Origin of the sequence: Lachnoclostridium sp. An169 (assembly GCF_002160525.1) — a bacterium.
Classification (GTDB): domain Bacteria; phylum Bacillota; class Clostridia; order Lachnospirales; family Lachnospiraceae; genus Mediterraneibacter; species Mediterraneibacter cottocaccae.
Window position 1 is genome coordinate 1 of the sequence record NZ_NFKT01000029.1, and the last position, 57,671, is coordinate 57,671.

The following is a 57,671-nucleotide window of genomic DNA, read 5'->3' on the forward strand; positions in this document are numbered from 1 at the left end:
ATCCTATTACTTAGTAAAAGTTGGAATATAAGTTGTAGAGCCGTATACGAGACCCGTACGTACGGTTCAATGGGAGGGGCGAGATTTTATTCTCCCTCTACCCTATTTCTGCAGCCTTAGCACCGCTGCGTTCTGCTCCCGAGCGAAAGCGCGGTCGCCATGACGATACAGGGGATCACTGCCGGAACCTATCAACGGGAAAAAATAACATCTCCCCCAATATTGACATTTTAAAAATTTTATACTATATTATTAAAAACTTAACTATTAAATATTGAATAATTAAGTGGGCGTGCAGATACTGCGGTTCACGCTGCAGGAGAGCAGGAGGATACATTCTGCTCCTGTCGTCATATTATAGTATAAAGGGGTGATTCTGAATGAAATGTCAGTTTTGTAATAGAGAGAATGTTGACCGGGTTTTCTACGTCAACTGGATGGGTACCGTGTATCAGGTGCCGGTCTGCGCTGACTGCCTGCAGAAGATGTGGCAGCAGGCAGTGTCTTCCGGACAGACGGAAGAGTTTAAGCAGATGACAGGATGGTGGCCGGGCAAACGTGATCCCAGACATCTGGGGGACCGGGCTTTTCCGGAGTTTGCTGTGGAAGGACTGCGCCGCAGACGCAGGCTGGCAGCTCTGAGAACCCGCCTGAGCGAAGCGGCAGCACTGGAGAATTATGAGGAGGCTGCAAGACTCAGGGATGACATTGCAACGATAGAAAAGGAGGTGTGCAGCCATGGAAATTAATCTGAATGCATTCAGCCAACAGACATTGAAGCTTTTCCAGTCTGCACTGAAATTTGTGACACATATGAAACATGGGTTTATCGGGAGCGAGCATCTCCTGTGGGCCCTTACCCAGGATCAGGGAGCAGCGGGGCGTGCCCTGAGGAAGAACGGTCTGGACAAAAACCTGGTGGAAGAATATCTCCACCAGTATGACCTGGATGCCAAAGCCGATGGAAATTACCGCGCTGTACAGATCTCCGAGGAGGCAGAGCAGGTGCTTCGTTTTGCAGAGAAGAGGGCACAGCGGTGCGGCCGGGAGAAAACCATGCCGGAGGACGTGCTTGGCGCGATCCTTGATATGGGTGACTGCGCAGCCGCACAGATGATGACATCTCTTGAAATGAATCCGGAAGAGATCCGCAGCGATATGGGAGACCGCACGGTTCCCGCGGCTCTGACCCCGGCAGGAAGCGATAAAAGCCTGAAAAGTGGAGGCAATACGGAAAGCAGATCCGAAAATGCCGGACACAGCAGCCGGGGCGTGTATGCCGGACAGAACAGCCAGAATGCAGGCACGGCGCCGGATGATACAGAGGAGTCTGGAACAGACGGCCAGGAGGAAGAGATGACTGCTCTGGAGAAGTTCGGGACCGATGTGACGGAGAAGGCGGAAGAAGGGGCGTATGACCCGATGATCGGCAGGGAGGATGTAATCGAGCGCCTTGTGCAGATCCTTTCGAGACGGACGAAGAACAATCCGGTGCTTACCGGGGAACCGGGCGTCGGAAAGACCGCCGTGGTGGAAGGTCTGGCGCAGAGGATCGCCGAGGGCAGGATCCCTGCGAATCTGCGGGATAAGAGAATCGTTTCCATGGATCTGGTGGGGATGCTCTCCGGAGCCAGGTTCCGGGGCGATTTTGAAGAGCGGATGAAGGATTTTATCGAGGAGGCGGAAGCGGAAGGCGACGTGATCCTCTTTATTGATGAGTTACATATGATCATGGGAGCCGGAGCGGGATCCAGTGAAACCATGGATGCGGCGAATATCTTAAAGCCGGTCCTGGCCCGGGGCGGCCTGCAGGTGATCGGCGCCACGACCCGGAAGGAGTACCGCAGATATATTGAGAAGGACGCGGCGTTCGAGCGCCGGTTCCAGCCGGTGGAGGTCACAGAGCCGGACAAAGAGGATGCGGTGAAGATCCTTCTGGGACTGCGGGGAAAATATGAAGAATTCCACGGGCTTAAGATCACGGATGCGGCGATCACAGCTGCGGTAGAGCTCTCATCACGGTACATTCAGGATCGTTTTCTGCCGGATAAGGCTGTGGACCTGATGGATGAGGCAGCCTCCCGGATCAAGACCCGGGGAATGGCGACGCCTCCTTATCTGCTGGAACTGGATGAGGAGATCAAGCGGATCCGCAAAGATAAGAAGAAAGCTGCCGACGCCCAGGAATATGAACGGGCAGCCGTGCTCCGTGACCGTCAGATCGAACTGGAAAAAGCACTGGATCAGAAGCAGTCGGCATGGCAGAAGGAACAGTGCAGTGTTGTCGATGCGGAGGACATCGCCGAGGTGGTGTCGGCCTGGACAAAGATCCCGGTGACCATGCTCACAGTGGATGAGGCGGAGAACCTGCGCACTCTGGAAGAGACCCTGCATCAGCGGGTGATCGGCCAGGATGAGGCTGTCACGGCGGTGGCGAAGGCGATCCGCAGGGGACGCACGGGAGTTGCAGATCCGGACCGCCCGGTAGGCTCGTTCCTCTTCCTGGGACCGACAGGCGTAGGGAAAACGGAACTTTGCAGGGCACTGGCGGAAGTCATGTTCCATGACGAAAACGCCATGATCCGTCTTGACATGTCCGAGTACATGGAGCAGTATACGGTTTCCAAACTGATCGGATCACCGCCGGGATATGTGGGATACGATGAGGGCGGACAGCTCACGGAACTTGTGAGAAAGAAACCGTACAGCATCATCCTTTTCGATGAGATTGAGAAAGCCCATCCGGATGTGTGGAATGCACTTCTGCAGATCCTCGATGACGGGCGGCTCACCGATGCCCAGGGAAGGACGGTCAGCTTCAAAAATACAGTCATTGTCATGACGTCCAATATCGGCGCGCGTGAGATTACCGGGAAGAGTTCGCTCGGATTCGCCAGAAATGACGAGAGTGAGGAGAAACGCCGGGATGAGAATATCCGCAGCCGGGTGATGGAGGCTGTGAGACAGACCTTCCGTCCGGAATTTTTAAACCGTCTGGATGAGATTCTTGTGTTCCATCCGCTGAAGATGGAGGATGTGCGCAGGATCGCAGATATTCAGGTGGAGAAACTGGTCGGCAGGATGGAAAAACAGGGGATCCGTCTCGATGTGGAGGAGAGCGCTCTGGATGTGCTCGCCGAGAAAGGCTACGATCCGGCGTACGGCGCAAGACCGCTGAAGAGAACGATCCAGTCCATGCTGCAGAATGCAGTGGCAGACCGGATTCTGGAAGAAAATCCGGGAGAGAAAGAGCGGCTTGTCGTTACCGGACATGACGGAAAGATTGAAGTGAAGGCTGTGAAGCAGGAGGAAAATGCTGCAGAAGAATATGCGCTGTGACGGAAGTCTGGCGGCAGAGAAATAAACGGGTGACCGTACTGTGCAGAGGCATGGTACGGTCACTTTTCAGTAGTTATAAAAGATTGTTGTAATATGGACTTAGTATGTTATACTGTGTGATACAGAGGGAGTTCTCGAGAAAATCGTAACGGTCAGTCCGTACACTTTTCTAAAAAAATGAGCATGTAAATTAGGGAGAATCTGTATATATGTTAATAACAGAATTATTAGGAGAGGCAACAGAATATGATAAAAAGCAAGCAGTTGAAACAAAGAAGCCTAAAAGTTGGTTGAAGTCTGTCAGCGCATTTGCAAATGGATCGGGAGGCATGTTGGTTTTCGGTGTGGCAGATAATGATGATATTATTGGTCTTGCAGATATAAAGAGTGCCTCAGAGTTTGTCAGCCAGAAAATAAAAGAGAGAATAGATCCCCTGCCGGAAATTTTTATGGAATTACACAAGGTGGAAGGAGATAAGGATATATTAACGGTTAAGGTTATGGAAGGAGAAGAGACGCCTTATTATTATAAGGGAGACGGATCTATGGAGGCTTTTATCCGTATAGGGAATGAAACTGTTACTGCCAGTGCAGCTGAATTAAAAAGGCTTGTACTCAGAGGTAGAAATTCATCTTACGATTCGCTTACTTCAACATATAATTTTAAGGACTATTCATTTTCTAAATTGCGGGAGCGTTTTTACGAGTGGAATAGCCGTAGTATGGAAGAGAAAAATTTTGAATCGTTTGGTATCGTTGATGGGAATGGCAAATTGACAAATGCTGGAGCGCTTCTGGCAGATAATTGTCCAATTCGTCATTCAAGATTATTTTGCACCAGATGGAATGGTCTGGATAAAAGCGGAGGGCGGATTGACGCATTAGACAGTGCTGAGTTCACTGGGAGTTTGATTATACTTTTAAATGAAGGATTTAGCTTCGTAAAAAGGAATATGAAGACAGCGTGGAAAAAAACAGCTAATTCAAGGATTGAACTGCCGGATTATTGCGAGAGAAGTATTTTTGAAAGTATTGTCAATGCCCTTATTCATCGGGATTATCTGATCAATGGAAGCGAAGTTCATATAGATATATTTGATGATCGACTTGTAGTATATTCTCCGGGCGGAATGCCGGATGGCACTAAAATCCAAGAGAGAAATATTGACTCTGTGCCATCTACAAGGCGTAATCCGGTATTGGCAGATATATTTAGCCGACTGGGATATATGGAAAGACAAGGCAGTGGACTGAATAAAATAAGGAATGCTTATCGGAATGCAGAAAATTACACACCAGATAAGGAACCTGTTTTTTATTCTGATCGAGTAGAATTTGCTGTTACTTTAAAAAATCTTAATTTTTTAGCATCAGAAAGTGAGGCTAAAAATGAAGCTAAAAGTGAGGCTAAAAATGAAGCTGAAAACTATAGGCTTACAGAATTAGAAGAAAAGCTGTGTGAGTTGCTGTTAGCATATCCTGAACTGACTCAACCAGAGATTAGAGAGAGGCTGAATTTATCAAGAAGCAAAGTACAAAGAATGATGAAGAAACTGGCAGAAGCTGGTATAGTCATACGTAAGGGATCAAAGCGAAAAGGATATTGGGAGATTCGTCTTGATGGCGGAGTAAAATAATTTTTGTTGTTCATGAAAATGCTTTTCTGTATTATTGCAGTTCCGGTATATCTGGCGGCATTTCAGCCGGGCGTTTACTCGGAAAAACCGGAGGACAGGCTGTCCAGCTCATTGATCAGGCGGATGAGCTGGCGCATGTTCTCCTCGCCAAAACGGTCGAGAAGTTCCGACCACATTTCATCATATTTCTTTTTTGACTCTTCCGCCGCAGCCTTCCCCTCCGGGGTGGCGCTGATGGAGACTTTGCGGCGGTCCTTCGGGTCGATCTCCCGGGTAATGTATTTTTTCTTCTCCAGGGTATTCAGTATGTAGGAGATGGCAGGTTTGGAGATGCGGAGCTTTTTCTGCATCTGCGGCACGTCCAGGTTCATGCAGGGACACTCCCGGCAGCATGTTCCTGCGATGCTCTGCAGGATCACCATCTCATTCATCTGCATTTCACATTCGGTACAGAGCGCAGATTCCAGTCTGCGGAAATGAATAATGGACGTAAAAAACTCTTCTCTCAGTTCGCTGCTCATATCGTTAACTCCTTAAATAATAAGTGTTTAATAGAAGTATACATCAGAGGAAAGGGAAATTCAAGAGTCTGATTTATTGACATATGTTCAAAAGAGAGTATACTTAAATCACAGCTTCGTTTGTTCTGTTATAAATTAAAAGGAAGGAGAGATATCATGCCAAGACCGCAGAAACTACGATGCATCTGTTCCCTGCCGAAAGTGACGGAGATCGCACCTCAGGGATGCGTGGAGAAAGAACCGGTAAATCTTACATACGATGAATATGAAGTGATCCGTCTTCTGGATCACATGCATATGACGCAGGAACAGTGCGCGGCGCGCATGAAGATCTCCCGGCCCACCGTGACACGGATCTACGACGAGGCGCGCTCTAAGATGGCGGATATGCTGGTAAACGGAAAGAAAATGACCATCGGCGGCGGAGATGTGACTGTCTGCACACAGATGAGACCGGAATGTGCGGACGAGATATATTGCTGTCACAAGAATAAAGATCTGGTGCGCGGACAGAGAAGCAGGAAAACAGGAACTATGGAAACAGAAAGAGAGGCTTAAAAGATGAAGGTACTGATTATCGGGGGAGTTGCCGCCGGAACGAAAACTGCGGCAAAGCTCAAAAGAGAGGACAGAAGCGCGGAAGTAACGGTGATCACAAGAGATCAGGACATTTCCTATGCAGGGTGCGGGCTCCCCTATTATGTGGGCGGCCTGATCGGGAGCAGGGATGAGCTGATCGTGAATACACCTCAGAAATACGCGAACCTCACCGGCGTGGAAGTGCGGACCGGGAAGGAAGCAGTGGCGCTCAACGCAGCGGAGAAGACGGTGACAGTCCGGGACGTGGCCACGGGAAATGAGGAAGCCTGTCCCTATGACAAGCTGGTGATCGCGGTCGGAGCTTCCGCAGCGGAGCTTCCTATCCCGGGAAAGGACCTGCCGGGTGTGTTTAAGATGAGAACGCCGGACGACGCTGAGGGCATCCGTAATTACATTACAGAAAACAATGTAAAGAGAGCAGTTGTGATCGGCGCAGGATTTATCGGTCTGGAGGCGGCGGAAAACCTGCAGGCAAAAGGCGTCAGCGTAACAGTGATTGATTTCGCCTCCCAGGTGCTCCCAAACATTCTGGATCCGGAGATGGCAGCTTATGTTAAGAAACATCTGCTCTCAAAAGGAATCCGTGTGATTACAGGCACAAGTGCCGAGGCGGTTCTGGGAACAGAGAAAGTGACAGGATTAAAGACTTCTGCGGGAACGCTCGCCTGCGAGATGCTGATTATGGCAGCAGGAATCCGTCCCAACACGGCATTCCTTGAGAATACGGGAATCGAGATGTTTAAGGGGACGATCCTTGTGGACAACACCATGAAGACGAGCCTGGACGATGTTTATGCTGCGGGCGACTGCGTGATGGTGACAAACTGCATCACGGGAAAACGCCAGTGGTCACCGATGGGATCTTCTGCAAATATGGAAGGCCGCACTCTGGCACAGGTGCTTACCGGCACGAAGAAGACCTACCCGGGCGTTCTGGGAACAGGCGTTGTGAAGCTCCCGGGACTCAATATCGGACGCACCGGACTCACGGAAGAGCAGGCGAAAGAGGCAGGATACGACGTAATCACCACAACGGTTCCCACCGATGACAAGGCGCATTACTATCCGGATGCTTCTTTCTTCATCACAAAGCTGATTGCGGACCGCACCACCCGGAAACTTCTGGGCGTTCAGGTGTTCGGACCCGGCGAAGTGGACAAGATGGTGGATATCGCAGTGATGGGCATCAATATGGGTGCCGTCCTGGAAGATTTTGAAAATGCGGATTTTGCCTATGCACCGCCGTTTTCCACAGCCATTCATCCTTTCGTGCAGGCTGTCTATGTGCTGATGAACAAGATCGACGGAAGCTTTGTCAGCATGACTCCGGCAGAGTATGCAGCAGGAAAGGCGGAGGGGTACAAGGTTGTCGACGTGGCACCGGAGCCGCAGATCCGCGGCGCTTTCTTCGTGAATCTGGCATCTGTCAAGGGCGAGATCGAGGGCCTTGGAAAAGACGAAAAACTCCTTCTCGTATGTGCGAGAGGAAAGAGAGCATATTTCCTGCAGAACCGCATGCGCTACTATGGCTATACCAATACGGTTGTCCTGGAAGGCGCTACTTTCCTCAATGACGTGAAGGTGAAGAATACGGATGCTGCGGTTTCAAAAGAAGAGGAGACAAGGGTAAAAGCTCTGGGATTTCTGAAAGATAAGCGGACACCGGACAGATTCAACGGACGTGTTATTACGAGAAACGGAAAGATCACAGCCGAAGAGGCGCGGGTGATTGCCGAGGCGGCAGAGAAGTTCGGCAGCGGAGAAGTGACGATGACTTCCCGTCTGACTATGGAGATCCAGGGAGTGCCGTTTGACAACATCGAGCCGCTGCGTGAATACCTGATGCAGGCAGGGCTGGAGACCGGCGGAACCGGATCTAAGGTACGTCCGGTTGTCTCATGTAAGGGAACAACCTGCCAGTACGGCCTGATTGATACATTTGCCCTGTCCGAGGAAATCCACGAGAGATTCTACCACGGATACCGCGAGGTCAAACTGCCGCACAAGTTCAAGATCGCAGTGGGCGGATGCCCGAACAACTGTGTGAAGCCGGATCTGAACGATCTGGGAATCATCGGCCAGAGGGTTCCCCAGGTGGATCTGGAGAAATGCCGCGGCTGCAAGGTGTGCCAGATCGAGAACACCTGTCCGATCAAAGTGGCGAAGCTTGCAGACGGCAAGGTAACCATCGACGAGACCGCCTGCAACCACTGCGGACGCTGCGTAGGAAAATGTCCGTTCGGCGTAATCGAGAACTACACCAACGGCTACCGTATCTATATCGGCGGACGCTGGGGCAAGAAAGTAGCGCAGGGAAGATATCTGGATAAAGTGTTTACGGATAAGGAAGAAGTTCTCTCGATTGTAGAGAAAGCGATTCTTCTGTTCCGCGAGCAGGGAATTACCGGCGAGCGCTTTGCCGATACTGTGGCGAGACTGGGATTCGAGAATGTCCAGGAACAGCTCCTCTCGGACGATCTTCTGGCGAGAAAAGAGGAGAACATCAAGGCGCAGAAGCATCTGAAAGGCGGGGCGACCTGCTAGTATATGGCATGAAATAAAAGAAAACGGCGGCACGGAGTAGATCTGTGCCGCCGTTTTCCGGTAAAAATCAACAGTGGAATAAAACGAAAAAAGATGCTATAATAAGACATTGTAATATAGCAGAGCGGCGTGTATGCCGGAGGATGCAGTCGGCTGTGTCCGGCGTGCCCGCCCCGCGGGAGAGAAAAGTTTTCCCGGACACACTGGATGTGCCCGCATTTCGGGCATGAAGCGAGGTAAGTGTATGAAGAAGAACAACAAGATGCGCCTGAAAGGTCAGCTCAGGATGTATATGCACTGGCCCCTTATCATGACGGTTCTGCTGGTTGCCATGAATATCTGGATGTATATGATAAGCAAAAAGGCAGGACTGATGATGTCGCTCTTCATCCTGATCTATTTAGCCATTGCAGGAAGCCTGTATTTCTACAACCGCTCCCTGATCCTGGCAGACCTGATCCAGTTTTCGGCGCAGTACAAAGGGATTGAGAATACCCTTCTCAAAGAGCTGGCAGTGCCCTATGCGATTGCCCTTGAGGACGGCAGGATCCTCTGGGCGAACGACTGTTTTATGGCGCTGATGGATGGTCAGAAAAGAGAAAAATATCTGAATAAGATGATTCCGGAGATTCATCCGGGGGTGTTTCCCAAGGATGATATGGAACATGTGGATATGGAAGTGACATACCGCGACAGGGATTATCAGGTGGAGCTGCACCGGGTCTCACTGGAGGGATTCAGCCAGAAGGAGGAGCTTCTGCAGATCCCGGAGGAGCAGGAATATTTCGTCACGGTCTACATGCAGGATGTGACGGAACTCAACGCCTATATCCGTGAGAATGAAGACCAGCGGATGATCGCCGGACTCATCTACATTGACAACTACGATGAGGTCATGGAAAGTGTGGAGGAAGTCCGCCAGTCTCTTCTTGTAGCCCTGATTGACCGGAAGATCAACAAGTATATCGGCGATGTGGATGGTATCGTGAAAAAGATGGAGAAAGACAAGTATTTTGTCGTGATCAAGAAGGAAAGCTACAAGAAGATCAAGGAGGACAGATTCTCCCTTCTCGAAGAAGTAAAACAGGTCAATATCGGCAATGCAAGATCGGCAACTCTGAGCATCGGCCTGGGACTGAATACCGCGACCTATGCCCTGAGTTACCAGTATGCGCGAGTCGCCATCGACCTTGCCCTTGCCCGGGGCGGTGACCAGGCAGTTATCAAGGACTGCAACGGCATCACCTATTTTGGCGGCAAGAAGGAGCAGACCGCCAAGAATACCCGTGTCAAAGCCCGCGTCAAGGCGGAAGCCCTGCGGGAGTTTATCGTCACAAAAGACCAGGTTATCGTCATGGGACACAAGATTGCGGATCCCGACTCTTTCGGTGCGTGTATGGGAATCTACCGCGCGGTTGTGAGTCTGGAGAAGAAGGCGCATATTGTGATTAACGAGGTGCCGGGATCGGTACGGCCGCTGTATGATGAGATCGCAGAAAGCCCGGCCTATGAGGATGATATTTTCCTTACGTCGGAGCAGGCTCTGGATTATGTCAATGACAATACCATGGTGATTGTGGTGGATACCAACAAGCCGCAGATGACCGAGTGCCCGGAACTGCTGAAGCGTTCCAGGATGATCGCTGTGCTTGACCATCACAGGCAGAGCAGCAACGTGATCGAGAATGCAGTGCTCTCCTACGTGGAGCCCTACTCCTCATCGACCTGTGAGATGGTTGCCGAGGTACTGCAGTACATCGTGGACGATGTAAAGTTTCCGTCGGTGGAGGCGGACTGCCTGTATGCGGGAATTATGATTGATACGAGAAACTTTATGAACCGCACCGGCGTGCGGACATTCGAGGCCGCTGCATTCCTGAGGAGATGCGGCGCGGATATTACCCGTGTGAGAAAGATGTTCCGCGACGACATGGCGTCCTACCGTGCGAAAGCGGAAGCTGTGCGCAATGCAGAGGTTTACAGAAAACAGTTTGCCATAGCGGAGTGTCCCCATGATATTGACAGCCCCACCGTGCTTGCGGCGCAGGCGGCTAATGAGCTGCTTGATATCAGCGGTATCAAGGCTTCTTTCGTTCTCACAGTCTATGAGGAAAAGATCTATATGAGCGCACGTTCCATCGACGAGGTAAATGTGCAGATTATAGCGGAGAAGCTTGGAGGAGGCGGACATATCAATTCCGCCGGCGCCCAGTTTGACCATACCAATGTGGAAGAGGCGATCAGCGCCCTGAAAGAGACCATTGACCAGATGATTGAGGAAGGAGATATATAAGATGAAAGTAATATTACTGCAGGATGTAAAATCTCTCGGGAAAAAAGGAGAGATCGTAAATGTAAACGACGGATACGCGAGAAACTTTATTCTCCCGAAGAAAATGGGAGTTGAGGCAACCGGTAAGAATCTGAACGACCTCAAGCTCCAGAAAAATAACGAGAAGAAAGTGGCGCAGGAGCATCTTGAGGCTGCCCGGGAGCTTGGCGCAAAGCTCGGAGAAGGCAAAGTCGAACTTTCCATCAAGGTGGGAGAAGGAGGAAGAGCATTCGGCTCTGTATCCAGCAAGGAGATTGCTGCAGCGGTGAAGGATCAGATGGGGCTTGATATTGACAAGAAGAAGATCCAGCTTAAAGAGGCAATCAAGTCTCTTGGAACCCATCTGGTACCCGTGAAGCTCCACCCGGAAGTTACTGCGGAACTGAAGGTTGTTGTTAAGGAAGAAGCATAAGGAGACGATTCTCTATGGATATGGAAGCAGCAGTGAAAAGAATACCGCCCCACAGCATTGAGGCGGAACAGGCGGTATTGGGAGCTATGCTGATGAATAAGGAGGCCGTGTCAGTGGCCTCCGAAATGCTTTCCGGGGATGATTTCTACCAGACGGCGTATGGAATCCTGTTCGATGCAGTGGTGGAGATGTTCCATGAAGGAAAGCCGGTAGATCTGATCACGCTTCAGGAATACCTGAAAGAAAAGAATGTCCCTCCGGAGATCAGCAGTATGGAGATCGTCAGGGAGCTTCTCGTGGGGACCCAGACCTCGGCGAATATCAAGTATTATGCGGAGATTGTGAAGGACAAATCGACTCTGCGAAGCCTGATCCGCATCAATGAAGAGATTGCAAACGAGTGCTATCTGGAAAGCCAACCTCTGGAAGATATACTCAACGACACGGAGAAACGGGTCTTTGAGCTTGTGGAGCACGGAAACACCCAGGAGTACACTCCTATCCGTCAGGTCGTTCTGAATGCTCTGGACGTGATTGAGAAAGCCTCAAAGACAAAGGGAACCGTGACAGGTATCCCCACGGGATTTATCGATCTGGATTATAAACTTTCCGGACTCCAGCGTTCGGACCTGGTTCTGATTGCCGCCCGTCCTTCCATGGGAAAGACGGCGTTCGTGCTGAATATTGCACAGCATGTTGCATTCCGGCAGAATCTCGCGGTGGCAATTTTCAGTCTTGAGATGTCCAAGGAGCAGCTTGTAAACCGTCTGTTCTCCCTGGAGTCCCATGTGGATGCCCAGGTTCTTAGGACAGGAACTCTGACGGACACAGACTGGGAAAAGCTGATCGAAGGTGCAGGGACGATTGGAAATTCCAGGATGATTATCGACGACACATCAGGTATCTCCATTGCGGAGATGCGCTCCAAATGCCGGAAATACAAGCTGGAACAGGGGCTTGACCTGATTATTATCGACTACCTGCAGCTGATGAGCGGAAGCGGCAGCCGCAAGAATGAGAGCCGCCAGCAGGAGATCTCGGATATCTCCCGTTCTCTGAAAGGACTGGCGCGTGAGCTGAATGTGCCGGTGATTGCGCTCTCCCAGCTCAGCCGTGCGGTGGAGCAGAGAACAGACAAGCGCCCCATGCTCTCCGACCTCCGTGAATCCGGGGCCATCGAGCAGGACGCCGACGTATGTATGTTTATTTACAGGGATGATTATTATAACCCTGACACAGAAGACAAAAATATTGCGGAGATTATTATAGCAAAACAGAGAAACGGCCCTATCGGAACCGTGAGGCTCGCCTGGATGCCGCAGTATACCCGGTTCGGAAACGAACTGCGGCAGCAGGATTCCTAAGAAAAGATCTTCCGCAGCTTCATAATGGGACTGCCCTTTACTGTCTCCCGGCGGCTTGCCTGCTGCTGGCGGATCAGGCAGTCCAGCTTGCGGAAGTGTTCTTCCTGTTGGCGTTCCTTCGCCTGCAGGAGAAAGTCCATCTCTTTCATGACATCAGCAGTGACAGCACTGCTGATGTCTTTTTTCAGCACTTCATTATTCCCGGTCACGACCTCCGAGACAACTTCCCCGATGATCGCTTTCACCTGGTCAAGCTGCCGAAGAGGAATGACTACCTCGGAGGAAGCGGCAGGTTCCGGCACGGCAGCGGTTCCTGATACTGTGGCGTTTTCCTGCGCGGCGGTTTGCGGTACGGCAGCGGCTCCCGGCACGGTATTGGACTTCGGGACCGATTGTTCCGGAGCGCTTTTTGCATCTTTGGCGGATTCCTTCAGCTTCAGCCTGGTCTCTTTCAGCTCAGGTATAAGAGGTTTTAAGTCTTTCAGAAGCATTCCCTCATCTTTAAGTTTTTTAATACAGCGGAAAAGCTGGATGTCGTCTTCTGTATAATATCGATGTCCCATTTCCGTGCGCCCGATTGTAAGCCCAAGCTCTTCCTCCCAGTACCTTAAGACATGGGATTCCACGTGGACCTGTTTGGCGGCCTCGGAAATCATGAATCTGACCTCACCCATTAATATTTATACCTCCTTGAATGTGAATGCCTGCGGCTTCTGGGGATATTATAGCACAGGGAATACGGGGAGAAGCCGGAAATCGTTCGTCAAATTGCGGCATGCGGGGACAAAATCCCCCCGGCTTTGACGGATAATAAAAAAATACCGTCCGACAGCCGGTGCTGTCAGACGGTATCTCTGCTTGTGATCACTTTGCGTTATTCTATTATTACTCTGCTGAAATAGCACCTGTCGGGCAGGCAGCTTCGCATGCTCCGCAGTCTACGCAAGCATCAGCATCGATCTCATATTTGCCATCGCCTTCGGAGATAGCGCCTACTGGACATTCGCCTTCGCAAGAACCACAGCTTACACATTCATCACTAATTACGTGTGCCATAGTATGTATCCTCCTTTTCTGGATTCGGAAAACGGCTCGTCCCGTTTTTCGTTACCCCTATTTTAATACAATGAGAGGAAATATACAAGGGATTTTCATGTTCTAAGTCAAGTACATAATTAAATAAAACACAAAATTTTAAGAAAAAACTACTTTATTTTTCAGAAGTTTGTTGTATCATTAAAAGATGTGAAGAACTGAAAATGGAGGAGTATTATGAGAAAGAGATTTTTACCGGCAGTATCTCTGGCAGTCTGCGTGACCATGGGAATATGTGCCTGCAGTTCTGACAATGATGAAGACGTGTTTACAGGGGATACTCCGGAGGAACCGGAATACCAGGCGAATCTGGATGCGGTTACGCCTGCGGCATACAGCACGGTGGACGGGCTGGACCTGGAGCCTGGGACTTATATCTCCGTGATCGGGAAACAGGAGGATTCTTCCTACTGGCAGCAGATCAGAGCAGGAGTACAGCAGGCGGCTGCAGATCTTAACGAGAAACTGGGATACAGTGGAAACGATCAGATCCGCGTGCTGTTCAACGCGCCGTCAGACGGGGAGGATATTGACGAGCAGGTGAACATACTTGATGAGGAACTTGCCAGATATCCGGATGTGATCGCCATTGCAAGTATCGATGCAGATGCATCGGAGGTACAGTTCGACCTTGCCATAGGAAACGGCATCCCGATTGTTGCGTTTGACTCCGGCAACAGCTATCAGGGAATTCAGTGTACCTGTGTGACGGATAACCGTACAGCGGCGGCGGAAGGAGCGTCGAGGCTCTGCGGGGCGGTGGAAGAGTCCGGGGAGGTCCTCCTGCTGGTTCATGATTCCGTCTCCGGGAATGCGGCTGAGAGGATGGAAGGATTTACCGGTGAGATCACCGGAAATCATCCCGGAGTGACACTGGCGGGGCCGCTGTATCTGGATCAGCTCAATGAGATCAAGCGTCAGGCGGCCGCAGAGCAGCTTAATGTCTCTCTGGAAGAGCTGCAGGCAGCGGAGTCAGCAGAGTCAGGAGACACGGCGGAAGGCCAGACGGAGGACGGGACAGTGCCGGAGGAAGGAGAAAATCCGGAAAGTACGGATTCCGCCAGCCTGGAAGAGGTGATCTCCGTTGCCGACGGGATGAGCGATGAGGATGCTGTTGCCTGGTATATGGAGAAACACCCGGACCTGAAAGGTGTTTTCGGGACGAATGATGCGGCGACACAGATTGCCGTGGAGGCACTTTCGCGGACAGAATTTTCCGATGATGTCCGGGTGATGGGATTTGACGCCGGATCGTCGCAGATTTCAGCTCTTGAGTCAGGAGATATTGACGGACTGATTGCCCAGAATCCTTTCGGTATGGGATATGCGGCTGTTGTGGCAGCCTCCAGAACGGTTCTTGAGATCGGCAATGAGGCTGTAGTGAACACCGGATATGTCTGGGTGGACAGTGAAAATATGGAAGACGAAGCGGTACAGCCGTTTCTGTACGACTGACCGCTTCGCAGTTATTCTTTGTCAGTTTTTTCGGCACGGCTCAGGGAAAAGATAAATTCTGTCCCCACGCCTTCTGTGCTGATCACATTAATATGTTCGTCATGGGCCTGGATGACTTCCTTTACAATGGAAAGTCCCAGGCCTGTTCCTTTTTTGTCCTTGCCCCGGGAGAGATCGGATTTGTAGAAACGCTCCCAGATCTTGTTCAGCTCCTTGCGGGGAATCCCGATTCCATGATCCTTTACGGATACAAATACCTTCTCGTTCTTTACGGTGACTTCAACCGTAATGGTGGATTCGTTGTCGCTGAATTTGATGGCGTTGTCCAGCAGGTTGTAGAGCACCTGCTGAATCTTCCCGCGGTCAGCGTAGACAGCGACTGTATCCGGCAGCAGCAGAAGCTGGATGGAGATGTGTTTTGGCGTGCAGACGCCCTCGAAAGACGCTGCAGTGCTCTTGATCGTCTCCTGGATATCAAAAGATGTCTTGTTGAGGAGCAGCTCTTTGGTGTCGAATTCATTGAGGGTGAGCAGATCCCGGGTCAGATCGGTCAGCCTTTCCGTCTCAAACAGAATGATATGCAGATATTTTTCGTGCAGTTCAGGCGGAATCGTGCCGTCGGTCATGGCCTCAACATAGCCCTTGATGGAAGTGAGCGGGGAGCGGAAGTCGTGGGAGACGTTCGCCACGATTTTTTTCTGGTAGTCATCCATATCTTTGAGCTGTACAGCCATGTAGTTTAAAGAGGCTGAGAGGTAGCCCATCTCGTCGTGTGTGTGGACGGGGATCTCGTATTCCAGATTCCCGGTCGCATACTGCCTTGCCGCTGCGGATATCTGCCTGAGGGGGCGGTACACAAAAAAGTGAAAGCCCAGCAGAAAGATAAAGGAGAGCAGGTAGATCACGCCCAGTGAAATATAGACCGGAACCATGATCTCACTGCATTTGGAGTCAATACCCGACAGCGGACTGTGGATCAGCAGATAGCCTTTTGTCTGAAAGCCCTGGGTTACAGGCGCCATGACCGTGATCACATCTTCATTAAAATATCCGTGGTATGTACCGGTAATATACTGGTTCCCCCCGATTTCGGCAGGGTTGAAATCCTCGATTGCCTCCGGGGAGGAGGTGCCCTCCAGGTTGGAAGCAGTGATCAGGGAACCGTCCCGGTTCACAAACCAGAGGGATGAGTCCAGATAAAGCCGCATGGCTGCAAGCTGTGACTGGACAGCCTGGAGTGATGAATCATCTGAAAAATAGGAAGGAAGATAATCGCTGGCGATCATGGACGCCTCCCGGTAAAGCGTGCGGGAGGTGTCCTCTTCCAGACGGTTGGTGACAAGCTGTGTGGTCAGCGTCGCTGTGGCAAAGATGCACAGGAAGCCGAAAATAACATACAGCGCGATAAACTTCAGGTGAAGAATACTTTTCATAAATCAAGAACCCCGATCCATTAAACTAAAATCTACTTTAAACGAAACGCTACTTTGTCTCAAACTTGTAGCCGATTCCCCAGACGGTGCTCAGACTCCAGTGCGGGTGATCCTTGATCTTCTCGCGGAGCCTTTTGATGTGGACATCCACCGTCCGGGTATCGCCGATGTACTCATAACCCCAGATCCGGTCGAGCAGCTGCTCCCGGGTGAACACCTGGTTCGGGGAGGATGCCAGACAGTAGAGGAGCTCCAGTTCCTTGGGCGGCATTTCCACATGGCGGCCGTCACAGTAGACGGAATAATTAGTCAGATTGATGACCAGATCCTCGAATTCGGCACATTTCGCTTTCTCCGCCGCAGGTTCCTCGGCCTTTACCGGCTGATAGCGGCGCAGGACTGCGCGTACCCGTGCCACCATCTCCTTGGAATCAAAGGGCTTCATGATATAGTCATCAGCGCCCAGTTCCAGACCGAGCACCTTGTCAAACACCTCGCCCTTGGCCGAGAGCATGATAATGGGCGTAGCGGATTTGGCGCGGATCTCCCGGCATACCTGATAGCCGTCGATGCCCGGAAGCATCAGATCAAGCAGGATAAGATTCGGCTGGTATGTCTCAAATGCGGACAGTGCGTCCTCTCCGTTGTAGACCATCTTGGTGTCGAAACATTCTTTTGTAAGATAGAGCGAAATCAGCTCCGCTATATTTTCATCGTCGTCTACGATCAGTATTTTCTGTTTTCCAATCATTGTGAGCCTCCTGAAATAATGTCAGTGAATCATTGTTATATAAGCAAATATTAATAAACCGATTGCCGGAACAGCTCGGAAAAAATGTTCCGGCAGGGAAAAATTCCGCCGGGTATCAGCCAAGTTCCACGATTGTGACCCCTGCGTCACCCTCGCCGAATTCTCCGAGACGGTAGGATTTCACATGTTTCTGGCGGCGCAGATATTCGTGGATCCCTTTCCGGAGCGCGCCGGTTCCTTTTCCGTGTACGATGCGCACGGTATTCAGGTGGGAGAGCAGGGCGTCGTCCAGGTATTTGTCCAGTTCGGATACCGCCTCGTCCACAGTCTTTCCGAGCAGATTGATCTCCGGACTGACGGAAAGTGATTTGCTCATGGCGATCTTTCCTTTTGAGGTCCGGTTCAGCTTCTTCGGCGTGTACGGGGAGGGCTCTTCGATAATCTCCAGATCGGAAATGTTGACCTGGGACCGGAGAATGCCCATCTGCACCGTCACATTGCCCCGGGAATCCGGTTTTGATACGATGGTGCCGGTCAGATTCATGCTCAGCACTTTTACTGTTTCGCCCAGTTTGAAGTCTGTGGGTTTGTAAGCTTTTTTCTGTTTCTTCACTTTGATGGAAGAAGCCTCAGAAGTCTCTTTGATCTTCTGGCGCAGGCGTTCCCGTTCCTTTTCCATCTCGGCTGCGGATATGTTCTCTTTTCCGAACTTCCGGAAATTCTTTATTGTCTCGTCTGCCACTTCCTTCGCCTCCCGCAGGATGGCGCCGGCTTTCTCGTTCGCCTCGCGGATGATGCGGTCGCGCTGTTCCTCCAGCTTCTCCTGGCGCTGCTTTGCCTGGGCCTTGAGGGCTTCCGTCTCCCGGCGGTATGTCTCGATCTGCACCCGCTCTTTTTCGATGGTTTTGCGGCTCTCCTCAAGATCGCTGAGAAGATCCTCGAAGGAGATATCCTGTTCGGTCAGACGCTTCTTCGCGTCCTCGATAATGTAATCCGGCAGCCCCAGTTTTCCGGAGATGGCGAAAGCATTGCTCTTCCCGGGAATACCGATGAGAAGCCGGTAGGTGGGGCGCAGGCTTTCCACGTCAAATTCGCAGCAGGCGTTCTCCACCCCTTCTGTGGTGAGGGCGTAGACTTTCAGCTCGCTGTAGTGAGTGGTCGCCATTGTCCGTATTCCCCGTTTGTGAAGATGGGAGAGAATGGCGATCGCCAGGGCCGCGCCTTCCGTCGGGTCGGTTCCCGCACCCAGTTCATCGAAGAGGACGAGGGATTTGGAATCGACCTTTTTCAGGAAGGAGACGATATTTGTCATATGGGATGAAAATGTACTTAAGCTCTGTTCGATGCTCTGCTCGTCTCCGATATCCGCAAAGACCTGATGGAAGACGCCGAGTTCCGAGCGGTCCCCTGCGGGAATGTGAAGTCCCGCCTGCCCCATCAGTGTGAAAAGTCCTACGGTCTTCAAGGATACGGTCTTGCCTCCGGTATTCGGTCCAGTGATGATCAGAAGGGTAAAATCTTCTCCCAGGGATACCGAGATGGGGACGACTTTCTTCGGATCGAGCAGCGGATGGCGGCCCTCGCGGATGCGGATCCTGCCCTCATCGTTCAGGAGAGGGCGGCTTGCCTGCATGGAGAGGGCAAGGGCACCCCGGGCAAAGATAAAGTCCAGATCCGTCATGGCGCGGTAATCGGCGCGGATCTCCTCCACAAAGGCGGAGGCTTCCGTACTCAGGTCGGCAAGGATGACCTGGATTTCCTCCTGTTCTTTCGCATAGAGCTCTTTCAGATCATTGTTCAGCCTTACTACAGCCATGGGCTCGATAAACAGTGTGGAACCGGTGGATGACTGGTCGTGGATCAGCCCCTGCACCTGAGCGCGGTACTCTGCCTTTACAGGGAGACAGTACCGGTCGCCGCGCATGGTGATAATCGGATCCTGGAGATAGTTTTTCAGCGAGCCGTTCACCAGACCTGTGAGTGTCGAGTGAACCCGGTCGTTTATGGCGTTGATGCTCCGGCGGATGTGACGGAGTGTGGTGCTTGCGTCGTCGCTGATCTCGTCCTCGGAAATGATGCACCGGTCGATTTCATTTGCCAGGGGAGTGAGAGGATCAAGGGCGTCAAAAAAGGAATCGAGACAGTCCGCAGCGTCCTCCTGGGTATCGTGCCGCCCGTAAGCCTTCACCCGGGAGGCATTGGCGAGAAGCCTGCTGATGCGCAGCAGCTCGGAGATGCTTAAGGCACCTCCGATCTCCAGACGCTTCATGGATTCCTCCACAGGGGCGGCGTCACCGAAGGAGATGCGGCCCTTTCTCACAATGCGCGTGAACGCCGCGGCGGTCTGCTCCTGGTAAGTATTGATTTTCGCCAGATCTGTCATGGGTTTCAGCTTCCGGCAGAGCTGCCTTCCCCGGAAAGAGGAAGCCTCTTCCTCGAGGAGCGCAATAATTTTATCATATTCTAATTTGGTTAATGTCTTCTGGTTCATATTAAACTGCCACCTATTGACTTATTTTTTCAGGTACGAATTTCATTTTACCCCATTCTTTCCATAAAGAAAAGGCTTTTTGCGGAATATAATAGGATTGAACTCTCGAAATGAATCGGTTATACTATTGGTTATAAGGAGATTTGAGCCTATGCCGAACGACAGAGAACAAAATCCGGGGCCTGAAAAAGAGCCGAAGTATTCTTTCCTGAAAGAGACGATAAAACCGAAGCCGATCAGCGGGGAAAAGCTCTTCAGACAGTTTGTCAGGATTGCCATATACGGCGTGATTCTGGGAGCTTTTGCCTGTGTTGGTTTTTTTGCGCTCAAACCATGGGCGCAGGAGTGGTTCCGCGGTACGCCAGACACAGTGAGCATTCCTGCGGATGAGGAGCCGGATACAGAGCCGGCGGAAAACGAGGATCCGGAACAGCAGACGGTTCCGGTTCTTGATGCGGCAAGCGGCAGCGAGATCATGGACAGTATGTATGAGCTGGCAGAGGAAGGGCAGAAAGGAATCGTGACCGTGAAAAAGGCAGCCACAGCGGAACAGTGGGGGGCGGACACGGATCAGAGTGCCCGGTCCGTAACCGGTGTGATTACGGCGGACAACGGACAGGAACTTCTGATTCTTGCGGATAATTCCATCTGCAGTGACGCCCAGTCCTGGACAGTGACATTTGCCGACGGCAGCAGCTACGCGGCTTCTTTGAAAAAGCAGGACAGAAATACCGGTCTGGCTGTTTTCAGTGTGCCTCACAGTGATATTTCCAGTGCTACGTGGAATGCGGTTAAAGTATCTGTCCTCGGAAATTCCAATCTGATGACACGGGGAGAGCAGGTGATCGCTCTTGGAAATATGTTCGGCTATGCGGACGGCGTCGGATATGGTGTGATCAGTTCCGGCACTTATAAGATGTCTCTTTATGACGGCGACTGCGATATTATAGCGACGGATATAGCTGCCGCGGATGGAGGCACCGGGGTGCTGCTGAATCTGAACGGCGAGGTGATCGGGCTGATTTCTCCGGATATATGGGCTGACAGAGGAATGAATACAGCCAATGCCTATGCGATTTCCGATATCAAAACAGTGATCGAGCTCCTTGCCAACGGGCAGAGCGTTCCCTATATCGGAATATCCGGCACGACTGTTACCGGTCAGATCCAGGAATCCCAGGGAATGCCGGAAGGCGTCTATGTGATCGAGGTCGATCCGGATTCTCCCGCCATGGCAGCAGGTATCCAGAGCGGGGATGTGATCTGTGAAGTCTCCGGGCAGACAGTGACGAATCTGGGAGCATACCAGAGAGCAGTTCTGGAAACCGAGACGGGAACCCAGATTACGATCCGGGGCATGCGTCAGGGCGCGGAAGGGTATGTAGAGGTAAAATTTACCGTGACCGTGGGAAGTAAAGAATAGATGCGGCAGTTTCGCGGCGTGCCGGAAGAAAAGAAAATATAAACAGAAAGAAAATAATAGAAAGAGGAAAATAAATGCGCTATATTAACGGACTTCATGAGGGAGAGACAATCAGAAATGTATATCTCTGTAAGGGAAAACGCTCGGCGGAGACGAGAAACGGAAAACCGTACGACAATCTCCTCCTGCAGGATAAGACGGGAACACTGGACGGAAAGGTCTGGGATCCGAATTCCCAGGGGATTGCGGATTATGACGAGAAAGATTTCATCGAGGTGTTCGGGGATGTGATCAGCTACAACGGCAACCTGCAGCTGAACATCCGCCAGATCAGAAAGGCACAGGAAGGCGAGTACAATCCCGCGGATTATATGCCGGTTACGGAGAAAAGCGTGGAGGGAATGTACCAGGAGCTGACAGCCTGCATCCTCCAGATCGGCAACCCGTATCTGAAGCAGGTGCTGGAGTTCTACTTTGTGAAAGATGAAGATTTTATAAAGAAATTTAAGGGACATTCGGCGGCAAAGACAGTCCATCACGGATTCTCGGGGGGACTTCTGGAACATACGCTGAGTGTCCTCCATCTGTGCGAATATTTCGCCGGGGCTTATCCCATCCTCAACCGGGATCTGCTCCTGACGGCAGCCATCTGCCACGATATCGGAAAGACGCGGGAACTTTCCGCATTTCCGGACAATGACTACACGGATGAGGGACAGCTGATCGGCCACATTGTGATCGGCGTGGAGATGATCGACGAGGCGATCCGCACAGTTCCGGATTTCCCGGGGCGTCTGGCAAATGAGCTGAAGCACTGCATCATCGCACATCACGGGGAACTGGAGTACGGCTCACCCAAGAAACCGGCGCTGGCGGAGGCTCTGGCGCTGAACCTGGCAGACAATGCAGACGCGAAAATGCAGACACTGACAGAGATTTTCAAAGGAAAGACAGGAACCGAGTGGCTGGGATACAACAGACTCTTTGAGTCCAATCTGCGCAGGACTTCGGGAGGAAATTAGGAAATGCAGAAGAATGATACGGCGCAGGTGGAGATTACGGATATCGGGGTAAACGGGGAAGGCATCGGTAAAGTTGACGGGTATACGCTGTTTATCAAGGATGCCGTGATCGGGGACCTGGTGGAAGCGAAAGTTATAAAGGCGAAGAAGAACTACGGATACGCCAGACTGATGAGGGTTATCCGCCCGTCGGAATACCGCGTCGAGCCGAAGTGTCCGTATGCGAGAAAGTGCGGAGGCTGTCAGATTCAGGAGATGTCCTACGAAAGACAGCTTCAGTTTAAAGAACAGAAAGTCCGGGGAAATCTGGAGCGGATCGGAGGATTTGCCCCGGATTTTCTTGACCGTGTGACAGAGCCCATTGTAGGATCAGAGCATCCCTTCGGCTACCGGAACAAGGCGCAGTTCCCCTTCGGAACCGACAAAGAGGGGAATCCCGTCACCGGGTTCTACGCGGGAAGGACCCATGACATCATTGTAAATACTGACTGCCCGCTTGGCGTCAGCGTAAACCGTGAGATCCTGGAGATTATTCTGGACTATATGCGGAAGTATCATGTCCCTGCCTATAACGAAAAAGAGGGAACCGGGCTGATCCGCCACGCCCTGCTCCGGTACGGTTTCCGCACCGGCGAGATTATGGTGTGTCTGGTGGTGAATGTTTCCAGTGAGAAGGCGATGCGGGATAATGCCTCCGGTATCATTCCCCATGCGGAGGAGCTGATCCGCAGGCTGACAGCCATCAAAGGGATGACAAGCATTACCGTAAGTCCGAACACAAGGCGGGATAACGTGATCATGGGAGATAGCTATGAAGTCCTGTGGGGGCAGGGATATATCACCGATTATATCGGAGAAGTCCGCTATCAGATCTCGCCCCTGTCGTTCTATCAGGTGAATCCGGAACAGACGGAGAAGCTCTACGGACTGGCTCTCGAGTACGCGGACCTCAAAGGCGGAGAGACGGTCTGGGATCTGTACTGCGGCATCGGGACGATCTCTCTGTTCCTGGCAAAGAAAGCGGGGAAGGTCTACGGTGTGGAGATCGTGCCCCAGGCTATCGGGGACGCCCGGAGAAATGCCGAGATCAACGGGATCACCAATGCGGAGTTCTTCGTGGGGAAAGCGGAGGAAGTGCTGCCGGAGTATTATGTGAAGAGCGGACAGGCGGATCGTGGAAAGGACGGGCGCGCAGCGGGCGGAATGGACGCGCACGCCGACAGTGGAACGAGCGGTCACGCCGATGTAATCGTTGTGGATCCTCCCCGGAAGGGATGCGATCAGGCATTGCTTGAGACGATTGTGAAGATGGCGCCTGAGAAAGTCGTGTATGTGAGCTGCGATTCTGCGACGCTGGCGAGGGACCTGAGGTTTCTGTGTGAGAACGGGTATGAGCTGAAGAGGGTGCGGGCGGTGGATCAGTTCGCGCAGGGCGTACATGTGGAGACGGTAGCATTGCTTTCCAAACTTAAAATAGATAAACATATTGAAGTGGAATTGGATATGGATGAACTTGGTTGTTGCGAAGGGTAAAGCAACTTATTAGGTAATGAGAGATTACGCACCAGAGCATTGTGGATTGAAAGTCAGTAATTTGTATATTACATAGGTAAAGGTGGTATTGAAAGTATAAAATATTTTAAGATGATTTATTGACTTGCTAAATAGGAGGTTAAGCATGGCAAAGGATTTAACAAATTCAAGACTAGACAGACAAAATATATTAAATAATGAAATTGCCATAGAAGAAATACAACAGAAGTCAGGAATAGACGGTGTTTTATGGAATGGCAAAGTATTTATGACTCGTGAAATGGTAGCTAATTTTTTTGAAGTTGATATAAGAACAATTAGCCGTTATTTGGAACAAAACGGAGAAGAACTTTGTGCAAATGGATATCAGGTGCTTCGAGGGAAAAATTTAAAAGCTTTTTTAGAATCTGCAAAAAATTCTGGTAAGGACATTTATGTCCCTACCAAAACAACAGTGCTTGGAGTGTTTGATTTTCGCGCATTTTTAAATATGGCTATGCTTTTATCTGAAAGTGATAAGGCTAGAGCGCTGCGACAGTTAATGTTGGATATAGTTATTGACCTTATTAACCGTAAAACCGGTGGTGGAACGAAATATATCAATCAGAGGGATAAAGACTTTGTTTACTCCTCTTTGCAAGAAGATAATTATCGCAGGCAATTTACTGATGCGTTAAAAAATTATGTGGAAGATAACCGATATAAATATGCCCATTTTACTGATATGATATATGTAAGCATATTTAAGGAAAAAGCAAAAGAATATAAGAAAATTTTGGACTTAAAAGCAAATGAGAAGGTTCGAGATACTTTTTATAGTGAAATATTGGATATTATAGCGGCTTATGAGAGCGGCCTTGCTGATGCTATAAAACGTGAATATGAACGAGTGGGCCACATTTTATCACAACAAGAAACAGAAGAAGTGTTTAGATGTTTTGAAAATATGGCACTGTGGAAGCCACTCATCCAACGCGGGCGGGTAAAAATGGCAAGTCGTGATATGGCACTAAGGGATGCGTTTCATTATCAATTATCAGAGTATATACAACCTCTTGATAAAGAAGAATATCAAAAATTTTTGGGTGCTGCCGGAGATGAATTGGACAAGCTGATGCAGGAAAATCAAGAGGTTTTACGCAGGTTGAAGGAGCGTGATTAAATGGATGGGATCATTTATTTAACGCTCGAACAAGCAAAGGTAATACATAAAAAGACGATTAAGTATAGTGGCGGGGGAACCTATGAATCCCTGGATATCGGAAAGCTTGCCAGTGTTTTGCAGCATATACAAAACGATGAATATTATCCGACATTTGTGGATAAGCTGACACATTTATTTTTTTGCACTTGCGAATTTCATTGTTTTGCTGACGGCAATAAAAGACTTGCCATTACACTATCGTTGCAATTTCTATTATTTAATGGGTACATGGGAATTGCAAAAAACTTTATGTCAATTACAGAAAATATCAGTTATCATGTTGCTGCCGGGAAAATAAGTAAAGAACTTCTTCACAAAATAATGACGGCTATTATGGACGGCACATATGAACAAAATGAAACGCTTAAAATTGAGATAATGAATGCAATTGCAGAGTAGTTTATTTAAGAGCATAATTATTACTATTGCAAGGGAGTGAAGGTTTGGACAATATTGAATATGTTGAGACGGTAGTTCTGATGTCTCGGGTGAAGGAGTAATCGACGGAAAATGCCATATTTCCTTTGTTTTTGGCAGTTCATTGGTGACAGCGTCAGGCCATAATAAAGGAAAAAACTGCATTGACAAAACATATCCAAGACACTCATCAGATAGTTGAGTCGCCAATTTGGATGTGAATAAGTTGAGTGGGCTGTTTGGATGTTTTTGGGATAGAGTTGATTTCGTGGTTTGGATAACATGGAGTTGTGGTTGTGATTTGAATGTTAAAAAAGACTCTTTGCTTTTTGAATAGGTAAGGAGTCTTTTTTTTGTCAAAAAAATAGAAATAGTAAAAATATTTGACAAGATAAAAATTTTATACTATCTTAGAAATGGGAGGTGAATCGATGAAAAACTATACGGAGCATGAAATTAGTAAGCTTCAAGATAATCTTTTATTAATTCGTAAGGCTGGGGGGTGGTCAGCTGACGAATTTGGCGAATTTATAGGTGTTACTAAACAGACAATTAGTAATCTTGAGAATAAAAAGACGGCATTGAGCAAGACACAATATATTGCAATTCGAGCTGTTCTAGATTATGAAATGGCAGAACGGCCAGACGATGAAGTGTTGATATCTACAGTTAACTTATGTTTGAATTCTGATGAACTTTCAGATGCGGATAAAAAAAAGGCGCAAGCGTTTATAGAAGGAGCAACAAAGGCCGGACTGGATAGTGCAGCAATTCGAGGTGGTCTTGTTGCATTAGTGGGGGCGGCAGCAGCAGAAGCTTTAGTAGTGCCAGTCATCGCTCCGGTTTTGCTTGGAGCAGCAGGTGCTTGGCTTGCAGCAATAATTAAAAAGAAAAAATAGAGAGGAGAGGGAAGATGAGTAATTTAGGATTGTATCAGGTAATGACGACTTGGTCGAAAAAGGTTGGTGGACCTCTTAACCTTGTAGGAATGATTTTTGGAGGAGGCGTTATATTTGGAGGAGGTGCTGTTGCAGGAGTGGTAATGATAAAAAATAAGGTTTCACAGAAGCTCGAGCAAAAGAAACTTGAGGAAAAAGCGTCCGCTATCTACACGGTAAATAGAGAAGGACAAAGCAATGAAGGGCTTCTTTTCAAAGAGAATGAGCAATTTAAGGTTTTAGAAGCGGATGGTGACGCAGCGCTGATTGAGAAACTGGGAGATAATAATAATCCATACTTTGTTTCGGTAAAATTTCTCAGTTCCATTTCAGATTATCGATAGGGGGTATCAATAGTGAGTAAATATCCTACATGTAAAACGTGTGGTGCTAAAATGACAAAATTTGATGGATGGGCTTGGTATACTTGTCCGGAATGTGGAGATAAGGTTAGAATTATCGATGGTAACGAGACTTGGTATGATGAAATTTTTCGCTCAGGAAAGAAGCAGCATGAATCTGATTTTGAATTGGCAGATTTTTGTCGTGGAGGAGACTTGACAGAGGATTGAGTAATAGGTTGGGGTAAAAAGGAATAGTAAATACATACAGGAGATGCCCCTCTCGGCTGTTATAGCGGAGTGGGGCTCTCGTTACTTTATAGGTATCATGCTCCAAGATCGATTATAATTCTGGACCGAAATTCCACGGTGAAATGACTTTCAAAACCACTAGTCTTTACATTAGACACATTGAAAATGCAGGAAACGATATAAAATTCGTATACGAATGTGGTCAATCCATTCAACGAAGCAACTGTCTGACCTGTTCTCCCAGTCCGGCAAACGTATCTTTCATCTGCTCCAGAATTTCCCGTGTTTCCCTGACTCTTGAGGAAAGTGCCTCGTTTGTGTGCTTGAGACTGTCATTTTCTTTTTTGACCGCAGTGTTTTCCTGTCTCACCTTGTCGTTTTCCTGTTGGAACGTATCCTTTTCCTGCCTCAGTTCATTATTTTCCTGCTTCAGACGGTCAATTTCTGCTTTGAGAGCAACAGTCTCTGTGCCTTCTGCTTTTCCCACACATTTTCCCGCGTCCTCGGCACGGATCCAACCGCCGGAATTCTGCTGTTTCTTGAGGCTGTGAAGACTGCTTAAGACAGCTGCCTTCAGCTCATTTTTATCAGTGTAGAACCGGATCATGCGGTTCTGTCGCGCTTTTTCGCGGAATTTTTCGAGGGCGTCTGCTTTCTGCGGATCGGTTTCCGTATTTTCTCTGGTGAGCTTGTTGATATTCTTGTGCTGAAAAACAAGGATCGGTTTGCCCTTCTGGGCTGCATAGTCAAATTCCATTTCGGTATAGCTTTTCCCCGTTGATTCCATGACAGAACCGTATTTCCCTGCGATCACTACAAGATAAAAATCGGCTTTGTCGATCACTTTCTGGATGAATTTCCACTGCTCTGTATTGGAAGCGGGGAACATTTCCATTCCCACGGGTATGCAGTCGCATTCCAGGATTGCCTGGGTGATTTCTTTTCTTTCTTCTTTCAGGTCTTCGTAAGTCGAGCTTACAAAAACGTCGTATCTTCTTTCCAAGGTTTCCTCCGTTATATCTGTAATCTGTGTGCAATCTGCTGTTTCTGCAGCAGTATCTCTTGGCTTTGCGGGAGTGCTGCTCTTCGGCAAAGTCTCCGGTTCTTCCGTGAAATTTTCCGCACCGGAAAGCAGCAGTTTCTGTATGCTCCCTGCAATCATCCGGCAGATATGTACGTTAGCTGCCTGGCGCAGCGGCTGTTCCAGCTCGGAATTGCTGCTGTTTTCCGGGAAATAGTCATCCGGAAATCCTTTCAGTCTTGCAATCTCCCGGAGCGTCAGATATCTGGCGCCGTGCCCGTCGTTTACCACCGGGCGGTAGAAGCTGTTGTTTACGGTATCAGACAGTCGGAAAGTACCGTTTTCCCAGTTGTATATGCCCCTTTCTGTACAGGAATGCCTTACCCTTTCGGAATGGGTGTAGGATTTGCCGGGCTCTAAAAAATCAAACGGATCTCTTTTGATCCCGATTGGCGCCGGAAACGAGAACTCTTTTCCAAGGGCTTCGGAGAGCGCGATAATATACAGGCGTTTCTCTTTCAGCGGAATGCCGGCATATTCCCGGGGATTGAGAAGCCCCCAGAATACGCTGTATCTGTCTTCACAGAGCAGATCCAGTAAGTTTTCAAATGCCCGGGAGCTTTTAAATCTCATCCGTGTTTCAAATACCAGGCATGCCGGGCGGAATTTCTGTACAGCGGAAATAATCTCATCCAGGTTTGATTTTTCGGGATAAGGCTTTTCTGAGCCGGAAGATACTGTCCAGTAAATCTGTGAAGTGAGTATATCCGGTTTGCATCTGTTTGTTTCAATGAGATTTTCAATTTCCTCTCCGGGGCAGAGCTGTGCGGTATTATTCCGGGTGAGGATCGGAAGCTCTTTTTCGTTTACGGAATCCAGGCTTTTGATCACATGGAAACCGGAGTGATGAAATGCAAACGCCAGAGCGCCGAGAGGATCATAAAGATCAATTACATGACAGGTCTGTTCCATATTCATTCACCGTATTGCAAATATTTTTTCATGAGTGGTTTGCGTGTTTCGAAGAGAGGGCGCCGATCCGGTCCAGCAGAAGCTGTGTCTCTTTGACAATATCCCGAAGCGTCATGATTTCCCTGAGGTCATCTTCGGTACTGGAGATAATGTCGATTCCATTTACAATATCGGACGCCTCTTTCACTGCCCGGGAATAAACCTCAAAGAGCCTGTCAGTCGGGGAATAGGCAGGCTTTTCGGATGGGGCACCGCCGATATACTGGTAGCATCCCCGTTCCGGTGAAATGTACCCGGGCATGTCGAGTATCTGATGGAGAGATCCGGCCAGATGTCCCTGCCGGTAGTCTGTGATGCCGCGCGCCTGCAGTTTCTCCCTGATCGTGGGGATGGAGAGGGGCTGACCTTCCATCTTTAGAATATCGGCAATATTCTCTTTTAATAAACTTGTTGTCGATTGTGTTCCCATTCGTTCATCTCCTCTTTCTTATATAATATCATGAAGAGATAAAAAATCAAGACAAAATGATGAAAGAGAAAAAATAAATGAGATATGATGAATAATGAAAATAACAAATTAATTAGGAACTTATTTCTAAGGGGAAAACTTTAAAAACGGAGATGGGCGGCATTAAAAAGTGAAATGGATGCAGACGCGGGCAGTGAGAGGTACACTGCCCGCAGAGTATTGATGCCCTGGGATAATGGATGCCTTGGGATAATGGATGTCCCGGGATATATGGAGAAACGGAAGAACAGTATAATTTCCGAGACTGCATGTTTCAGATAAATGAGAACGCCAGATCGTAAGCGCTCCATATTACATTCTTCAGGTTCCCGACTTTTGCCGCGTCGCCGAGAATGTGGACATGTTCGGAGGATTCTTCTGCAAGGGGAGTCCCCGGAACATACCCAACGGACAGAACCGCGGAATCACAGGATAGTTCTTTTTCCCCATCCGGAGTCAGGATGGTTACGCTGCCTTTATTGATCTGCTGAAGTGTGCTTTCCAGATATACCGGAATTTTATAATAGCGGATCAGGTCTCTTAAGCACTCGGAGTTGGCGGCGCATATTCCGGTGGCATTTACCAGGCAGTCGGTCATCTCCACGATAAATGGTTTCTTCCCTTTTCTTGCCAGGTCATAGGCGATCTCACAGCCGGTCAGTCCGCCGCCGATGACAGCGACCGTCTCTCCCACGGATTTCTTTCCAAGCAGATAGTCAATGGCTTCAATTCCCCGCTTGAATCCGGGCAGGTTCAGCGTTCTCGGCTTTGCTCCGGTTGCGATGACGATCTCATCGGCACTTACGGCTTTGAGGTCACGGATCTCTGTACTCAGGTGTACGTTTACAGGAAGCTTGCCGATCTGCGTGCGGTACCATTCGATCAGTTCTTTGTCCTTTTCTTTGAAGTCCGGGGCTGCGGCTGCGATAAATACTCCGCCGAGCCGGTCTGTTTTTTCATACAGGTCAACAGTGTGTCCCATAAGGGCACAGAGCCTTGCCGTCTCCATTCCCCCGATACCGCCGCCGATGATGGCGATCCGTTTCTTTGTCCCGGCCTTTCGGATGGCGTATTTCTTTTCCTCAAAAGAAATCGGATTCAGTGCGCAGTGCCCCTGAGTTGCAGCGTCCGCCATATCCATGACGGCTCCGGAGTTCTTCGTATATCCGACCGGAAGGCAGGCGTTGTGGCAGGAAATACACGGGCGGATGTCTTCCTCCCGTCCCTCTTTGATTTTGGTCAGATACTCACCGTCGCAAATGAACTGCCTTCCGATGGCAACTGCATCCAGTTTTCCCTCGGCGATAGATCTGGCAGCAGTATCCGCCTGCATTCTTCCCGCGCAGATCACAGGGATATCCACGAACTTTTTGATATGCTCCGCTTCGGAGAGGTTGCAGTTTAACGGCATATATACCGGAGGATGCGCCCAGTACCAGGAATCATAGGTCCCGTTGTCCGCATCGAGCGCGTCATAGCCGGCATCCTGGAGATATTTTGCCGCTTTTTCACTCTCTGCCATGTCCCTGCCCTTTTCTGTAAATTCTTCTCCCGGAACAGCTCCGACTTTGAAATCGATCACTTTGCTCGTGACGGAATAGCGGAGCATCACCGGGTAATCTTCGCCGCATTCCTCCTTGATCGCCCGGACTACTTCCACAGGGAAACGGTAGCGGTTTTCAAAGGAACCGCCGTACTCGTCTGTCCGGTGATTGGTGTACTCTGTAGTGAACTGGTCCATCAGGTATCCCTCATGAACTGCATGCACCTCCACACCGTCCACACCGATCTCCTTGCAGAGCCGGGCGGATTTGGCGTAAGCTTCAATATACTGTCGGATTTCCTTTACCGTCAGCTGGCGGGATGTGTACTGGGGAGCCCATACCATGGGAAGCCCCTCGTCAGGGGCAACCATCATCTCGTTCAGATGAAGAAACGGATTGGTGAGTGTTTTCAGCGCTTTGTTTCCGGCAATTTTGAGCATCTGTGCGGGAAGCGTGTAGTTCCTTCCGGCAAATCCGGCGCCCAGCTGGAAAAAGATCTTTGCCCCGTTTTTGTGAATCTCATCGATGAGCGGCTTTGCCTGCTCGAAAACTTTGGGGCTTTTGTGCAGCCATTTTCCTATCATCATGGAATAGACGGGGATCATTCCCGGAATGAAAAGCCCTACCTCATTTTTTGATCTCTCCACATAGTAGTCATGACTCTTCTCGTTGAGCTTTGGACCCATCATGTTGTCCACGATGTTGGTCCCTTCCATGGCGGGGATGATTACCCGGTTCCGGATCTCACAATTCCCGATGTGGAAAGGTGTAAAAAGTGCTTCATATTTTTTGTCCATAGTAAACCTCCAATAAAGCGATCCATATATCGCTGAGAATAATTATATCATACCACATTCGGGGAAAAACGCGCGGAAATATTGGCGCATAAAGTTACGGATTCAAAGTTACAAATTTGAGACGCGCATTGTGCTTGCCGGGTAACTTTGCGCTGATAGAATACGGAATATCAGAAGGGATATAAAATATCGGAAAATACAGAATATCGAAAACAGTAAAAAGAAGGGGAAGAATGACTATGGGAAGAAATGTGCTTATTGTTGAATCAGATATGGATTTTGCCATAAAACTCGGCCTCTTTTTCGGAAGGAAATCATTCAGTCCGGTGTTTGCTTTTTCCATCCGCGAGGCAATGGCGGAACTGCGGGCGCAGACGCCGGTGCTGGTCTGTGTAAATCCTCTGCTCCGGGACGGCACGGGAGAGGATTTCCTGAAAAAAGCGCGGGCAGAAGGATTCGATATGCCGGTAGTGTCCATGGAAGGATGGCTGCCGGAGGAACTGCCCGAATATCTGCCGGAGAGGCTGCCGGAATACCTGCCCGGAAAGATGCAGGCGGGATGAAAATACAGGTAATCAAATGTTTGCAAATGCATAAAAATATAGTAAAATGATTTCAGAAAGATGATGTTATGTCCAGCACTTTAATTCAATTTCGGACAGATGACGATTCGAAGCTGAAGGAAACGAGCATTTGTGAACGTTTGGGGATTGATCTGCCAACATATATGCGAATGTGCATATCACGATTAATCAGAGAAAATGGGATACCATTCAGTATGAAGTTAGATGAAGAAAAGAAATGCGGGGAGGAAAACCATGGAGAATGCGATTGTGACATTGAAAAAAGGCGAGGGGCGCGCTCTGAAGCAGGGCGGCCCCTGGATTTATGATAATGAGGTGGCGAGCATCGTCGGAAATTTTGAGGACGGGGATATCGTGCTCGTCCATGATTTTGACGGATATCCGCTGGGACGGGGATTTATCAACCGGAATTCAAAGCTGATCGTGAGGATGATGACCCGGGATAAGGATACGCAGGTGGATGAAGCGTTTATCCGGATGCGGGTGAAGAATGCCTGGGAGTACCGGAAGAAAGTAGTGGCCACGTCGAGCTGCCGGGTGATCTTCGGAGAAGCGGATTTCCTGCCGGGAATTGTGGTGGACAAGTTTGCTGATGTGTTGGTGGTGGAATCCCTGGCACTTGGGATCGACCGCTTCAAGGTGATGATTGTGGATATTTTAAAGGAGCTGATGGAGGAGGACGGCATCCACATCCGGGGCGTCTATGAACGGAGTGACGCGAAAGTCCGGGAACAGGAGGGAATGGAACGGTACAAAGGTTTCATCGGAGAACCCTTTGATACAAAAGTAGAGATCGTGGAGAACGGCGTGCGCTATTATGTGGATGTAAAAGACGGGCAGAAGACCGGATTCTTCCTGGATCAGAAGTACAACCGCCAGGCTGTGGCAAAGCTCTGTAAGGGCGCGCGGGTGTTGGACTGCTTTACCCACACGGGGTCTTTCGCCCTCAATGCAGGCATGGCGGGGGCAGCGCATGTGACCGGTGTGGACGCATCCGAGCTGGGAGTCGCCCAGGCGAGGGAAAACGCGGCGCTCAACGGCCTGGAGGACCGGGTGGAATTCCTCTGCGCGGACGTCTTTGACCTGCTTCCGGAACTGGAGAAAAAGGGAGAGAAATATGATGTGGTGATCCTCGATCCCCCGGCGTTTACCAAGTCGAGAAGTTCCATTAAGAAAGCGGTCAGGGGATACCGCGAGATTAACCTGCGGGGGATGAAGCTGGTGAAGGACGGAGGATATCTGGCAACCTGCTCCTGCTCTCATTTCATGGATTACGAACTGTTTACACAGACCATCGGGCAGGCGGCGAGAAATGTACATAAGCGCCTGCGGCAGGTGGAGTTCCGCACCCAGGCGCCGGATCATCCGATTCTCTGGGGAGCGGGAGATTCGTATTATCTTAAGTTCTATATTTTCCAGGTCTGCGATGAGAAATAGAAGCTAAGCAGCTGGGAAAATTTTGGTTTATTTGCATCATATACGGAGAAAGCGTGCAGAAAAGCTGCTCTGTGTCTTTTCTGCACGCCTCTGAAAAGAAGCATTTTCATGAATGCTCCTGATTCCCCTCACCGATCAGTACCTTTTTCCCCTGAAAAGCAAACCCGTATTTTCTGATATTCTCTTCCGGGATTCCTGCTTCCAGCAGTTCAGTGGCATATCCTTTCTGCTCGATCTGCAGGAGAGCACGCTGTACGGTATCTTCCAGTGAATCCTCGTTTCTGGCATCAAATAGTTTGAATTCCAGGATTGCTGCATGGTCATTTGAATTTCTGGGTCTTAGAATAACGTCGTATCTTCCAAAACCGCTTTCTCTGTTAGATTTGATTTCATATCTGTCAATCAGTTCCACAATCAGCCCGAGCACAAAACCATGGTAAAAGCGTTCGGGTTCTTCGTGTCCTTCTGAACCGTTTCCTACATCAAAATAGCTGAATATCCTGCCGGCAACCCGGTTCATGTAGGTGTTCATAGTCTCTACATCTCCGGAAAGAAATGCTTTGATAAACAGATTGTAATCGCCGGCCGCGGGAGCAAACCAACTGCGCACCATGTTATGGAACATGATTTTAACCTCAAAATTGGTAAGCCTTAATTCATAGAGCTGCCTCCATGTCCCATATTCAGATACAGTGGTCCGGATACTGTTCACTGCGAGATAACCACTGGCAAGGAGGAGGCTCCAGATTGCGCTTTCATCATGATCCAGCTGGGCATATACGATCTGTTCATCCAGTTCCGCAGTGATTGTCTGTCCGTCTAACAGCTGCTCAAAGGATTCTTTTATCTGTATATTTCCTTCCTGAATCAGCTTCCCGATCAGGCTGTTGCTGCTCGTGTTTGCCCAGTAGGGGGCTGCTGTCTTTTTATCAAGGTAATTGATGATGGACCAGGGATTGTAGATATCTGTTATATCGCCGAAAGAAAAGCCGTCATACCATTTTTTGACTTCCTTTTCTCTGTCCGTCATGCCGTACTCTTTTAATGCCTGTAAAACTTCTTTTTCCGTAAACCCAAACTTGTCTGCATATTTTTTTGATGTCGTGGTTACAACTTCCAGATTGTTCAGGTCGGAAAAGATGGATTCCTTGCTGACTCTTGTGATACCGGTCATCACTGCGCGTTCAAGATAGGGATTGGTTTTAAAAGTGGAATTAAGCAGAGAACGCATAAATGACATCAGTTCCTGCCAGAAACCGTTGATATATGCTTCCTGCAGCGGGGTATCATATTCGTCAAGGAGAATAATTGTTTTTCGTCCATACCGGCGGCTCAGATAATCCGACATTTTCCGCAGCGCGACAGAGGCAGTGCTGTCATTCATAACCGGCGAGACTGCTCTGTATTCTGCTTTTTCATTTTCAGTAAGGAGATCGGTTCCCAGCAGATCAGCATGGCGGTCATAGACTTCCTGAATGATCCGGCAGATACTTTCTCTTGCCTGGGCAAATGTAGTTTCTTTTACATTGGCGAAGCTGATAAAAATAACAGGAAATTTTCCCTGGATATTCCGGAAATTTTCATATGACCAGATCGCCAGCCCTTCAAAGAGGTTCCCTTTTCCGGCATGTTCCGCCGAAAAAAATTTTTCCAGCATACTCATATTCAGTGTCTTGCCGAATCTTCTGGGACGTGCGATCAGTGTTACAGCATCATCGGAATCCCACCATTCACGGATGAATTCGGTTTTATCAATATAAAAGTTATTCTTTTTACGGACAGTTTCGAAATCCTGATGTCCGATTCCCACTGTTCTTGCCATATTTTACCCCCTGGTTCTATTATTCGGACGGTGAACATAGTGCTTAACCCTTATGGTCTAAGTATAAGTCAGAACCGGGGCGAATACAAGAAAAACAAAAGAAAGCCCCGCCTCCGGATATCTCTGATTCATCCGGAAACGGGACCTTCGATGCGCCTTTGCAGGCGCAGAATTTATAAAATTTATGATTCTGTATTATTTATATGATCCAACAGATGACCGAAAGCGGGGCATTACTCTGCAGCGGCTTCCTCGTCTGTCTCCTCACCTACGTCAGCAGCTGATGCATGAACCTCGGTAATTGTTACAACAGTTGCTTCCAGATCTGTGGACAGATCAACATCTTTATCTTTTGCAATGTCAAGATCTTTCACACGGATTGTATCTCCGACTTTCAGATCTCCCACATCCAGTTCGATTTTCTCTACCAGTGCGGACGGAAGTGCTTTGAATGCAACTTCATGCAGCATCTGCTGCGGCACTCCTGCAACAAGCTTGTCCAGATTTACCAGATGGATCTCTGCAACAGAATGTACTTTCTCACCGCTTACGAGAGCCTGGAAATCGATCTCATCGACCTGGCCTTTGAGCGGATTGTAATCTACTTCTTTAATCAGCGCGTCGTATGTCTGACCTTCTACTTCAAGCATCACCTGTCCGCCTTTGCCCTCTTCCTTGAGCAGACGTTCTACTGCGGATTTCTCCATCTTCAGGGGGATGCTTTCTTTCATTTCACGGCCAAATATACAGCCCGTAACAAATCCCTCACGTCTGAGTTTTTTTGCTTTGATTGACATGTCTCTTCTTTCAGCTTTTAAAGTATTCATTTATCTTTTCCTCCAATCACTGAACTACGTTTTTTCTTTGTTACACTTATAATATAGCACTACATGTCAAGAGGGACGAAATTAACATAATCGGGCAAAAAATTGATCTTTTTTATTCTCTGAACAGGAAAATACCGTTATGCAGCGGATTCGGTCCGCATGCCGGCACAGTTTTCCCTTCGGGAAGGTTTTCTTTGGAAAATGCGCCCGCTGTCTTTCGAAAAGGATACAGAAAAGATATAATGATCCTGTATCATAAAGACAGAAAAAGAAAACGGCTGAATGTGAGGGGACGGATATGAGGAACGAAACGGAAAACGGCGGAAAGCCTAAGCTGCTTGTTGTGGAGGACGACCTGCTTCTGGCGGAAGCGGTGAATGATTATTTTACGGGAAAGGGATGGCAGGTCAGGGAAGCCCATGACGGTGAGACGGCTCTTGAGATGGCAGAGCGGGATTCCTGGCAGATGGTTCTCCTGGATGTTATGCTCCCGGGAAAAGACGGGTTTGAAGTTTGCAGACAATTGAGGGAGTTAAGCGACGTGCCGGTATTCTTCATCACAGCGCGGGTGATGGAGGAGGATGAACTGCGCGGCTATGCTTCCGGGGCAGATGACTATGTAACGAAACCGTTTTCCCTGCCTGTGCTGTATGCGAAAGTCATGGCGATGATGGGGCGGATGCGGGGAGAACTTCCCATGGAGAGCATGGAGAGGCTGACGAGAGGCGGTGTGGAGATCAATTTCCGTACACGGGAAGTCCGGATCCGGGGGCATGTGGTACAGCTCCCGCCGAAAGAGTATGATCTTCTGCACTTTTTTCTGGAGAATCCGAACCGGGTATTCACCAGAGAGCAGCTTCTGATCCGTTTCTGGGGCTATGATTTCGAGGGGAATGAGCGGGTGGTGGACAATCATATCAAAAAGCTCAGGAAAGCCCTGGAAGGCAGCGGGTGCAGGATCCGGACCGAGCGGAAGGCCGGGTACAGACTGGAGGTGTCTTTATGAGGAAGAAGGATATAAACCGGAAAGAGAGGGAAACAGGCAGGAAAAAGAAGGTGACAAATAGAAAAATGCGGGGAACAGCGATACTGACTTTTGCTGCCCTGTATCTGCTGAGTATGGGGCTTATGACATGGCTTGTACAGGAGAGTTACGCTGCTGAGTTTCAAAGCGATGCTGCCGCGGTGGCAGAGCAGATTAAACAGAATGCGGAGAGCGGAATCATTTCCCTGCAGGAGATGGGGATGGCAGAAGATGAGGAACGTGTGACAGACAGCCTTTATGCTGCCATCGGGAGAGGACTTGCAGGCTGGAATTCCCGGTATCATCTGCTCTCTGCGGGGATATATGACAGTGAGGGGAGGCTTGCCGCCAAGTCATGCAGTCTGCTGGTGGCGGCAATTTACGGAGAGAACGGAAATGAATACGAGAGAACCTTTAATCTGGACGAATATATGGCGGAGGACGATCTGAATACACTGGCGGAATACTGGACAGCCCCGGATTCGGGAATCGGAATGAACTTTTATCTGACACGCAATGGCGAGGATCTTCGTCTTATCGCGGTGATGAAAAATTACGAAAGCCTGACAGAGCCGGGAGAATATGCGACAAAGACAGAGTGGTACTGGCAGAATCCAGATATTCAGACAGGGGACACATCTGACAGAATCGCAGTAAATCACTGGAGAACGGCGCTGTTTCTGCCGGGAGCCGCACAGAGGCAGGAGGATCCCGGCACAGATTTGTGGCGGCAGTGGAAGGAGAAACAGGAGAAAGATCCTTTCCCGGAGAAGATCCGCTCCGGATATCAGGAAAATGGAGATTTTGCAGTCTATGCGGAGGAGCAGAAGCTGGCTGAAACAGGTGCTCAGCGGATGATCTGGATCCCGCATCCGGAAAACGAATCGGGAAATGCTGTCGGGGACGGAGATCTTGCAGAAAAAGAACTGTCTGAGTTTGGAACGTACTACACGCTCTTCGTCCGTTCCAACGCTCATCCCTGGTTGGCAGCCATGGATTATCTGAAATATGTCTACCTGGGCAGTCTCCTCTTTGCGGCGGCCTGTGCGGTCATTCTGATTATTGCGATGGAGCGCACCTACCGCCAGAGAGCGCAGATGGAGGAGCGCCGCCGGGATTTTACCAACGCCATGGCACATGAGATGAAGACTCCTCTGAGTGTGATAAGGGGATTTGCGGAGAATCTTCTGGACAATCCCGACACGGAGAAACGGGATTATTATTTGCAGCAGATGATCAGCCAGACGGAGGAAATGGACGGTCTGGTGAAAGAGATGATCCGTATCTCCAGGCTGGATTCGGAAAAACTGGTGATAAAGAAAGAACAGGTGTCACTCAGGAAGATTCTGGAAGATGAGACTTCCGGGCTTGCGGAGCAGGCAGAACACATCAGAGTGTTATGCAGTTATGAAAGTGATATTTTCCTGGAAGGTGACCGGGAGCTTCTGACTCTGGCATTCCGGAATCTTCTGTCAAATGCAGCCGTCTATAACCGTCCGGATGGAGAGATCCGTATCTGTCTGACAGGGGAGAAATGTGTGATTGAGAACACGGGAGACAATATTTCCCCGGAGGATCTGCCCCATGTCTGCGAGATGTTCTACACCGGAAACAGGAGCCGCAGCAGGGAGAAATACAGCGAAGAGAAGAAAACTGCCGGGGAAAGGCATTTCGGCCTGGGGCTGTATCTGGCAGAAAGGATTCTGCAGCTCCACGGGATGAAGCTGCAGATTGAAAATATTGCCGACGGCGTGCGGGTGACGGTGAGGAGGGGATTATAACAGCACCTTCAGGTCATCCTCCACAGTCCCGATCCCCGCGATGCCGAATGTCTTTACGAGAATATCTGCCACGTTGGGCGAGAGAAAAGCGGGAAGCGTTGGCCCCAGATGAATGTTTTTGACACCCAGATACAGCAGAGCGAGGAGGACAATCACCGCTTTCTGTTCATACCAGGCGATATTGTAGGAGATGGGCAGCTCGTTGATGTCGTCAAGCCCGAACACTTCCTTCAATTTCAGGGCAATGACTGCCAGGGAGTAGGAGTCGTTGCACTGTCCGGCGTCCAGGACGCGGGGAATTCCGTTGATATCTCCGAGGTCAAGTTTGTTATATTTATATTTGGCGCATCCGGCGGTCAGGATTACAGTATCCTTCGGAAGTGCTTTCGCAAAATCGGTATAGTAGTTCCGTGACTTTGCCCGTCCGTCACAGCCTGCCATGACGATGAATCTGCGGATGGCGCCGGACTTTACCGCCTCAACGATCTGGTCTGCCAGGGCGAGAACCTGTGCATGGGCAAATCCTCCGGTGATCTCTCCCTGCTCCAGTTCAGTGGGCGGTGCACAGTGTTTTGCATGTTCAATAAGGACGGAGAAATCTTTCTTCTCTCCCGGGCCTCCCGGAATGTGGCGGCAGCCGGGATATCCTGCGGCTCCGGTGGTGTACAGTCTGTCTTTGTAGCTGTCCCTTGGCGGCACGATACAGTTGGTTGTCATGAGTACAGGACCGTTGAAGCTCTCGAACTCTTCTTTCTGTTTCCACCATGCATTTCCGTAATTCCCGATAAAATTCGTATATTTCTTAAATGCGGGATAGTAGTGGGCGGGCAGCATTTCCGAGTGGGTATATACGTCCACGCCGGTTCCCTGCGTCTGTTCGAGAAGCATTTCCAGATCCCGCAGATCGTGTCCGGACACCAGGATGCCGGGGCGGTTTCCCACGCCAAGCTTTACCCGGGTAATCTCCGGATTTCCGTAGGCGGAAGTATTGGCTCTGTCCAGAAGAGCCATGCCGTCCACTCCGTATTTTCCGGTTTCCATGGCAAGGGAAACCAGGTCGTCGGCAGAGAGGGAATCATCCAGAGTAGCAGCCAGGGCGTGCTGGATAAATGCGTCCGTTTCCGGGTTGTCTGCAAGCAGGGCGTTTGCGTGTTTCGTGTAGGCGGCGAGCCCTTTCAGCCCATAGGTGATCAGCTCCCGGAGACTGCGGATATCCTCGTCTTCTGTGGCAAGAACGCCAACAGTTTTTGCCTTTGTTTCAAACTGATCTTCACTGCCTTTCCACAGGGCAGCTTCCGGCAGAACGGCAGTATCGCTGACCTGCGAGAGAAGCGTTTCTTTTACTTCCAGCGTTTCCCGGATTTTTGCCGTGATGGCTTCTTTATCAAAATTTGCATTGGTAATGGTCATGAAAAGATTTGTTGTGATCAGATGATTTACCGCCGGGGAGATTTTTCCGGTGTCTCCGCCTTCTCCGCTGTTCTCCCGGCGGAGCTGCGAGGTCACTGCGGAGAGCCCCTTTGTCACATATACGAGCAGATCCTGCATGGCGGCGGCATCCGGTGTTTTCCCACAGACGCCGGACATGGTGCAGCCTTTGCATCCCGCGGTTTCCTGGCACTGATAACAGAACATTCTATTTTCCATACTGTATTGTCTCCTTTGAAAAAAATTTAAGCCTTGTGCGGCTCTGTGATGTGAGTATAATAAAAACATACGGAGAATTCTGTTGTTAAAACAACAAAAAAGGAGAAAAAATGAATTACCAGAAATTGTCGCAAACGGTTCTTTTTCAGGGAACAGATGCAGCGGAAACAGAGAGAATGCTGAAATGCCTCGGCGCGGAGGAAAGACATTTTGATAAAGAGGAGACGGTCCTTCATATGGGAGATACGGTCACGTCGCTGGGCGTTGTGATCTCCGGCAGCGTGATTATTGAAAATGACGATGTATGGGGTAACCGGACGATCCTGGACCATGTGGGGCAGGGAGGAATATTTGCAGAGACTTATGCATGTGTTCCGGGAGAGAAGCTGATGGTCAGTGTGGTAGCTGCGGAACAGACGGATATCCTGTTCCTGAACGTGGCGCGGATTCTCAGAACCTGTCCGGATTCCTGCGGCTCCCACAGCAGGCTGATCCGCAATCTGCTTGCCGTTTCCGCCAGGAAAAACCTGAATCTCTCCCGGAAAATCTTCCATACATCTTCCAAAACCATCCGGGGGCGCCTACTGTCCTACCTGTCCTGGCAGGCGTTGCAGTGCGGCGGGGCAGAGTTCGATATTCCCTATAACCGGCAGCAGCTTGCCGATTATCTGGGCGTGGACCGGTCGGCTCTCTCGAATGAGCTGGGACGGATGCAGAAAGACGGTCTGATCCGGGTAAAGAGAAATCATTTTGTCCTGTCGGACGGGATAGAATGACGGCAAATGCAGCGGAAAAGTGTGAAATATCTGTGCATTCAATGAAATGATTCTAAAATCCGTTGACTTCCGGCATCGGTGTGTTACTATTTTTTACAGATTGAAAGCGAGGTTATATCACAATGGGAAAAGTAATAGGAATCGACCTGGGGACGACAAACAGCTGTGTGTCCGTCGTGGAAAATGACAAGCCGGTTATCATACCGGCATCATCCGGCAGCATGACTACGCCAAGTATTGTTGCATTTACCAAAAAAGGAGAGCGCCTGGTGGGAGAGAGTGCAAGACGCCAGGCAGTGACCAATCCGGAGCGGACGATCAGCTCCATCAAGAGGCAGATGGGTACGGACTGGGTATGCCGGATTGACGGAAAAGACTACCGGCCCCAGACCATCAGCGCCATGATTCTGATGCAGCTTAAGAAAGATGCGGAAGAGTTTATCGGGGAGACAGTGAACGATGCGGTGATTACCGTGCCGGCTTATTTTAACGATGTGCAGAGACAGGCAACCAAGGACGCGGGCAGGATCGCGGGGCTGAATGTCCTGCGTATTATCAACGAGCCTACCAGCGCGGCGCTGGCATACGGGCTGAACCACGGGGAACCCCAGAAGGTTATGGTCTACGATCTGGGAGGAGGAACCTTTGATGTGTCTGTTATTGAGATCGGCGAGGGTGTTATCGAGGTTCTGGCAACGGCCGGGGATAACCATCTGGGCGGTGATGATTTTGACGCGAGGGTAACGGATTGGCTGGTGGATCAGATCCGGAATCAGTATCACTGCGATGTGCGGCGTGATTTTGCAGCCATGCAGAGGGTCAGGGATGCAGCCGAGCAGGCAAAGAAGGAGCTGTCGGCGTCCCAGAGTACGGAGATCGTTCTTCCCTATCTGACCATGGAGAAGGGGGAACCGGTCCACGTGGACCTTACGCTGACCCGGGCACAGTTTGAAAAAATGATAAACGATCTGATCGAGAGAACAGCGGATCCGGTGCGCAATGCTCTTAATGACGCCCATATCCAGCCGTCACAGCTGGGGCGTGTCCTTCTGGTAGGAGGTTCTACGAGAATTCCGGCGGTACAGGAAAAGGTAAGGCTTCTGACAGGAAAAGAGCCTTCGAAAAATATCAACCCGGATGAATGTGTTGCCCAGGGCGCGGCGATCATGGGAAGCACCCTCCAGGGCAAAGGCCTGATTGCGGCGGGGACCGGGCAGGAACTGCTCCTTCTCGATGTGACACCCTTAAGCCTTTCCATCGAAACGGTGGGAGGTGTTGCCACCAGGCTTGTGGGGAGAAATACGACCCTGCCCACCAGATATTCCCGGATCTTTTCTACTGCGGCGCCGTTTCAGAGAAATGTGGAGATCAACGTCCTTCAGGGAGAACGTCCCATGGCGAGAGACAACAAGTCGATCGGCAAGTTTAAGCTGAAAGGGATTAAGCCTGCGCCTGCGGGCGTGCCCCAGATCGAGGTTACATTTGATATCGATGCCAACGGTATCCTGAAAGTCTCTGCAAAGGATCTGGATATGGGAAAAGAACAGTCCATTACCATCACGGCAAACGACAGGATGTCCGAGGACGAGATCCAGCAGGCGATTCACGACGCTCAGAACTATGCGGCCCAGGATCAGGTGCGCCTGGATGCGGCCGAGCTTCTGAACGAATCCCAGAGGCTTCTTAACCAGACAGAGCAGACGGTGCGGAGCATGGGAAAACAGCTCGACAAACAGAGGAAGAAACAGATCAAGGCGGACAGCAGCACCCTGCAGAAAATGGTGTCGAAGTGCAGACTGGATAAGGTGACGGAGGCGGAAGTCGCGGAGATACGGGCGGCGAAGCAGAAACTGGAGGAGAGTACGGCGGGGATTGTATGAGTGAAAACCGGACAAAAATCGAAAAGTGTCAAAAAATGTAACAATTTGTTATAAACTGTCCGATTTTTTGACACCGGAAGATTTTTGCCCGGTGATTTTTTTGCCCGGAAGACCTAAAATATTTCTGAATTAAGAAAAACCATAAATAAACAGCACAATACGAAAGAGAGGTCTTTTTTAATGAACAGTCTTGTGGAAAAAGCAAAAAATGCAGCGATTGCTGCCTCACTGAACCAGGCGTGGAAGTATCTGGGGAAGGATCCGGAGACCAATATTCCGAAGCTCCTCGATATGGTAGACAAAGTGGCGCCTGAGGGATGGTATGAAGGTCAGAGGAAGGCATTTCACAGTGCCATTGACCAGAAAAATAACTGGTATGAGCTGATTATGAAGGTTTGGAATCTGGATGAGGGTGTGCGCGACACATTTTTCCAGAATTTTATCGTAAATGCAAGTCTTTCCGGAAGTGCTATCCAGGAGAGTACGAAAGAAAAAGAGGGATGCAACATTCCCTGGGCGATTCTGCTCGATCCCACCTCTGCCTGCAACCTTCACTGTACCGGGTGCTGGGCGGCAGAGTACGGCAACAAGCTGAATCTGACACTGGATGAACTGGATTCTATCGTTTCCCAGGGCAAGAAACTGGGTACATATATGTATATCTTCACAGGCGGAGAACCGCTGGTAAGGAAGAAAGATATCATCAGGCTGTGCGAGAAGCATTCAGACTGTGAGTTCTTAAGCTTTACAAACGGCACGCTGATCGATGAGGAGTTCTGTCAGGAGATGCTCCGTGTGAAGAATTTTGTCCCGGCGATCAGTCTGGAAGGATTTGAGATGGCAAATGACGGACGCCGCGGCCAGGGAGCATATGAAAAGGTAATGAAGGCAATGAAGCTGCTGAAAGAGCACAAGCTTCCGTTTGGAATTTCTGCTTGCTATACAAGCCAGAATTATAAAGATATCAGCAGCGAAGAATTTTTCGATATGATCATGGAGGCAGGCGCGCTCTTCATCTGGTTCTTCCATTATATGCCGGTAGGACAGGGCGCAGTGCCGGAGCTTCTTCCCACTCCGGAGCAGAGGACGGAAGTCTACCGCAGGATCCGGGAGTTCCGGAAGACGAAGGCGATCTTCTCCATGGATTTCCAGAACGATGCGGAGTATGTGGGCGGCTGTATCGCGGGAGGCAGAAGATACCTTCATATTACGGCAAACGGCGATGTGGAGCCATGCGTATTTATTCACTATTCCAATGCAAATATCAGGAACTGTACGCTGCTTGAAGCGCTCAAGAGCCCGATTTTTATGGCATACCATGACGGACAGCCGTTCAATGAAAATATGTTAAGACCTTGTCCGATGCTTGAAAATCCGGAAAAACTGCGGAAGATGGTAAAGGATACCGGTGCGAAATCTACGGATTACGAGGCGCCGGAACAGGTTGACACACTCTGCGACAGATGTACTCCATATGCGGAAAACTGGAAGCCGCAGGCGGATAAATTGTGGGAAAGAGATGCATAAATGTCAGATGATATTAACCGGATCCTGATTGGTTCGGTGGTAAGAAAAACGATTGCAGACGCACAGAATTCCCCCGGGCGTTCTGTGCGCAATCTGGTGGATGCAGGGGTGAATTTTGCAAAAGGAAGTTTCCAGAAACGTTTTCTGGGAGACGTCCAGACGATACTGCAGAATGAGGACAGCGCGTATTATGACCTGGCAAAAGATATCCTTTCAAATGTAGACAGACATATCCTCTTTACATTGGGAATGAACCTGGGATATAACGGGTGTACAAAAGGAGTCAAAACGATCCGGGAGACGGAAAAAAAGAAAGGCTTCCATGTTCCATGGGCTCTGGCGCTTCGGATAAATTCGGAAGAGCCGGGGATACGGACAGAAGATTATCTGCAGATTTTCCGGGAAGGAACCGCATTGGGCGTTTATAGCTATCTGGTATTCCTGAAAGGAAAAATGTCGGAAAATACAGAGAAAATGCTGTTGGAAGTTCTGCGGAAACAGGCAGAATGTGCATTTGTGCTTTACACGGACAGGGGAAGAATGTCTCCGGTATTCATCCGTGCAGCAGGCGGCTGCGGAAATGTAATGATTGCCGTTCCGGACGATGAATATATGGCGGAAAACTGCCGGAATCTCAGAAAGGCAAGAATGCTGTACGGAATCTATTCCCGTTATGGAGAGCAGGAACGGGAGAATATCCTGAATGGAATGTGGCTGTCGGGAATCAGGGCTCTGCAGCCGCAGTTCGCGTTTCTGGTCGGGAAAAACGAGATCCTGTCGCAGACGGCACAGGAAATCTATCAGTATGTCCGGAAAGTACGGCAGAATCAGCAGCATCCGCTGATCTGCATTGATGTCCGCCAGGATGCAAAGTTTATTGATCAGGTGATGTCCTGCGACGGAAATATTTTCAGAGAGCCGCTGGTTCTGGAACTGGCAGAAGACGGCGGTGAAGGAAAATATGTCAGAGAAAGTGACGGGCAGAAGCCGGATAACAGATATAACAGCCTGGAGGAAGTTTTTCGGATGACGGAGATGAAAAACTGAGACAGGCAGCGGGAAAAAGGAAGAATAGGAGGAAATCAGAGATGAAAGTATATGAAATCTGTTTCAGCCCTACTGGCGGAACAAAAAAAGCGGCAGATATGTTGGCAAATGAGATAGGAAAAGAAGTTCAGACGGTTGATCTTACTGACAGCAGAACGGATTTTTCTGAAGTTTCTTTGGAGGAAAATGATGTGGCGGTAATTGCTGTTCCCTCCTATGGAGGACGTGTGCCGGGGACGGCGGCAGAACGCCTTGCGGCTGTCCGGGGAAACGGGGCGAAGGCCGTTCTTGTCTGTGTTTACGGTAACCGTGCTTATGAAGACACGCTTGTTGAACTGCAGGACACTGCAAAACAGGCCGGATTCTCTGTTGTATCAGCAGTCGCTGCCATCGCGGAACATTCGATTGCACGGCAGTTTGCAGCAGGCCGGCCGGATGCAAAGGATGAGGCAGAACTTCATGATTTTGCCGATAAAATCAGGGCAAAGCTGGAAGCAGAGGATTTTTCGGAACCGGAGATCCCGGGCAATCGCCCGTACAAAAAGGGCGGCGGAGCCGGGATGGTGCCAAAGCCCACGAAGGAATGTGTAAAATGCGGGCTGTGCGCTGAAAAATGCCCGGTACAGGCAATCGATAAAGATGATCCGGGAAAGGTTGACAGCAAAGTCTGCATTTCCTGTATGCGTTGTATTTCTGTCTGCCCTCATTCTGCGCGGAAGGTTAACAGCGTAATGCTGGCTGCTGTGAATACCATGCTGAAAAAGGTATGTTCCGAGCGGAAAGAATGTGAACTGTATATTTGAAAGATATTCCGTATCCTTTTACGCAGTCATACCCCTTTGCCTGCAGTCCTTCGATGTATTTGTTCTCCCTGATCTGTGCGCAGGCTTTCCGGCTGTCTTCTTTCAGATTCTCTATGGAAAGAAAATAACTGAGCATGCTCATATTCAGCGTCTTTCCAAAGCGGCGTGGCCTTGTAAATAAAGAGACTTTATCTTTCAGTGCCGGTTGTGATCGGTTTTCACACCGGATCAGTTTTCACCGATCTTCTGCTCCCCGGTACTCCACACATGGTCATCTTTTGCGGACACCTGTGTATTCTGAGCCATCACACCAACCAGTCTGTGGGGAACGTAAGGCTCTTCCAGATAGGTGATCTCATCTTCGGTGAGTTCGAGATCCACTGCTTTTGCGGCGCCTTCGATATGGTGAAGTTTTGTAGCGCCGACAACCGGAGCAGTCACTTTGGTCAGGAGCCATGCCAGGGAAATCTCGGTCATGGATACGCCTTTTCTTTCTGCCAGTTCGGCAACGCGGTCGATGATGACCTGATCCTGTTCCTCCGTACTGTCATATTTCAGTTTGGCGTAACTGTCTTCTTCCAGGCGTTTGGATGTCTCTCCCCTGTGCTTTGACAGACGCCCCCCGGCAAGTGCGCTGTAGGGTGTGAGAGCGATATTCTCTTCCCGGCAGAACGGAACCATTTCCCGTTCTTCTTCCCGGAAGATCAGATTGTAATGCCCCTGAACGGATACGAATTTTGCAAATCCTTCCTTTTCTGCCAGTGCATTCGCTTTGGCAAGCTGCCATGCGAAGCAGTTGGAAATGCCGATATAGCGGGCTTTTCCTGCTTTTACCACATTGTTGAGCCCTTCCATAATATCATAGAGCGGGGTCTGATAATCCCACATGTGGTAAATATACAGATCTACATAATCCATCCCCAGATTCTTAAGGCTCTGGTTGATCATCTGCTCGATATGCTGCTGCCCGGTGATTCCCGCAGCAATCTCGTCCTCCGTCCGCGGCAGGAATTTTGTTGCCACAACTACGTCATCCCTCTTTGCAAAGTCCTTCAGGGCACGTCCGAGATACTGTTCGCTTGTGCCGCTCTGATATGCGATTGCGGTATCGAAGAAATTCACTCCAAGTTCGAGCCCGCGGCGGATGATTTCACGCGTGTGTTCCTCATCGATAGTCCAGGAATGCTGTCCGTGTGCTGCGTCACCGAATCCCATGCATCCCATGCAGATCCGCGAGACATTCAGATCCGAATTTCCCAATTTTGTGTATTTCATAATATATGGCCTCCTTGCTGAAACATGATAATTACATTGTAAAGCTTCTGTACGTAGTATGTCCAATGCCTGCGGTGAATCACATTTCATGCCTGGTTTGTATGTTTTCCTGCCCTGATTATACCGGGGAAGAGAGTACAGTGCAATGAGACGGTTTTGAAAATTTATTTTTTCTCCGGTACATTCAGATAATATTCCGCGGAAAACGGTTTCAGCCGGAAATGAAACCTGTTTTCATCCGGATCGGGAAGCAGTTCTTTCTGCAGCTTGGCTTCTCTTCCTCCGTAAGAGGCAAGCTCGCTTGTGAAGATCCGTTGCAGCCTTCCCGTATCCGGCAGTTCCAGTGAGAAATCTTCCAGTTCCCGGTCAGAGAAGTTAAAGACTGCCGTGACCGTCTCCTTTTTCCCGATGCGGGTGAAAGCGTAGGCACACAGATCTTCTGCGTTGCATTCCAGCCAGCGGAAACCGGAAAGGCTGTAATCCTGTTCGGAAAAAGCCAGATGTTCCAGATAAAAATGATTCAGGTCTGTCATGAATCTGTGAAAATTCTGATGGGCAGGATATTCAAGAAGATTCCAGTCCTGCTCGCGCTTTTCGTCCCACTCGCGGAAGTGTCCGATCTCATTCCCCATAAAATTCAGCTTCTTGCCCGGATGGGCGTACATATACATATAGAATGCCCGGGCCTGCGGAAATTTCATGTCATAGTCCCCGTACATTTTCTGGAGGATCGTCGCTTTCCCATAGACAACCTCGTCGTGGGAGAGCGGGAGCAGGTAGCGCTCATCATAGTAGTACGCCATGGAGAAAGTAAGCTTGTGGTAATTTTCACTCCGGTATTCCGGGGAAGTGCGGAAATAGTCCAGGGTATCGTTCATCCATCCCATGTCCCATTTGTAGTCAAAGCCCAGTCCTCCGTCGGCAATGTCTTTCGTCACGCCCGGAAAACAGGTGGAATCTTCGGCTGACAGGATAGCGGACGGGTGGAGCTTTTTCAGGCCGCCATTCATATATTTTACGAATTCCACGGCATTCTGATTTACTCCCCTTGCCGGATCGCCCTGCCAGTAGATGATCCGGCTGATGGCGTCCATGCGCAGTCCGTCGATATGGTATTCCGTGAGCCAGTAGTTGGCGGCGGACTGCAGGAAACTGCGCACCTCGCCCCGGGAGTGCATGAAATTGCAGCTCCCCCACTCGCTGTAACCCACGGCGGAGTGGGGATATTCATACAGTGCGGTGCCGTCATAGCGCGCCAGGGCATAGTCATCCACAGCAAAATGAACCGGTACGAAATCAAGGATGATGCCGATCCCGTTTCTGTGGCAGGCATTTACGAAAGCTTTTAACTGATCCGCGGTGCCGTACCGGGATGTGGGGCTGAAGAATCCGGTGCCCTGGTAGCCCCAGGATTCATCGCAGGGATATTCTCCCAGGGGCATGATTTCCACATAGTTATATCCATTCTCTTTCAGATACGGGATAAGAATATCCGCCATTTCCGCGTAACTGTACCAGGCGTCCGGTTCGTCGGAGGGCTTGCGGAAGGAACCGAAGTGCATCTCATAGATGTTCAGGGGCCTGTCGTAGCAGACGTTCCGCTTCTTCATCCAGACCGCGTCGTCAAATGTAAAATCGTTCATATCCCGGATGATGGATGCGGTATTCGGGCGCAGTTCCATGCCGTATCCATAGGGATCGCAGTGGTCGATCCACTGGCCGGACTGGTCGTAGATCCGGTATTTGTACATCATTCCGGGAGCGGCTTTGGGGGAGAAATATTCCCAGAAATTGCCGTCATGCACTTTCTCCATGGGCATTTCCTCCCACTCGCTGAATTCCCCGATTACCGATATTTTCGAGGCGGAGGGGGCAAATGTGCGGAATGTCACTCCTTTATCTGCCGCGTGTGCTCCGAGATAGCGGTATGCATCAAAAATCTTTCCGGTGTAAAATCCATAAAAATCCATAAGATACCTCCTGGCTGCATAATATAGTTAATCGACAGCAGTTGCTTTTTATCGTATAATCATCTTAACGAGTGCAGGTGAAAACGTCCACCGACAATTTCGGATATCAGTTGGAAAAACAACTTATGTCTGATAATTGTCGGGAAACGATAAAAACGAGGGAAATACGGGATATACAGTAAAAGTATCAGAAGGAGGCGGTCTTATTATGACAGAAAAGAATATATTGGAGAAAAAAACGGATCTGCGGATTGAAAAGACAGAAAAAGCCATCAAAAACGCGTTTATCGAACTGCGGTCAAAGAAGCCCCTGGAGAAAATTACGGTAAAGGAGCTGTGCGCTATTGCATGTATCAATAAATCAACATTTTATTCTCATTATACAGATATTTATGCGCTGTCAGAAGCGATGGAGCATGAGACCATTACGTCCATTATCCGCAGTGTCGAACATATTGAAGAGTATACATTTGAAGTTTCCGATGAATTTACGCGCAGGCTCTGCCTCGCCTTCATGTCCCAGATCTCGCTGATTAAGATCCTCTTTTCCGGAAAAGAGCAGAACCACTTCGGAAACCAGCTTGACCGGGAGCTGAAAAAGCTGATTTTCCGGAAATATCCGGATTATAACGATGTGGAGAAAAATATACTTCTTTCATACTGTATCCAGGGTACTTATCATGCATTTCTGGCGAATCCGTCGGCAGACACGGATACATTTGTGAGAACCATAGAGCAGATCGTGAGATGCCTGCAGCCCATGCTTACGTGAGATGCCTGCAGATTATCCCTTTGCGGGAAGAGGGGCGGACTGCTGTCTTCGCACAGCCGAGGGCGTACACCCGTAGATCTCTTTAAAAGTGCGGTTAAACAGCTTCTGGTTGTGGAAGCCGTTCTGTTCCGCCAGCTCGGCAACAGGCGCGTCGGTGCGGAGCAGATCCTGATAGATATGGGATACCCGGACTTCGTTGACATACCGGAGAAAGGACATGCCCATGTTTTTCTTAAAGAAGCGGCAGAAATATTCCCTGCCAAGTCCCAGGTGGTCCGAGATCTCCTGCAGAGAGATCTGCTCCTGAAAATGTTCTTCCACATAGGAAATCACGCTGCGGATACGATCCAGTGAAAGCCGGTCTACCGGAGATGCATTTGCAGCTTTTCTGACAGAAAAGTAGCGGAACAGATGGGCAAGCACCTGCATGATGATCCCCTCTGCTTCCATGAGAAATGCAGGCGCGTCTTCAATGTACAGACGGGTGAGATCTTCCATGCGCTGACAGACGGCCAGGTATTCCGGAAACTGTTCGTCGGTGATCTCATCGGGAATGCAGTGGATCTGGTAAAGCTCGATGTCCGGGAGATATTTCTCCATATATTTCCGGGAAATGTGGGCGCATATGAACATGGATGTATCGCTGTATGTATATGTGCTGTGTACCTCGCGGGACTCAAGGACTGTCAGATGTTTCTTCGGTATCTGGTATTTCTTCCCTTCGATCTGGATGGTGGCGTCTCCGTTGAGCTGATACAGAAGTTCGATTTCCTCGTGCCAGTGAAGCGGATGGTATCCGCCCGGTGTTGTGGAGTAAGCAAGCTGGATTCCCAGCTCATTGATTTCCTGAAATGTCTCGTAATATGGCTGTGCCATGTCAGTCGCTCCTTCCCTGTGAGAATGGTTTCTCTTTGTATTTCCCTCTTTTTACAATACAGAAAACAGAAGAATAAGTCAATATCGACTTAAAAGTAGTCAAAAAACAGACTGTTTTCCATGGATTTCCTGAGCTATTATAATAGGCGTAAACAGAAAACACCTAAACAAGAAAAGGAGAGATTGATATGAGTACAATCGCATTAAATAACAACGCATATGCAGGAGCAAGAAGGAATAAGACTTCCCTGAAAGAAAGACTGAGAAAATATCTGGAAGAGAATGCTGCAACAATCAGCGCCGGACTTATGATGATGAACGGCAATACAAGCGCATACGAAGTGTACCGTCTGCTTAAGAAATAATGGTAAGAGGTACACGGGAAGATGAGAGAACTGAATAACAGAAAGACAAAAAGAAACCGACAGGGTATTCACTGAAGAAAATACTCTGCCGGTTTTTTATATATATCCGGGCAGATGAAAAGAAGACGGAGAGGATTATGCTTCCGTGGGAATAAAGGAAAATGTGGTTACGTCGAACAGGCCCATGTCCGTCAGTTTCACTTCCGGAATTACGGCAAGGGACATGAAGCACAGTGTCATGACCGGTTCCACGCCGCTGATGCCCAGCTCGGTATATGCTTTCTCATGGATATCCGTAAGTTTGTGATCCACCCATTCGCCGCTCCGGTCGCTCATCAGTCCGGCGATTGGCATAGGCATGCTCTCGATTACCTTTCCGTCCTTTACAAGAACGATACCGCCTTCCTGCTCAATCAGGCTTCGGACAGCGAATTCCATCTCTTCGTCGCTGACGCCGACAACGATAATGTTGTGGGAATCATGGGCCACGGAGAGTGCTACGGCTCCTTTGCGGATCCCGTATCCTTTCAGAAATCCGCAGGCTACGTTTCCGGTTCCCTGGTGCCGCTCTACAACGGCAACCTTTACAAGATCCACTTCCGGATCACGGATGAATTCTCCGTTTTCATCCAGACGGATATCTGCAGTTTCCTTCTTTGTCACAACACCGCCGGGCATGATGCCGATGACGTTGACGTGACCGGATTTCAGATGCATTTTAAATTTCTCTTTTGAGAAGTCTTTTACAACAACGCTTCCTTTCACGGAAGAAATGTCGTGAACCTGGATCTCCGGGAGATATTTTCCTTCCTCCGCGGTCAGCTCTCCTGCGATCCAGACCCGGTTGACATGGAAGTGTTTCAGATCGTCAAGGAGAACGATGTCCGCCCGGTACCCCGGCGCGATTGCGCCCCTGTCATAGAGACGGAAACACTCTGCCGCGTTTAAGGTGGCCATGCGGATCGCCGTCACAGGATCCAGTCCTTCCTCTACGCAGATCTGCAGATGATTGTCCAGATGACCTTCATGGAGAATGGTCTTTGGCTGACGGTCATCGGAGCAGAGCAGGCATCTTCTGCTGTTTTCCGGCGTCACAGCTTTGAGGAGCGTTCTTAAATTGTGACATGCGGATCCCTGTCTTAAGAGAATATACATGCCCCGCTCAAGCCTGTCCTTCATCTCTTCCACAGTGGAACACTCGTGGTCCGCGAGGATTCCTGCGGCGGCATAGGCGTTCAGCTCTTTCCCGGTGATTCCGGGGCCGTGTCCGTCGATCAGCTTTCCCTCCTCTTTGGCAGTCATCAGCTTGTCGAGAACAGCGTCGTCCGCCTGAATGACACCAGGAAAATTCATGAATTCGCCGAGCCCGAGGATCCCTTCCCTTTTGATGGGCTCCTTCATCTCCGGCGCATTGATGACAGCGCCTGCGTGCTCAAAAGGCGTGGCGGGAACACAGGAGGGCAGCATATATTTGATATCCAGTTTCGTACCTTCTGCTGCATCCATCATATAGTCCAGACCGCGGATTCCGCAGACGTTGACGATCTCATGAGGGTCGGCGATGATCGTGGTGCCGCCGTGGGGAACAAGGAGGCGTCCGATCTCCTCCGGGCTTACGTAGAGGATTCGATGTGGATGTGGCTGTCGATAAAACCGGGAGATGCAAAACGCCCCTCTGCGTCAACCACTTCCTTCCCTTCATAGTCGCCGATGCCTGCGATCTGATTTCCGCAAATGGCGATGTCCCCCTCTGTGATTTCTCCGGAAAATACGTTGACAATGCGGCAGTTTTTGATTACAGTGTCAGCCGGAATCCGTCCGGCAGCGGTGTCGATCAGTTTTTTCAAATCTTCTTTTTTCATTATGATCTCTCCATTCTTCCGTAATCATAACACCGGCGGGAAAGGTTGGAAACATGTTGATATATTATAAATTTATATCAACAGTTATTAACGGTACTTATTAATAATGGAGGCTAAAACGGCGTGCTAGAAAGCAGTAAACGGGGTTGTGTTAATAAACCGGCTGATATTGTCGTTAAAGGGCTGAATCCGGTTGTATAAAAACCCGATCTCGCGCGGAGGAACCGGATCAGACAGCTCGATTTCCATGAGAGCGCCGGAGGCTAATTCTTCTGAGACAAACTGCCTGACGACACAGGATATACCGATTCCCATTTTGGCAAATTCGATCAGGAGATCCATTTCACTGGCTTCCAGAATATGAAGCGGCTCAATATTGTTCCGGCTGTAATAAGCATTGATGTGCTGCCGGGAAACATTGTCTCTGTTGAGAAGCATGATATTGCCGTATTGAAATATATCGTCATTTTTACAGTTTAATTTTTGAAAATATGAAGGAGCGCAGACAAAAATATACTCGATCCTGCCGAGCGAGTGATATTCTGCGCTCCCTGTATTTTCCGGCTTTGCCCCAAGAGCGAGATCGATGCTGCATTCTCTAAGCATGGCGCATGCCTGTGCCGAAGAGGTACAGGTGATGGACACATCCGTGTTCGGATATTTCCCGGTGAATACTTTCAGATAAGGAAGAAGGAAATGCTTGCATAGCACATTACTGGAGGCAATCCGCAGATATCCGGTTCGTTCCGGAAAACGGAGCGCATTTTCTGTGTCAGAGAGCATGTGAAAGGCTCTTTTTACACTGTCATACAGTACCCGTCCCTTTTCCGTCAGTTCCACGCCCTTGGGATTGCGGAGAAACAGTGTGGTGTTGAGGTTTTCTTCAAGCTTTTTAACAGCAATGCTGACCGCGGGCTGGGACAGATATAACTGCCCCGCGGTTTTCGAAATACTTTTGTTCTCGGCAACAGCAAGAAAGATCTTATACTTTGACAGATTCTCAAACGTATCCATGACTTCTCCTATAAATTCAATTTATATATTTTATAAAAATCATATATTTGAACTATATCATTGGCGATAGTATAATTCAAGAAAAGAACGAGAAAAAACGAAAATAAGGAGAAAAACGGATATGGGAACATTTGAGTTTGACGGGGAAAAGTATAAGAGGGCTTCCACTCACCAGAAAGAGTGGGGAAGGGAACTGATCACCCGGCTTGTGTTGAAGGGAAATGAAAGGATCCTGGATCTGGGATGTGGTGACGGCATCCTTACGGAACAACTGGCAGATCTGGTCCCGTCGGGAAGGACTGTGGGGATTGATGCGTCCGCGGGAATGATTGAGACGGCGGGGAAGATTGAAAAGGATAATCTGGAATTTCTGCATCTGGATATAAATAAGATGGATTTCAAGGAAGAATTTGATGTGATATTTTCCAATGCGGCCCTGCACTGGGTGAAAGACCACGAGAGACTGCTGCGGAGTTCTTATAAAGCGCTAAAGCCGGGCGGAGTTATCCTCTGGAGCTTTGCCGGAGAGGGAAACTGCCGGAACTTTTTTGAGGTAATTCAGAGGAAGATGGCGGAGAAAAAGTACGCGGAATATTTCCGTAATTTTGAATGGCCCTGGTTTATGCCCTCAGAGGCGCAGTATGAAAAGCTGATATCGGATAAAGGTTTTGATAAAATACAGGTCTCAATCGCAAACCGGGATAGATTCTTCCCTTCCGCTGAGGAAATGGCAAAATGGATAGAACAGCCGAGCATCGTGCCGTTTATCAAAAATATTCCGGAGAACATGAAGGAATCGTTTCTTCGGGAGGTAACGGAAGCGATGATAGAAAAGACGCGGCAGGAGGATGGGACCTGCTTTGAGTCGTTTCGTAGGATTGAGGTGTATGCGGTGAAGGGGGAGAAGCAGTATGACGAGGGAGAAAATTCTTGCCGGGCAGCTTTATGACTACGGTGGTGCAGAGCTCCTGCGGCAGTGGCATAGGGCAAAGGATCTGGTAAGAGACTATAACCGGGCGGATTCGGCTGATGTACGGGAAAAGGAGCGGATTTCAAATGAACTTCTGGGAGGAAGAGGAAAAAATCTCTGGATAACAGCACCGTTCTATGTTGATTACGGCAATAACATTTATTTCGGAAATAACTGTGAAGTGAATATGAACTTTACGTTTTTAGATGACAATGAGATAAGGATAGGTGATAATGCCCTGATCGCACCAAATGTTCAGATATATACGGCGTTTCATCCGATGAATGCAGCGGAGCGGTTCGGGGAGAAAAAAGAAGACGGTTCTTTTGCATTCTGCAAAACACGGACAGCCCCTGTAGTAACCAGACAATGTGATCGCTTACGGAAATCCCTGCAGAGTGGTAAGAGAAAACGTGACATCCTGAAAATTTAAAAAACTAGCACTCACCGCTTACCGTGTGGTGGGGGCTGTGGCATCAGAGCCCGTAAAGCTTTATTTTACGGACTTTCTTAGCATTTACAACTTTTTGATTTGCTTCAAAAATGACTCACTACACTAAATGTACGCCGTCGTTTTTTTCACAATATCTTGAATCCTGCCGCCAGATATGCTATATTGAAAATAGAAAAGGGGGGAACCATAGAAGCGACCTACCCTTGTACAATTTAATTAAGCTAAATGTTTTTCGACATTAGCCGTCAGCTATTCGCAGTAGTTGGCGGCTATTTTCTTTTATCCTTGAAAATCTCATAAATAAGACTAACAAGGGCAACAATGAATATTAAAAGCTGAATCAGATCAGCATATGTAACATACATTGGCATCGCCCTCCTTTCTTTCGTCCGGAGGGTTAGCCCCTCCGAAAATCAGAGGGTAAGCCGCCTGGCTCTATAGCTTCCCATGTTGCCATTCTAGCATGCCGCCGTTATTTCTTCAATCTCATTTCTACATCCTGATATAATTTTATTGAATCTCTCAATGCCACCGATACCTTCTTTCTATACCCTTGAAAATTTTTCCGATTCTCTATAATTTTTGTCCGTATTTAACGCTTTTTGCATTAATCACTCATAATATAATCCTAGATGTCCCCAGGGTTAACGTCTTCCCTCTTAACTATGCCATTTACTACGCCATTTCCGCAAAAAACCACACCATTTGACACTCCCAGACAAAAAGTCAGCGCCCGCAGAAACCTTGTAAAATCAAAATCTTAAAAAATGAACATTCACCTTTTGGCTCGTTTGGGGTGGTTTTGTCCTGTGGTGTAAGAGCCCATAAAGCCTTATTTTACAAGGGTTTTGCGGGCTCTTACTTTTTGTTTGGGAGTGTCAAAAATCGTTATTTTGAAAGAAAATGGTGTAGTAAAATGCAAGATAGATGGTTGTACTCCAAGTCTTTCTATGAGAAAATAAATTAAGTATATTCGATAATCAGGAGGACCGAAGTTAAAAATGAAAAAATA

47 protein-coding genes and 3 pseudogenes (1 of these 50 running past the window's edge) are annotated in these 57,671 nt (G+C 49.3%); 32 read left to right on the forward strand and 18 right to left on the reverse strand.

Features of this window, described 5'->3' with window-relative positions:
* Nucleotides 1-380 precede the first annotated feature (380 nt).
* The 3 genes from B5F07_RS17035 to B5F07_RS17045 all read left to right on the forward strand — a co-directional run bounded on the left by B5F07_RS17035 (nt 381) and on the right by B5F07_RS17045 (nt 4,976).
* On the forward strand, nt 381-749 hold the full coding sequence (locus B5F07_RS17035) for a UvrB/UvrC motif-containing protein (RefSeq protein WP_087162411.1): 369 nt from the start codon (nt 381-383) through the stop codon (nt 747-749).
* Nucleotides 739-3,339, forward strand: a complete 2,601-nt coding sequence (locus B5F07_RS17040; protein ID WP_087162412.1) for an ATP-dependent Clp protease ATP-binding subunit — start codon at nt 739-741, stop codon at nt 3,337-3,339. Before B5F07_RS17035 ends, B5F07_RS17040 begins: the two co-directional genes overlap by 11 nt.
* Nucleotides 3,340-3,548: 209 nt before the next feature.
* Entirely contained in the window at nt 3,549-4,976 is a 1,428-nt protein-coding gene (locus B5F07_RS17045; protein WP_087162413.1) for an ATP-binding protein, read from the forward strand.
* 74 nt (nt 4,977-5,050) lie between these two features.
* On the opposite strand, the gene B5F07_RS17050 is transcribed toward B5F07_RS17045, so the two are convergent.
* A complete protein-coding gene (locus B5F07_RS17050; protein WP_087162414.1) occupies nt 5,051-5,497 on the reverse strand; it encodes a MarR family winged helix-turn-helix transcriptional regulator in 447 nt (148 codons plus the stop codon).
* A gap of 156 nt (nt 5,498-5,653) precedes the next feature.
* On the opposite strand from B5F07_RS17050, the gene B5F07_RS17055 reads away from it, so the two are divergent.
* The 5 genes from B5F07_RS17055 to dnaB all read left to right on the forward strand — a co-directional run bounded on the left by B5F07_RS17055 (nt 5,654) and on the right by dnaB (nt 12,749).
* Nucleotides 5,654-6,055, forward strand: coding sequence for a DUF134 domain-containing protein (locus B5F07_RS17055; RefSeq protein ID WP_087162415.1), 402 nt, complete (start codon nt 5,654-5,656; stop codon nt 6,053-6,055).
* A gap of 3 nt (nt 6,056-6,058) precedes the next feature.
* Nucleotides 6,059-8,641: an FAD-dependent oxidoreductase gene (locus B5F07_RS17060; protein WP_087162416.1), complete on the forward strand. Its 2,583-nt coding sequence runs from the start codon at nt 6,059-6,061 to the stop codon at nt 8,639-8,641.
* 244 nt (nt 8,642-8,885) lie between these two features.
* The gene (locus tag B5F07_RS17065) at nt 8,886-10,934 is read left to right on the forward strand and encodes a DHH family phosphoesterase (RefSeq protein ID WP_087162456.1); all 2,049 of its coding nucleotides are present in this window, start codon (nt 8,886-8,888) and stop codon (nt 10,932-10,934) included.
* A gap of 1 nt (nt 10,935) precedes the next feature.
* Nucleotides 10,936-11,385, forward strand: a complete 450-nt coding sequence (gene rplI, locus B5F07_RS17070; RefSeq protein ID WP_087162417.1) for a 50S ribosomal protein L9 — start codon at nt 10,936-10,938, stop codon at nt 11,383-11,385.
* Between the two features lie 14 nt (nt 11,386-11,399).
* Nucleotides 11,400-12,749 (forward strand): replicative DNA helicase, encoded by a 1,350-nt coding sequence (gene dnaB, locus B5F07_RS17075; RefSeq protein WP_087162418.1) that lies wholly within the window; start codon nt 11,400-11,402, stop codon nt 12,747-12,749.
* On the opposite strand, the gene B5F07_RS17080 is transcribed toward dnaB, so the two are convergent.
* Both B5F07_RS17080 and B5F07_RS17085 read right to left on the reverse strand, forming a co-directional pair.
* Complete coding sequence (locus B5F07_RS17080; RefSeq protein ID WP_087162419.1) at nt 12,746-13,423, reverse strand: helix-turn-helix domain-containing protein; 678 nt, start codon at nt 13,421-13,423, stop codon at nt 12,746-12,748. The genes dnaB and B5F07_RS17080 overlap by 4 nt on opposite strands.
* A 211-nt stretch (nt 13,424-13,634) precedes the next feature.
* Nucleotides 13,635-13,805, reverse strand: coding sequence for a DUF362 domain-containing protein (locus B5F07_RS17085; RefSeq protein ID WP_009244075.1), 171 nt, complete (start codon nt 13,803-13,805; stop codon nt 13,635-13,637).
* 216 nt (nt 13,806-14,021) lie between these two features.
* Between B5F07_RS17085 and B5F07_RS17090 the strand changes: the two genes are divergently transcribed.
* Complete coding sequence (locus tag B5F07_RS17090) at nt 14,022-15,299, forward strand: substrate-binding domain-containing protein (RefSeq protein WP_087162420.1); 1,278 nt, start codon at nt 14,022-14,024, stop codon at nt 15,297-15,299.
* 11 nt (nt 15,300-15,310) lie between these two features.
* Here B5F07_RS17090 and B5F07_RS17095 read toward each other — a convergent pair whose 3' ends face one another.
* The 3 genes from B5F07_RS17095 to B5F07_RS17105 all read right to left on the reverse strand — a co-directional run bounded on the left by B5F07_RS17095 (nt 15,311) and on the right by B5F07_RS17105 (nt 19,974).
* On the reverse strand, nt 15,311-16,732 hold the full coding sequence (locus B5F07_RS17095) for a sensor histidine kinase (RefSeq protein WP_087162421.1): 1,422 nt from the start codon (nt 16,730-16,732) through the stop codon (nt 15,311-15,313).
* A 49-nt stretch (nt 16,733-16,781) separates the two neighbouring features.
* Nucleotides 16,782-17,483 carry a response regulator transcription factor gene (locus tag B5F07_RS17100; RefSeq protein ID WP_087162422.1) on the reverse strand — a complete coding sequence of 234 codons (702 nt, stop codon included), beginning with the start codon at nt 17,481-17,483 and terminating at the stop codon, nt 16,782-16,784.
* A gap of 115 nt (nt 17,484-17,598) precedes the next feature.
* Nucleotides 17,599-19,974, reverse strand: a complete 2,376-nt coding sequence (locus tag B5F07_RS17105) for an endonuclease MutS2 (RefSeq protein WP_087162423.1) — start codon at nt 19,972-19,974, stop codon at nt 17,599-17,601.
* Nucleotides 19,975-20,125: 151 nt separating this feature from the next.
* Here B5F07_RS17105 and B5F07_RS17110 point away from each other — a divergent pair, with 151 nt between their 5' ends.
* The 8 genes from B5F07_RS17110 (at nt 20,126) to B5F07_RS22405 (ending at nt 27,083) form a co-directional block, all read left to right on the forward strand.
* On the forward strand, nt 20,126-21,397 hold the full coding sequence (locus B5F07_RS17110; protein WP_087162424.1) for a S1C family serine protease: 1,272 nt from the start codon (nt 20,126-20,128) through the stop codon (nt 21,395-21,397).
* Nucleotides 21,398-21,471: 74 nt separating this feature from the next.
* On the forward strand, nt 21,472-22,419 hold the full coding sequence (locus B5F07_RS17115; RefSeq protein WP_087162425.1) for a 3'-5' exoribonuclease YhaM family protein: 948 nt from the start codon (nt 21,472-21,474) through the stop codon (nt 22,417-22,419).
* Nucleotides 22,420-22,422: 3 nt separating this feature from the next.
* Nucleotides 22,423-23,952, forward strand: coding sequence for a 23S rRNA (uracil(1939)-C(5))-methyltransferase RlmD (gene rlmD, locus B5F07_RS17120; protein ID WP_087162426.1), 1,530 nt, complete (start codon nt 22,423-22,425; stop codon nt 23,950-23,952).
* 145 nt (nt 23,953-24,097) lie between these two features.
* Entirely contained in the window at nt 24,098-25,114 is a 1,017-nt protein-coding gene (locus B5F07_RS17125) for a DNA-binding protein (RefSeq protein WP_087162427.1), read from the forward strand.
* On the forward strand, nt 25,115-25,555 hold the full coding sequence (locus B5F07_RS17130; protein WP_087162428.1) for a Fic family protein: 441 nt from the start codon (nt 25,115-25,117) through the stop codon (nt 25,553-25,555).
* 449 nt (nt 25,556-26,004) lie between these two features.
* Nucleotides 26,005-26,472 carry a helix-turn-helix transcriptional regulator gene (locus tag B5F07_RS17135; protein ID WP_087162429.1) on the forward strand — a complete coding sequence of 156 codons (468 nt, stop codon included), beginning with the start codon at nt 26,005-26,007 and terminating at the stop codon, nt 26,470-26,472.
* A gap of 14 nt (nt 26,473-26,486) precedes the next feature.
* On the forward strand, nt 26,487-26,855 hold the full coding sequence (locus B5F07_RS17140) for a hypothetical protein (protein ID WP_087162430.1): 369 nt from the start codon (nt 26,487-26,489) through the stop codon (nt 26,853-26,855).
* A gap of 12 nt (nt 26,856-26,867) precedes the next feature.
* On the forward strand, nt 26,868-27,083 hold the full coding sequence (locus B5F07_RS22405; RefSeq protein ID WP_140398041.1) for a hypothetical protein: 216 nt from the start codon (nt 26,868-26,870) through the stop codon (nt 27,081-27,083).
* Between the two features lie 232 nt (nt 27,084-27,315).
* Here B5F07_RS22405 and B5F07_RS17145 read toward each other — a convergent pair whose 3' ends face one another.
* From B5F07_RS17145 to B5F07_RS17155, 3 genes are all read right to left on the reverse strand, one after another.
* Nucleotides 27,316-29,097 carry a DUF4062 domain-containing protein gene (locus tag B5F07_RS17145; RefSeq protein ID WP_162613160.1) on the reverse strand — a complete coding sequence of 594 codons (1,782 nt, stop codon included), beginning with the start codon at nt 29,095-29,097 and terminating at the stop codon, nt 27,316-27,318.
* 28 nt (nt 29,098-29,125) lie between these two features.
* Nucleotides 29,126-29,566 (reverse strand): hypothetical protein, encoded by a 441-nt coding sequence (locus tag B5F07_RS17150; protein ID WP_087162432.1) that lies wholly within the window; start codon nt 29,564-29,566, stop codon nt 29,126-29,128.
* Nucleotides 29,567-29,879: 313 nt separating this feature from the next.
* Nucleotides 29,880-31,946 carry an oxidoreductase gene (locus B5F07_RS17155; RefSeq protein ID WP_087162433.1) on the reverse strand — a complete coding sequence of 689 codons (2,067 nt, stop codon included), beginning with the start codon at nt 31,944-31,946 and terminating at the stop codon, nt 29,880-29,882.
* 239 nt (nt 31,947-32,185) lie between these two features.
* Between B5F07_RS17155 and B5F07_RS17160 the strand changes: the two genes are divergently transcribed.
* From B5F07_RS17160 to B5F07_RS17170, 3 genes are all read left to right on the forward strand, one after another.
* Nucleotides 32,186-32,509, forward strand: a complete 324-nt coding sequence (locus tag B5F07_RS17160; protein ID WP_087162434.1) for a hypothetical protein — start codon at nt 32,186-32,188, stop codon at nt 32,507-32,509.
* A gap of 68 nt (nt 32,510-32,577) precedes the next feature.
* On the forward strand, nt 32,578-32,838 hold the full coding sequence (locus B5F07_RS23585) for a type II toxin-antitoxin system RelB/DinJ family antitoxin (RefSeq protein ID WP_087162435.1): 261 nt from the start codon (nt 32,578-32,580) through the stop codon (nt 32,836-32,838).
* Complete coding sequence (locus B5F07_RS17170; RefSeq protein ID WP_087162436.1) at nt 32,765-33,967, forward strand: class I SAM-dependent rRNA methyltransferase; 1,203 nt, start codon at nt 32,765-32,767, stop codon at nt 33,965-33,967. The genes B5F07_RS23585 and B5F07_RS17170 overlap by 74 nt, the downstream gene beginning before the upstream one ends.
* 106 nt (nt 33,968-34,073) lie before the next feature.
* On the opposite strand, the gene B5F07_RS17175 is transcribed toward B5F07_RS17170, so the two are convergent.
* Both B5F07_RS17175 and B5F07_RS17180 read right to left on the reverse strand, forming a co-directional pair.
* Nucleotides 34,074-35,789, reverse strand: coding sequence for an AAA family ATPase (locus B5F07_RS17175; RefSeq protein WP_087162437.1), 1,716 nt, complete (start codon nt 35,787-35,789; stop codon nt 34,074-34,076).
* Between the two features lie 233 nt (nt 35,790-36,022).
* Nucleotides 36,023-36,616, reverse strand: a complete 594-nt coding sequence (locus tag B5F07_RS17180) for a 50S ribosomal protein L25 (protein WP_087162438.1) — start codon at nt 36,614-36,616, stop codon at nt 36,023-36,025.
* Nucleotides 36,617-36,914: 298 nt separating this feature from the next.
* Between B5F07_RS17180 and B5F07_RS17185 the strand changes: the two genes are divergently transcribed.
* Both B5F07_RS17185 and B5F07_RS17190 read left to right on the forward strand, forming a co-directional pair.
* Nucleotides 36,915-37,622, forward strand: a complete 708-nt coding sequence (locus tag B5F07_RS17185) for a response regulator transcription factor (protein WP_087162439.1) — start codon at nt 36,915-36,917, stop codon at nt 37,620-37,622.
* The gene (locus B5F07_RS17190) at nt 37,619-39,421 is read left to right on the forward strand and encodes a sensor histidine kinase (RefSeq protein WP_087162440.1); all 1,803 of its coding nucleotides are present in this window, start codon (nt 37,619-37,621) and stop codon (nt 39,419-39,421) included. The genes B5F07_RS17185 and B5F07_RS17190 overlap by 4 nt, the downstream gene beginning before the upstream one ends.
* On the opposite strand, the gene hcp is transcribed toward B5F07_RS17190, so the two are convergent.
* Entirely contained in the window at nt 39,416-41,068 is a 1,653-nt protein-coding gene (gene hcp, locus B5F07_RS17195; protein ID WP_087162441.1) for a hydroxylamine reductase, read from the reverse strand. The two genes, B5F07_RS17190 and hcp, sit on opposite strands and share 6 nt — an antisense overlap.
* Nucleotides 41,069-41,178: 110 nt before the next feature.
* Between hcp and B5F07_RS17200 the strand changes: the two genes are divergently transcribed.
* From B5F07_RS17200 to B5F07_RS17220, 5 genes are all read left to right on the forward strand, one after another.
* On the forward strand, nt 41,179-41,844 hold the full coding sequence (locus B5F07_RS17200; protein ID WP_087162442.1) for a Crp/Fnr family transcriptional regulator: 666 nt from the start codon (nt 41,179-41,181) through the stop codon (nt 41,842-41,844).
* 122 nt (nt 41,845-41,966) lie between these two features.
* Nucleotides 41,967-43,724: a molecular chaperone DnaK gene (gene dnaK, locus B5F07_RS17205; RefSeq protein WP_087162443.1), complete on the forward strand. Its 1,758-nt coding sequence runs from the start codon at nt 41,967-41,969 to the stop codon at nt 43,722-43,724.
* Nucleotides 43,725-43,904: 180 nt separating this feature from the next.
* Nucleotides 43,905-45,251 (forward strand): radical SAM protein, encoded by a 1,347-nt coding sequence (locus B5F07_RS17210; protein ID WP_087162444.1) that lies wholly within the window; start codon nt 43,905-43,907, stop codon nt 45,249-45,251.
* Entirely contained in the window at nt 45,252-46,298 is a 1,047-nt protein-coding gene (locus B5F07_RS17215; RefSeq protein WP_087162445.1) for a hypothetical protein, read from the forward strand.
* A 41-nt stretch (nt 46,299-46,339) separates the two neighbouring features.
* Nucleotides 46,340-47,101 (forward strand): 4Fe-4S binding protein, encoded by a 762-nt coding sequence (locus tag B5F07_RS17220; protein WP_087162446.1) that lies wholly within the window; start codon nt 46,340-46,342, stop codon nt 47,099-47,101.
* A 114-nt stretch (nt 47,102-47,215) separates the two neighbouring features.
* On the opposite strand, the pseudogene B5F07_RS23590 reads toward B5F07_RS17220, so the two are convergent.
* The 3 genes and pseudogenes from B5F07_RS23590 to glgB form a co-directional block, all read right to left on the reverse strand.
* A pseudogene (locus B5F07_RS23590) lies at nt 47,216-47,291 on the reverse strand (AAA family ATPase); the annotation flags it as partial.
* A 38-nt stretch (nt 47,292-47,329) separates the two neighbouring features.
* Complete coding sequence (locus B5F07_RS17230) at nt 47,330-48,376, reverse strand: aldo/keto reductase (RefSeq protein ID WP_087162448.1); 1,047 nt, start codon at nt 48,374-48,376, stop codon at nt 47,330-47,332.
* A gap of 164 nt (nt 48,377-48,540) precedes the next feature.
* Complete coding sequence (gene glgB, locus B5F07_RS17235; RefSeq protein ID WP_087162449.1) at nt 48,541-50,346, reverse strand: 1,4-alpha-glucan branching protein GlgB; 1,806 nt, start codon at nt 50,344-50,346, stop codon at nt 48,541-48,543.
* A 208-nt stretch (nt 50,347-50,554) separates the two neighbouring features.
* Here glgB and B5F07_RS17240 point away from each other — a divergent pair, with 208 nt between their 5' ends.
* Nucleotides 50,555-51,118: a TetR/AcrR family transcriptional regulator gene (locus tag B5F07_RS17240; protein WP_087162450.1), complete on the forward strand. Its 564-nt coding sequence runs from the start codon at nt 50,555-50,557 to the stop codon at nt 51,116-51,118.
* Between the two features lie 12 nt (nt 51,119-51,130).
* On the opposite strand, the gene B5F07_RS17245 is transcribed toward B5F07_RS17240, so the two are convergent.
* Complete coding sequence (locus B5F07_RS17245) at nt 51,131-51,994, reverse strand: AraC family transcriptional regulator (protein ID WP_087162451.1); 864 nt, start codon at nt 51,992-51,994, stop codon at nt 51,131-51,133.
* Nucleotides 51,995-52,182: 188 nt separating this feature from the next.
* Here B5F07_RS17245 and B5F07_RS22670 point away from each other — a divergent pair, with 188 nt between their 5' ends.
* Nucleotides 52,183-52,359 carry a hypothetical protein gene (locus tag B5F07_RS22670; protein WP_162613161.1) on the forward strand — a complete coding sequence of 59 codons (177 nt, stop codon included), beginning with the start codon at nt 52,183-52,185 and terminating at the stop codon, nt 52,357-52,359.
* A 135-nt stretch (nt 52,360-52,494) separates the two neighbouring features.
* On the opposite strand, the pseudogene ade reads toward B5F07_RS22670, so the two are convergent.
* Nucleotides 52,495-54,221: pseudogene (gene ade, locus B5F07_RS17250) on the reverse strand (adenine deaminase).
* A 126-nt stretch (nt 54,222-54,347) separates the two neighbouring features.
* Nucleotides 54,348-55,235, reverse strand: coding sequence for a LysR family transcriptional regulator (locus B5F07_RS17255; RefSeq protein ID WP_087162452.1), 888 nt, complete (start codon nt 55,233-55,235; stop codon nt 54,348-54,350).
* Between the two features lie 121 nt (nt 55,236-55,356).
* On the opposite strand from B5F07_RS17255, the gene B5F07_RS17260 reads away from it, so the two are divergent.
* The 3 genes and pseudogenes from B5F07_RS17260 to B5F07_RS17270 form a co-directional block, all read left to right on the forward strand.
* Nucleotides 55,357-56,184 (forward strand): class I SAM-dependent methyltransferase, encoded by an 828-nt coding sequence (locus B5F07_RS17260; protein WP_087162453.1) that lies wholly within the window; start codon nt 55,357-55,359, stop codon nt 56,182-56,184.
* A pseudogene (locus tag B5F07_RS17265) lies at nt 56,147-56,630 on the forward strand (maltose acetyltransferase domain-containing protein). The gene B5F07_RS17260 and the pseudogene B5F07_RS17265 overlap by 38 nt, the downstream one beginning before the upstream one ends.
* A 1,030-nt stretch (nt 56,631-57,660) precedes the next feature.
* Nucleotides 57,661-57,671: the beginning of a KAP family P-loop NTPase fold protein gene (locus B5F07_RS17270; RefSeq protein WP_087162454.1), read on the forward strand. It continues 1,330 nt past the right edge of the window; 11 of the gene's 1,341 nt are visible here — the first part of the coding sequence; the start codon lies at nt 57,661-57,663; its stop codon lies beyond the right edge, outside the window.

Excerpts from the sequence above, each read along its gene's own strand:
- B5F07_RS17190 (WP_087162440.1), top strand. The coding sequence starts at position 37,619 with ATGAGGAAGAAGGATATAAACCGGAAAGAGAGGGAAACAGGCAGGAAA.
- B5F07_RS17215 (WP_087162445.1), top strand. The coding sequence starts at position 45,252 with ATGTCAGATGATATTAACCGGATCCTGATTGGTTCGGTGGTAAGAAAA.
- B5F07_RS17175 (WP_087162437.1), bottom strand. The coding sequence starts at position 35,789 with ATGGCAAGAACAGTGGGAATCGGACATCAGGATTTCGAAACTGTCCGT.
- B5F07_RS17210 (WP_087162444.1), top strand. The coding sequence starts at position 43,905 with ATGAACAGTCTTGTGGAAAAAGCAAAAAATGCAGCGATTGCTGCCTCA.
- B5F07_RS17105 (WP_087162423.1), bottom strand. The coding sequence starts at position 19,974 with ATGAACCAGAAGACATTAACCAAATTAGAATATGATAAAATTATTGCG.
- B5F07_RS17085 (WP_009244075.1), bottom strand. The coding sequence starts at position 13,805 with ATGGCACACGTAATTAGTGATGAATGTGTAAGCTGTGGTTCTTGCGAA.
- dnaB (WP_087162418.1), top strand. The coding sequence starts at position 11,400 with ATGGATATGGAAGCAGCAGTGAAAAGAATACCGCCCCACAGCATTGAG.
- B5F07_RS17110 (WP_087162424.1), top strand. The coding sequence starts at position 20,126 with ATGCCGAACGACAGAGAACAAAATCCGGGGCCTGAAAAAGAGCCGAAG.
- B5F07_RS17095 (WP_087162421.1), bottom strand. The coding sequence starts at position 16,732 with ATGAAAAGTATTCTTCACCTGAAGTTTATCGCGCTGTATGTTATTTTC.
- B5F07_RS17255 (WP_087162452.1), bottom strand. The coding sequence starts at position 55,235 with ATGGATACGTTTGAGAATCTGTCAAAGTATAAGATCTTTCTTGCTGTT.
- B5F07_RS22670 (WP_162613161.1), top strand. The coding sequence starts at position 52,183 with ATGAGTACAATCGCATTAAATAACAACGCATATGCAGGAGCAAGAAGG.
- B5F07_RS17170 (WP_087162436.1), top strand. The coding sequence starts at position 32,765 with ATGGAGAATGCGATTGTGACATTGAAAAAAGGCGAGGGGCGCGCTCTG.
- B5F07_RS17230 (WP_087162448.1), bottom strand. The coding sequence starts at position 48,376 with ATGAAATACACAAAATTGGGAAATTCGGATCTGAATGTCTCGCGGATC.
- B5F07_RS17040 (WP_087162412.1), top strand. The coding sequence starts at position 739 with ATGGAAATTAATCTGAATGCATTCAGCCAACAGACATTGAAGCTTTTC.
- B5F07_RS17260 (WP_087162453.1), top strand. The coding sequence starts at position 55,357 with ATGGGAACATTTGAGTTTGACGGGGAAAAGTATAAGAGGGCTTCCACT.
- B5F07_RS17185 (WP_087162439.1), top strand. The coding sequence starts at position 36,915 with ATGAGGAACGAAACGGAAAACGGCGGAAAGCCTAAGCTGCTTGTTGTG.
- B5F07_RS17200 (WP_087162442.1), top strand. The coding sequence starts at position 41,179 with ATGAATTACCAGAAATTGTCGCAAACGGTTCTTTTTCAGGGAACAGAT.
- glgB (WP_087162449.1), bottom strand. The coding sequence starts at position 50,346 with ATGGATTTTTATGGATTTTACACCGGAAAGATTTTTGATGCATACCGC.
- B5F07_RS17145 (WP_162613160.1), bottom strand. The coding sequence starts at position 29,097 with ATGGAACAGACCTGTCATGTAATTGATCTTTATGATCCTCTCGGCGCT.
- B5F07_RS17135 (WP_087162429.1), top strand. The coding sequence starts at position 26,005 with ATGAAAAACTATACGGAGCATGAAATTAGTAAGCTTCAAGATAATCTT.
- rplI (WP_087162417.1), top strand. The coding sequence starts at position 10,936 with ATGAAAGTAATATTACTGCAGGATGTAAAATCTCTCGGGAAAAAAGGA.
- B5F07_RS17035 (WP_087162411.1), top strand. The coding sequence starts at position 381 with ATGAAATGTCAGTTTTGTAATAGAGAGAATGTTGACCGGGTTTTCTAC.
- rlmD (WP_087162426.1), top strand. The coding sequence starts at position 22,423 with ATGCAGAAGAATGATACGGCGCAGGTGGAGATTACGGATATCGGGGTA.
- dnaK (WP_087162443.1), top strand. The coding sequence starts at position 41,967 with ATGGGAAAAGTAATAGGAATCGACCTGGGGACGACAAACAGCTGTGTG.
- B5F07_RS17220 (WP_087162446.1), top strand. The coding sequence starts at position 46,340 with ATGAAAGTATATGAAATCTGTTTCAGCCCTACTGGCGGAACAAAAAAA.
- B5F07_RS17240 (WP_087162450.1), top strand. The coding sequence starts at position 50,555 with ATGACAGAAAAGAATATATTGGAGAAAAAAACGGATCTGCGGATTGAA.
- B5F07_RS17100 (WP_087162422.1), bottom strand. The coding sequence starts at position 17,483 with ATGATTGGAAAACAGAAAATACTGATCGTAGACGACGATGAAAATATA.
- B5F07_RS17125 (WP_087162427.1), top strand. The coding sequence starts at position 24,098 with ATGGCAAAGGATTTAACAAATTCAAGACTAGACAGACAAAATATATTA.
- B5F07_RS17050 (WP_087162414.1), bottom strand. The coding sequence starts at position 5,497 with ATGAGCAGCGAACTGAGAGAAGAGTTTTTTACGTCCATTATTCATTTC.
- B5F07_RS17065 (WP_087162456.1), top strand. The coding sequence starts at position 8,886 with ATGAAGAAGAACAACAAGATGCGCCTGAAAGGTCAGCTCAGGATGTAT.
- B5F07_RS17155 (WP_087162433.1), bottom strand. The coding sequence starts at position 31,946 with ATGGACAAAAAATATGAAGCACTTTTTACACCTTTCCACATCGGGAAT.
- B5F07_RS17115 (WP_087162425.1), top strand. The coding sequence starts at position 21,472 with ATGCGCTATATTAACGGACTTCATGAGGGAGAGACAATCAGAAATGTA.
- B5F07_RS17150 (WP_087162432.1), bottom strand. The coding sequence starts at position 29,566 with ATGGGAACACAATCGACAACAAGTTTATTAAAAGAGAATATTGCCGAT.
- hcp (WP_087162441.1), bottom strand. The coding sequence starts at position 41,068 with ATGGAAAATAGAATGTTCTGTTATCAGTGCCAGGAAACCGCGGGATGC.
- B5F07_RS17045 (WP_087162413.1), top strand. The coding sequence starts at position 3,549 with ATGTTAATAACAGAATTATTAGGAGAGGCAACAGAATATGATAAAAAG.
- B5F07_RS17160 (WP_087162434.1), top strand. The coding sequence starts at position 32,186 with ATGGGAAGAAATGTGCTTATTGTTGAATCAGATATGGATTTTGCCATA.
- B5F07_RS17090 (WP_087162420.1), top strand. The coding sequence starts at position 14,022 with ATGAGAAAGAGATTTTTACCGGCAGTATCTCTGGCAGTCTGCGTGACC.
- B5F07_RS17055 (WP_087162415.1), top strand. The coding sequence starts at position 5,654 with ATGCCAAGACCGCAGAAACTACGATGCATCTGTTCCCTGCCGAAAGTG.
- B5F07_RS17140 (WP_087162430.1), top strand. The coding sequence starts at position 26,487 with ATGAGTAATTTAGGATTGTATCAGGTAATGACGACTTGGTCGAAAAAG.
- B5F07_RS17080 (WP_087162419.1), bottom strand. The coding sequence starts at position 13,423 with ATGGGTGAGGTCAGATTCATGATTTCCGAGGCCGCCAAACAGGTCCAC.
- B5F07_RS17060 (WP_087162416.1), top strand. The coding sequence starts at position 6,059 with ATGAAGGTACTGATTATCGGGGGAGTTGCCGCCGGAACGAAAACTGCG.
- B5F07_RS23585 (WP_087162435.1), top strand. The coding sequence starts at position 32,578 with ATGTCCAGCACTTTAATTCAATTTCGGACAGATGACGATTCGAAGCTG.
- B5F07_RS17130 (WP_087162428.1), top strand. The coding sequence starts at position 25,115 with ATGGATGGGATCATTTATTTAACGCTCGAACAAGCAAAGGTAATACAT.
- B5F07_RS17245 (WP_087162451.1), bottom strand. The coding sequence starts at position 51,994 with ATGGCACAGCCATATTACGAGACATTTCAGGAAATCAATGAGCTGGGA.
- B5F07_RS17180 (WP_087162438.1), bottom strand. The coding sequence starts at position 36,616 with ATGAATACTTTAAAAGCTGAAAGAAGAGACATGTCAATCAAAGCAAAA.